General features: G+C 67.1%; 46 protein-coding genes and 1 pseudogene (1 of these 47 running past the window's edge). 19 read left to right on the forward strand and 28 right to left on the reverse strand.

Annotation, left to right across the window (positions count from 1 at the left end):
* Positions 1-263 precede the first annotated feature (263 nt).
* A complete protein-coding gene (locus WU80_RS05385) occupies positions 264-758 on the forward strand; it encodes a lipoprotein LpqH (RefSeq protein ID WP_055399969.1) in 495 nt (164 codons plus the stop codon).
* A 56-nt stretch (positions 759-814) separates the two neighbouring features.
* Positions 815-1,804, forward strand: a complete 990-nt coding sequence (locus WU80_RS05390; RefSeq protein ID WP_055399971.1) for an alpha/beta fold hydrolase — start codon at positions 815-817, stop codon at positions 1,802-1,804.
* An 82-nt stretch (positions 1,805-1,886) separates the two neighbouring features.
* Here WU80_RS05390 and WU80_RS05395 read toward each other — a convergent pair whose 3' ends face one another.
* Both WU80_RS05395 and WU80_RS05400 read right to left on the reverse strand, forming a co-directional pair.
* A complete protein-coding gene (locus WU80_RS05395) occupies positions 1,887-3,089 on the reverse strand; it encodes a cytochrome P450 (RefSeq protein ID WP_055399973.1) in 1,203 nt (400 codons plus the stop codon).
* Between the two features lie 12 nt (positions 3,090-3,101).
* Positions 3,102-3,767 carry a TetR/AcrR family transcriptional regulator gene (locus WU80_RS05400; RefSeq protein ID WP_055399974.1) on the reverse strand — a complete coding sequence of 222 codons (666 nt, stop codon included), beginning with the start codon at positions 3,765-3,767 and terminating at the stop codon, positions 3,102-3,104.
* A 194-nt stretch (positions 3,768-3,961) separates the two neighbouring features.
* On the opposite strand from WU80_RS05400, the gene WU80_RS05405 reads away from it, so the two are divergent.
* Complete coding sequence (locus WU80_RS05405) at positions 3,962-4,747, forward strand: spirocyclase AveC family protein (RefSeq protein ID WP_055399976.1); 786 nt, start codon at positions 3,962-3,964, stop codon at positions 4,745-4,747.
* Positions 4,748-4,831: 84 nt separating this feature from the next.
* Here WU80_RS05405 and WU80_RS05410 read toward each other — a convergent pair whose 3' ends face one another.
* The 3 genes and pseudogenes from WU80_RS05410 to WU80_RS05420 all read right to left on the reverse strand — a co-directional run bounded on the left by WU80_RS05410 (position 4,832) and on the right by WU80_RS05420 (position 7,903).
* The gene (locus WU80_RS05410; RefSeq protein ID WP_055399978.1) at positions 4,832-5,806 is read right to left on the reverse strand and encodes an LLM class flavin-dependent oxidoreductase; all 975 of its coding nucleotides are present in this window, start codon (positions 5,804-5,806) and stop codon (positions 4,832-4,834) included.
* Positions 5,807-5,850: 44 nt separating this feature from the next.
* Positions 5,851-6,929, reverse strand: a pseudogene (locus tag WU80_RS05415) (dihydrodipicolinate reductase).
* Positions 6,926-7,903 (reverse strand): LLM class flavin-dependent oxidoreductase, encoded by a 978-nt coding sequence (locus WU80_RS05420; protein ID WP_055399981.1) that lies wholly within the window; start codon positions 7,901-7,903, stop codon positions 6,926-6,928. Before WU80_RS05420 ends, WU80_RS05415 begins: the two are co-directional and overlap by 4 nt.
* A 235-nt stretch (positions 7,904-8,138) precedes the next feature.
* On the opposite strand from WU80_RS05420, the gene WU80_RS05425 reads away from it, so the two are divergent.
* Together WU80_RS05425 and WU80_RS05430 are read left to right on the forward strand one after the other, a co-directional pair.
* Positions 8,139-9,233 (forward strand): dihydrodipicolinate reductase, encoded by a 1,095-nt coding sequence (locus tag WU80_RS05425; RefSeq protein ID WP_055399983.1) that lies wholly within the window; start codon positions 8,139-8,141, stop codon positions 9,231-9,233.
* 9 nt (positions 9,234-9,242) lie between these two features.
* A complete protein-coding gene (locus tag WU80_RS05430; RefSeq protein ID WP_055399985.1) occupies positions 9,243-10,451 on the forward strand; it encodes a MalY/PatB family protein in 1,209 nt (402 codons plus the stop codon).
* Here the strand turns inward: WU80_RS05430 and WU80_RS05435 are convergent.
* On the reverse strand, positions 10,448-11,176 hold the full coding sequence (locus WU80_RS05435; RefSeq protein ID WP_055399987.1) for a DUF2652 domain-containing protein: 729 nt from the start codon (positions 11,174-11,176) through the stop codon (positions 10,448-10,450). The genes WU80_RS05430 and WU80_RS05435 overlap by 4 nt on opposite strands.
* A 115-nt stretch (positions 11,177-11,291) precedes the next feature.
* Here WU80_RS05435 and WU80_RS05440 point away from each other — a divergent pair, with 115 nt between their 5' ends.
* Positions 11,292-12,197, forward strand: coding sequence for a haloalkane dehalogenase (locus WU80_RS05440; RefSeq protein WP_055399989.1), 906 nt, complete (start codon positions 11,292-11,294; stop codon positions 12,195-12,197).
* Positions 12,198-12,398: 201 nt separating this feature from the next.
* On the opposite strand, the gene WU80_RS05445 is transcribed toward WU80_RS05440, so the two are convergent.
* Entirely contained in the window at positions 12,399-13,142 is a 744-nt protein-coding gene (locus WU80_RS05445; RefSeq protein WP_055399991.1) for a 3'(2'),5'-bisphosphate nucleotidase CysQ, read from the reverse strand.
* 133 nt (positions 13,143-13,275) lie between these two features.
* Between WU80_RS05445 and WU80_RS05450 the strand changes: the two genes are divergently transcribed.
* Positions 13,276-13,860: a hypothetical protein gene (locus WU80_RS05450; RefSeq protein ID WP_231633748.1), complete on the forward strand. Its 585-nt coding sequence runs from the start codon at positions 13,276-13,278 to the stop codon at positions 13,858-13,860.
* A gap of 60 nt (positions 13,861-13,920) precedes the next feature.
* Here the strand turns inward: WU80_RS05450 and WU80_RS05455 are convergent, their stop codons facing one another.
* Complete coding sequence (locus tag WU80_RS05455) at positions 13,921-15,096, reverse strand: thiolase family protein (protein WP_055400073.1); 1,176 nt, start codon at positions 15,094-15,096, stop codon at positions 13,921-13,923.
* Positions 15,097-15,221: 125 nt separating this feature from the next.
* Between WU80_RS05455 and WU80_RS05460 the strand changes: the two genes are divergently transcribed.
* A complete protein-coding gene (locus WU80_RS05460) occupies positions 15,222-15,614 on the forward strand; it encodes a hypothetical protein (RefSeq protein ID WP_055399993.1) in 393 nt (130 codons plus the stop codon).
* Between the two features lie 63 nt (positions 15,615-15,677).
* Here the strand turns inward: WU80_RS05460 and WU80_RS05465 are convergent, their stop codons facing one another.
* Complete coding sequence (locus WU80_RS05465; RefSeq protein ID WP_055400076.1) at positions 15,678-16,265, reverse strand: TIGR03086 family metal-binding protein; 588 nt, start codon at positions 16,263-16,265, stop codon at positions 15,678-15,680.
* Positions 16,266-16,345: 80 nt separating this feature from the next.
* Here WU80_RS05465 and WU80_RS05470 point away from each other — a divergent pair, with 80 nt between their 5' ends.
* The gene (locus WU80_RS05470; protein ID WP_055399995.1) at positions 16,346-17,233 is read left to right on the forward strand and encodes a DMT family transporter; all 888 of its coding nucleotides are present in this window, start codon (positions 16,346-16,348) and stop codon (positions 17,231-17,233) included.
* Here the strand turns inward: WU80_RS05470 and WU80_RS05475 are convergent.
* Complete coding sequence (locus WU80_RS05475; protein ID WP_055399998.1) at positions 17,225-17,599, reverse strand: VOC family protein; 375 nt, start codon at positions 17,597-17,599, stop codon at positions 17,225-17,227. The two genes, WU80_RS05470 and WU80_RS05475, sit on opposite strands and share 9 nt — an antisense overlap.
* A 285-nt stretch (positions 17,600-17,884) precedes the next feature.
* Between WU80_RS05475 and WU80_RS05480 the strand changes: the two genes are divergently transcribed.
* Positions 17,885-19,213, forward strand: coding sequence for a magnesium transporter MgtE N-terminal domain-containing protein (locus WU80_RS05480; RefSeq protein WP_055400000.1), 1,329 nt, complete (start codon positions 17,885-17,887; stop codon positions 19,211-19,213).
* The gene (locus WU80_RS05485; protein WP_055400002.1) at positions 19,210-20,844 is read left to right on the forward strand and encodes an Nramp family divalent metal transporter; all 1,635 of its coding nucleotides are present in this window, start codon (positions 19,210-19,212) and stop codon (positions 20,842-20,844) included. Before WU80_RS05480 ends, WU80_RS05485 begins: the two co-directional genes overlap by 4 nt.
* Here the strand turns inward: WU80_RS05485 and WU80_RS05490 are convergent.
* A complete protein-coding gene (locus WU80_RS05490) occupies positions 20,834-21,859 on the reverse strand; it encodes a TIGR03617 family F420-dependent LLM class oxidoreductase (protein WP_055400004.1) in 1,026 nt (341 codons plus the stop codon). The two genes, WU80_RS05485 and WU80_RS05490, sit on opposite strands and share 11 nt — an antisense overlap.
* Before the next feature lie 200 nt (positions 21,860-22,059).
* Between WU80_RS05490 and WU80_RS05495 the strand changes: the two genes are divergently transcribed.
* A complete protein-coding gene (locus WU80_RS05495; RefSeq protein WP_055400006.1) occupies positions 22,060-22,569 on the forward strand; it encodes a hypothetical protein in 510 nt (169 codons plus the stop codon).
* Between the two features lie 12 nt (positions 22,570-22,581).
* On the opposite strand, the gene WU80_RS05500 is transcribed toward WU80_RS05495, so the two are convergent.
* Together WU80_RS05500 and htpG are read right to left on the reverse strand one after the other, a co-directional pair.
* Positions 22,582-22,797 carry a hypothetical protein gene (locus WU80_RS05500; RefSeq protein WP_055400008.1) on the reverse strand — a complete coding sequence of 72 codons (216 nt, stop codon included), beginning with the start codon at positions 22,795-22,797 and terminating at the stop codon, positions 22,582-22,584.
* Positions 22,798-22,868: 71 nt separating this feature from the next.
* The gene (gene htpG / locus WU80_RS05505; protein WP_055400010.1) at positions 22,869-24,794 is read right to left on the reverse strand and encodes a molecular chaperone HtpG; all 1,926 of its coding nucleotides are present in this window, start codon (positions 24,792-24,794) and stop codon (positions 22,869-22,871) included.
* Between the two features lie 93 nt (positions 24,795-24,887).
* Here htpG and WU80_RS05510 point away from each other — a divergent pair, with 93 nt between their 5' ends.
* Positions 24,888-25,508 (forward strand): TIGR03085 family metal-binding protein, encoded by a 621-nt coding sequence (locus tag WU80_RS05510; protein WP_055400012.1) that lies wholly within the window; start codon positions 24,888-24,890, stop codon positions 25,506-25,508.
* An 8-nt stretch (positions 25,509-25,516) separates the two neighbouring features.
* Here the strand turns inward: WU80_RS05510 and WU80_RS05515 are convergent, their stop codons facing one another.
* From WU80_RS05515 to WU80_RS05525, 3 genes are all read right to left on the reverse strand, one after another.
* The gene (locus WU80_RS05515) at positions 25,517-27,064 is read right to left on the reverse strand and encodes an AMP-binding protein (RefSeq protein WP_055400014.1); all 1,548 of its coding nucleotides are present in this window, start codon (positions 27,062-27,064) and stop codon (positions 25,517-25,519) included.
* The gene (locus tag WU80_RS05520; RefSeq protein ID WP_055400016.1) at positions 27,061-27,906 is read right to left on the reverse strand and encodes a thioesterase family protein; all 846 of its coding nucleotides are present in this window, start codon (positions 27,904-27,906) and stop codon (positions 27,061-27,063) included. Before WU80_RS05520 ends, WU80_RS05515 begins: the two co-directional genes overlap by 4 nt.
* Positions 27,907-28,000: 94 nt before the next feature.
* Positions 28,001-28,714, reverse strand: a complete 714-nt coding sequence (locus tag WU80_RS05525) for a VIT family protein (RefSeq protein WP_055400018.1) — start codon at positions 28,712-28,714, stop codon at positions 28,001-28,003.
* A gap of 272 nt (positions 28,715-28,986) precedes the next feature.
* Between WU80_RS05525 and WU80_RS26305 the strand changes: the two genes are divergently transcribed.
* Complete coding sequence (locus WU80_RS26305; RefSeq protein WP_369808495.1) at positions 28,987-29,514, forward strand: chitin-binding protein; 528 nt, start codon at positions 28,987-28,989, stop codon at positions 29,512-29,514.
* Between the two features lie 103 nt (positions 29,515-29,617).
* Here WU80_RS26305 and WU80_RS05530 read toward each other — a convergent pair whose 3' ends face one another.
* The 3 genes from WU80_RS05530 to WU80_RS05540 all read right to left on the reverse strand — a co-directional run bounded on the left by WU80_RS05530 (position 29,618) and on the right by WU80_RS05540 (position 32,020).
* Positions 29,618-30,256, reverse strand: coding sequence for a class I SAM-dependent methyltransferase (locus WU80_RS05530; RefSeq protein WP_055400020.1), 639 nt, complete (start codon positions 30,254-30,256; stop codon positions 29,618-29,620).
* Entirely contained in the window at positions 30,253-31,179 is a 927-nt protein-coding gene (locus WU80_RS05535; protein WP_055400022.1) for an SAM-dependent methyltransferase, read from the reverse strand. Before WU80_RS05535 ends, WU80_RS05530 begins: the two co-directional genes overlap by 4 nt.
* 409 nt (positions 31,180-31,588) lie before the next feature.
* Positions 31,589-32,020, reverse strand: coding sequence for a nitroreductase family deazaflavin-dependent oxidoreductase (locus WU80_RS05540; protein WP_055400024.1), 432 nt, complete (start codon positions 32,018-32,020; stop codon positions 31,589-31,591).
* Between the two features lie 125 nt (positions 32,021-32,145).
* On the opposite strand from WU80_RS05540, the gene WU80_RS05545 reads away from it, so the two are divergent.
* On the forward strand, positions 32,146-33,144 hold the full coding sequence (locus WU80_RS05545) for a YihY/virulence factor BrkB family protein (protein ID WP_055400026.1): 999 nt from the start codon (positions 32,146-32,148) through the stop codon (positions 33,142-33,144).
* On the opposite strand, the gene WU80_RS05550 is transcribed toward WU80_RS05545, so the two are convergent.
* Entirely contained in the window at positions 33,145-33,357 is a 213-nt protein-coding gene (locus tag WU80_RS05550; RefSeq protein WP_055400078.1) for a DUF3072 domain-containing protein, read from the reverse strand.
* 105 nt (positions 33,358-33,462) lie between these two features.
* Here WU80_RS05550 and WU80_RS05555 point away from each other — a divergent pair, with 105 nt between their 5' ends.
* Positions 33,463-33,966, forward strand: coding sequence for a DUF2505 domain-containing protein (locus WU80_RS05555; protein ID WP_055400028.1), 504 nt, complete (start codon positions 33,463-33,465; stop codon positions 33,964-33,966).
* An 18-nt stretch (positions 33,967-33,984) separates the two neighbouring features.
* Here WU80_RS05555 and WU80_RS05560 read toward each other — a convergent pair whose 3' ends face one another.
* Both WU80_RS05560 and WU80_RS05565 read right to left on the reverse strand, forming a co-directional pair.
* The gene (locus WU80_RS05560; RefSeq protein ID WP_055400080.1) at positions 33,985-34,299 is read right to left on the reverse strand and encodes an STAS domain-containing protein; all 315 of its coding nucleotides are present in this window, start codon (positions 34,297-34,299) and stop codon (positions 33,985-33,987) included.
* The gene (locus WU80_RS05565; RefSeq protein ID WP_369808496.1) at positions 34,299-36,815 is read right to left on the reverse strand and encodes a SpoIIE family protein phosphatase; all 2,517 of its coding nucleotides are present in this window, start codon (positions 36,813-36,815) and stop codon (positions 34,299-34,301) included. Before WU80_RS05565 ends, WU80_RS05560 begins: the two co-directional genes overlap by 1 nt.
* Before the next feature lie 190 nt (positions 36,816-37,005).
* Between WU80_RS05565 and WU80_RS05570 the strand changes: the two genes are divergently transcribed.
* Positions 37,006-48,534: a BTAD domain-containing putative transcriptional regulator gene (locus WU80_RS05570; RefSeq protein ID WP_055400032.1), complete on the forward strand. Its 11,529-nt coding sequence runs from the start codon at positions 37,006-37,008 to the stop codon at positions 48,532-48,534.
* The gene (locus tag WU80_RS05575; RefSeq protein WP_055400034.1) at positions 48,527-49,225 is read left to right on the forward strand and encodes a Type 1 glutamine amidotransferase-like domain-containing protein; all 699 of its coding nucleotides are present in this window, start codon (positions 48,527-48,529) and stop codon (positions 49,223-49,225) included. Before WU80_RS05570 ends, WU80_RS05575 begins: the two co-directional genes overlap by 8 nt.
* Before the next feature lie 11 nt (positions 49,226-49,236).
* On the opposite strand, the gene WU80_RS05580 is transcribed toward WU80_RS05575, so the two are convergent.
* The 4 genes from WU80_RS05580 to WU80_RS05595 are packed head-to-tail and all read right to left on the reverse strand — an operon-like array spanning position 49,237 to position 52,975.
* Positions 49,237-50,124, reverse strand: coding sequence for a TPM domain-containing protein (locus tag WU80_RS05580; RefSeq protein ID WP_055400037.1), 888 nt, complete (start codon positions 50,122-50,124; stop codon positions 49,237-49,239).
* A gap of 20 nt (positions 50,125-50,144) precedes the next feature.
* Entirely contained in the window at positions 50,145-51,284 is a 1,140-nt protein-coding gene (locus WU80_RS05585; RefSeq protein WP_055400038.1) for a zinc-binding dehydrogenase, read from the reverse strand.
* A gap of 54 nt (positions 51,285-51,338) precedes the next feature.
* Positions 51,339-51,743 (reverse strand): YchJ family protein, encoded by a 405-nt coding sequence (locus tag WU80_RS05590; protein ID WP_055400041.1) that lies wholly within the window; start codon positions 51,741-51,743, stop codon positions 51,339-51,341.
* Positions 51,743-52,975: a nucleotide disphospho-sugar-binding domain-containing protein gene (locus tag WU80_RS05595; RefSeq protein WP_055400043.1), complete on the reverse strand. Its 1,233-nt coding sequence runs from the start codon at positions 52,973-52,975 to the stop codon at positions 51,743-51,745. The genes WU80_RS05590 and WU80_RS05595 overlap by 1 nt, the downstream gene beginning before the upstream one ends.
* 174 nt (positions 52,976-53,149) lie before the next feature.
* On the opposite strand from WU80_RS05595, the gene WU80_RS05600 reads away from it, so the two are divergent.
* A complete protein-coding gene (locus tag WU80_RS05600; RefSeq protein ID WP_055400045.1) occupies positions 53,150-56,329 on the forward strand; it encodes an adenylate/guanylate cyclase domain-containing protein in 3,180 nt (1,059 codons plus the stop codon).
* Positions 56,330-56,352: 23 nt separating this feature from the next.
* On the opposite strand, the gene WU80_RS05605 is transcribed toward WU80_RS05600, so the two are convergent.
* Together WU80_RS05605 and WU80_RS05610 are read right to left on the reverse strand one after the other, a co-directional pair.
* On the reverse strand, positions 56,353-57,237 hold the full coding sequence (locus tag WU80_RS05605) for a cytochrome P450 (protein WP_197281094.1): 885 nt from the start codon (positions 57,235-57,237) through the stop codon (positions 56,353-56,355).
* 253 nt (positions 57,238-57,490) lie between these two features.
* On the reverse strand, positions 57,491-57,671 hold the 3' portion of the coding sequence (locus WU80_RS05610; protein ID WP_055400049.1) for a BTAD domain-containing putative transcriptional regulator. The gene runs 950 nt beyond the window's last position; 181 of the gene's 1,131 nt are visible here — the last part of the coding sequence; its start codon lies beyond the right edge, outside the window; the stop codon is at positions 57,491-57,493.

Below are 57,671 nucleotides of genomic sequence, written 5' to 3' on the forward strand. Positions count from 1 at the left end.
CAGATGTGTATAAGAGACAGGACCCCCAGTACATCACCGTCATCTACCTCGACGACGACCCGCTGACCACGACCGACGCCCTGGCGCCGGCCATCGAAGGGCGCTGGCGGTCAGGCGCGGTACGGCCGGTGTTCGCCGGACCGCTGCGCAGCATGGTGAATTGGGAAGCGTGGCGGTAAACCCCGCGGTCGACTGGCCGCCAGAAAAAGGAGACCTTCCCGAAACGAATGGGTCCTATAGTCCTCGCTGGCAAGGGAGGTGAGATGACGAATCCGTACGCGCTGGCGGCCGCCGGCATCGCGCTGGCCGCCGGTATCTCCGGCTGTTCGGGCAAGGGCAGCCAGCCGGCCGCTGCCCCGAGTTCGAGCCCGGTTTCGGTAACCACGACCGTGATGATCGACGGAAACAAACACACGATGACCGCCGGGGTCGAATGCACCAGTGCGGCGGCGCAGCCGAACGCGTCACCGCCCGAGTCGGGCGACCTCACCACCCGGATCAGCGTGCGCGACGATACGGCGTCGGTGTCCTTGGCCCTCTCGGACGAGAAACCGCCCATGGTCGACGGATTCGCGATCTCGCTCACGCTCGCCAACGGCCAGTACCAACTCCCCTACCAGGCCGCCAGGTCGGCGACCCAGGTGCAAGCGACCAAGGAGGGCAAGAGTTACACGGTGACCGGGACCGGCGAGGCGACCACCCCCGGCCAAAGCGCCACGCGCCCGGTCACTTTCGGGGTGCACGTCACGTGCCCGTGACGGGGCGGTGCTGACGCATGGTTGTTAACCGCGACCCGCTCTGCGATGCTGGCAGCTTGGACATCTTCGCGGAGTGGCAAAGCGACGGCACGGAACTGCGTTGGCGGTCGACGACCGCCGCCAACAATGGGCACGAAGTCGCGGTGTTCAGTCGCCGCTGCGGGACACCGGGCGCCCCCGCCTTGGTGCTCGTGCACGGCTTCCCGACCTCGAGCATCGACTATCACGGCCTGGTGGGCGATTTGGGCTTTGAATTCGACATCTACCTGCTCGACTTCCCCGGCTACGGCCTCTCCGACAAACCGCCTGAGCCCTACGTGTATTCGCTCTACGACGACGCGCGCCTGCTCGTCTACGCCATCACCCAGGTGTGGAATCTGTCCGAGTTCCGCATGCTCACCCACGACCGCGGCAGCAGCGTCGGCATGATCGCGCTGGAGCTGCTGGCGGCGCTGGATCCGCCATCCCTACCCCTCGACCTCATCCTGACCAACGCCAACATCTATCTACCGCTGTCCAATCTCACGGTCTTTCAGACCGCTCTGCTCGACTCCGCGACGGGTCGGCCCACCGCCGCCGCGACGACACCGGAGATGCTGGCGGCCGGCCTGGGAGCCAGCACCTTCATGCCGCGCCGAACGCTGGACGACCCGGAGATCGCCGCGTTGGCGAAATGCTTCGCCCACAACGACGGCATCCGCGTCCTGCCGGACACCATCCAATACCTGCACGAGCGGGCGGCGGACGAAACCGGTTGGCTGGAAGCGCTTTCCAAGAGCCCGGTCAACACCACGGTGGTGTGGGGGCTGCACGACAATGTCTCGCCGCTGCGCGTGCCCAACCACGTCTGGCAGACGTACCTGAAGAACAAGCCCGGCCGCAACCGCTACTGGGTTATTCCCGGGGCCGACCATTACCTGCAATGCGACGCGCCCGACCAGCTGGCTCAGATCGTTCGGCTGACGGCCCAGGGCGACGACATCCCGCTGCAGACCCTCGGCAATGCGCCCGACGGCGCGGTGTTGGTGGACGTAAGCGCTTCCTAGCTTTGCGCCGAACGTCACGCTGGCGTGACGCTCGACACCCCGCGTCACGCTGGCGTGACGCTCGACGGGCAGTGCAAGGCCGTCAGCCCGTGACGACCGGTAACCGCGCCCAGCCGCGCACGCTGGCGGTGTGTGCCCGGTGGGCGTTGGCGTAGTCGACCTCCCAGTCGGGCCAGCGCTTGAGCACCTCTTCGAGCGCCACCCGGCCCTCCATCCGGGCCAGCGCCGAGCCGAGACAGAAGTGCAGGCCCTGCCCGAAGCTCAGATGGCCGCCCTGGCGGTGAATGTCGTAACGGTCGGGATCGTCGAAGTGACGATCGTCGCGGTTGGCAGAACCGTTGAGCAGCAACATGTATGAGCCCTCCGGCACCACCCGGCCGTAGAGTTCGGCGTCCTGGGCGACGTAGCGGGCCTGCACCGGCGACGGCGGCTCGTAACGCAGCGTCTCCTCGACCGCGCCGGGAATCAGGGACGGGTCGGCGACAAGCTCTCGCCGCTGATCCGGATGATCCGACAGCAATTGCCCCATGTAACCGATCAGCCGGGCGGTGGTCTCGTTTCCGGCGCCGGCGATCATCGCGGTGTAGGCCAGCACCTCGGTCCGCGACAACGGCCGCCGGGTGCCGTCGGGTTCCTCGATCTCGGCCCGCAGCAGATCCGTCATCAGGTCGTCGGACGGGTGATCGGCCCGCCATTCGATGTACTCCGCGAACACGACGATGCTCTCCTCGAACAGCTTCGCGTTGACCGCGGCGGGGTCGCGCTCGTCGGACAACTCGATGTAAGCGCCGCCGCGATCGCGAATCTTGGCCTGATCTTCCTCGGGTATGCCCAGCAGGTAACCGATGGTCCGCATCGGCATCATCGCCCCGAGGTCGGCGATGAAATCGAAGCCGCCCGCACCGACCAGCGGATCGAGCTCCCGCACGCAGAAGCCGCGCACCAGGTCCTCCACCGCCAACATGCGCCGCGGCGTGAAGACCCGGGACAGCAGCCTGCGGTGCAGGTCGTGCAGCGGTGGGTCCTCAAACAGCAGAATGCCCGGTGGCACTTCGATATTCGCGAACAAGATGTCGGCCGTGGTCCCCCGCCCAGACCGGTAGGTCTGCCAGTTCGGCAGTTCGCGGGCCACGTCCTCGTACCGGCTCAGCGCGTAGAAGTTGTACTTCTCGTTGTAGTACAGCGGCGCCTCGTCGCGCATGCGCTTCCACACCGGGTACGGGTCGTCGTCGATGTCGGAGTCGAACGGGTCGTAGTACAGGTCGACCGCGCTGGTTCCTGGCATGGTTGATCTCCCTTAGTCGTTGCGGTGCAGGAAGCCGTGCAAGATCGCCTGGACCAATTCGGACACGATCACTTCTCTCGACGGCGGCTTGGCGCCGAAGTAGGTGGAACGCAACGCGGCCATGCCGGCGATCATCGCCACCGTCGAGTAGGCCGGCAGGTCCGGATGTTCCGACCGCAGACCGCGCAGGTTGATGCCCTCGGCGCTGATCTGACCGAGCACCGTGAAAGCCCGTCGAACTTCGGGGATGCCGGCGTCGGCCGCCTCCTCGTCGCTCAGGGCTTCCGATGCCATCAGCGTCAACAACAGGCCCCGGTGTTCGACCAACACGTCGTAGAGCCGACCGACGAAAAGCCCGGCCAGTTCCTCCTCGTCCGTCTCTTCGGGGATGACGGATTGCCACGTCCGGCCGAATTCGTCGACGAAGCTGGTGAACGGTAGGACCAGCGCCTCGCGAAAGAGCGCGGCCTTCGAGCCGAAGTGCCGGAACAGCAGGTGTTCCGTAACGCCGGCGGCCTGGGTGATTTCCCGGGTCGTCGTGCTCCGATAGTCCTGGCGCGCAAAGAGTATCCGGGCGGCGTCGAGCAGAAGCTGGCGCGGAGCGCCGCGCGGTCGGCGATTCGCCGGGGCCGGCGCGTCTGCCGCGCCACGTTTCGTGGTGGGTGGCCGCTGGGGCACAGGTTCGCTCCTCGCCGGACGGTTGACTGCCTTTAGGATAGTGTGCACTATCTAATGCGTCGAGGTGGTATCGGAAGGGGTGCGGCCGTGGGCGCTGTCATCATGCTGGGCACGTTGTTCGGGCTGGTCGTTCTGATATTCGGCCTGGTGCTGCGCCTTGACCCGCAGGCGCGCCGGACCGCGGGTACCGACCAGTGAGTTCCCAGATGACCCCCGTGATGCAGGCGGCCAGCGACTTCGCGCTGATCGGGGGCATCGGGTTCACCGCCCTCGGTGTGTACCTCAGTGTCCGCCGGCGCCGGCTACACCCACTTCTGCTGCTGTGCATCTCGGCGATGTCCTTCTCGTGGATCGAGGCCCCCTACGACTGGGCGATGTACGCGCAGTTTCCGCCGGCCATTCCCCGGATGCCCTCGTGGTGGCCGCTGAACGTCACGTGGGGCGGGCTGCCCCTGTTCGTTCCCGTCGGCTACATCTCCTACTTCGTGCTGCCGGCCGTGACCGGCACCGCCCTCGGACGATGGCTGAGCGCGCGGTTCGGCTGGCGCAGGCCCCCAACGTTGTTGGTGGTCGGTCTCATCGTCGGCTTCTGCTGGGCGCTCTTTTTCAACGGGTTCCTGGGCGCCAAGCTCGGGGTGTTCTATTACGGCCGGGTGATTCCGGGGCTGGCGATCCGCGAGGGAACCGTGCATCAATACCCGCTCTACGACTCCCTCGCGATGGCCATCCAGATGATGGTCTTCACCTACCTGTTGGGCCGCACCGACGCGCAGGGACGAAACGTCATCGAGATGTGGGCCGAGAACAGGTCGAAGAGCCGCCTCGGCGCGTCGCTACTGTCCGTCGCCGCGGTGATCGTCGTCGGAAACGTCCTCTATGGCGCGGTTTTCGCGCCCCACCTGGCGACGAAGCTCGGCGGCTGGGTCACCGCGGGGCCGACGGAACAACTGTTCTCGGGCGTGCCGAACCAACCGCCATAACAGCCGCGCCCAACGTGGAGTTGTTGGGCGAAAATGGGCAAAGTCGCCTCAACAACTCGACGTTCGGCGCGTGTGCGTCCAACCTCACCCGAGAGCCTCGGGCAGCACGACCTCGCCCACGCGCTTGAGATACGGCCACGCGACATCGGGCGGCAGGCCGCCGCACAGCGGGGACAGGTTGAGCACCTGGCCGGCGCGGACCCGCGAAATGGCTTCCGGCACAGAGATAATGATGTGGGAAGTCGGCGCGGCGCGCAGCTCGTCGACGGTGTTCACGTGCGAGAAGCCGGCCGTCGTCTCGTCCCCGGGGTTCCACGCGGCGTAGGTCCGCACGTCGTGCAGCAGGTGCTCGCCGATCTCCTTCCACGCCTGATCCACGTCGTCGGCGACGAACACGACCGAGGGCGTGTCGCGGCTGGGAAACATCGTGGGCCCGGGCTGATGGCCGTGCTCGCGGCAGGCTTCCTCGTAGGCCTGCTGCATGCCCGGCGCGTTGGCGTTGCCCAGCATGCCCAGGCCATACCGGCCGGCGCGACGAGCCGCGGCGACCGTTCCGCCACCCCACATCAGCGCCGGCCCGCCCGGCGTCAGCGGGCGGGGCGTCACGGTGATCCGCCGCCCGTCCTGGACGACGGTCTCGCCGGCAAGCAGTCGCCGCAACAGCGCCAATTTCTCGTCGCAGAGGCGGCCACGGGTCTTCATCGGCACGCCGAAGTGCTCGAATTCCTCCGGCCGGTAGCCCAGGGCCAGGATGTACGAAGCCCGCCCGCGGCTCAGGATGTCCAGCACCGCCATGTCCTCGGCGAGACGCACGGTTTCGTAGAACGGCAGGATCAGAATCAGGCTCAGCGCCAGCCGCTGGGTCCGCGCGGCCACTGCTGAAGCCAGCAATAGCGGCGAGGGCAGATAGCCGTCCTCCGACCCGTGGTGCTCACACAGGACGGCGGCCAAACCACCGTGTTCTTCGGCCCATGCGCACATTTCGGGCACGGCTGCGTACAGATCGGTTGGGGGGGCGGCCCATTCGGGATCGCGCATGTCGAAGCGAAGTGTGTACACGGCAGACTCCTAGCCAGGCTATTCGTTCGACGTACGTTACACGTTTAGTCGAAGGCGTAAAGAGGCAGAGTCGTCGGGATGTCCAGAGAACTCAGCAGGCCCGTGGGCGCGTCGACGACGTACGGGATCGCGTTCACCACCCGCATGGCCGTCGACGCCATCGCGGCGCGGCCGGCACCGTGGCCCTCGGCCGCGCCGAGCGTCATGACGCAATGGATGTCGGGGTCGCCCTCGATGTCCACCCGATAGGTCGCGTCGAACTCCGATGTCGGCCAGCCGGGCGCGACATCGCGGGCCATCCGGATCACGTGCTCGATCACGATGGCCTCGCGGCCGTTGACCACACCCGCGGCCCGGGTTCGCACGGCACCGCAGGTGCCCGCCTTGATGGTGCCGAACGCCACCTCGATGTCGCGGTCGGCCAACTCGCGGTCCAGCGAACCGCGCACCAGCTCCACCTCGACACCCAGGCCGTTGGCCATCAGGAATATCGGTGCCTTCCAAGCCATCTCGATGAATCCGGGTGTCTTCAGCATGGGCTCGAAATCCAAGGGGCGACCGAATCCCATCCCGTCCATCATCACGTCGGCCACCGGGTAGTGGTCGTTGAGCGCGACCTCACTGGCCGTGATGGTGCGGATGCTCTTGGACTGCGTCGTCATCAGCAGGGCGAGCTGATCGGAGGCGAAACCCGGGAAGATGCCCGAGACGTAGAACGACGCGCCGCCGGCCTGGCGGCCGCCTCGAGCTGGTCGCGCCAGTCCGGGGCGAAATACGCCGGCGGGTAGACGAGGCTCGTCGACGATGTCGACACCACGTTGACGCCGGCCCGCAGCAGCCGCAGGTAGTCGGGCACTGCGGCCCCGTCGCGTTCGGGCCCGCTCGCCGCGTACACCACGCAGTCGGGCGCCAGGGAGATCAGCGCATCGGCGTCGTTGGTGGCCGTCACGCCCAGGGGCTTGCCGCCGGCCAACTCGCCGGCGTCCTTGCCGACCTTGTCCGCCGAATGCACCCAGACCCCAACGAGTTCCAGGTCGGGACGACGGGCGATGGCGTCGATCGCGATCGCCCCAACACCGCCGGTCGACCACACGACGGTACGGATGGGCACCGGCGTTCTCATATGGCCCGCGCGGCCGCCGCCGCCCGCTCGAGGTAGGGCCACGCGACATCGGGCGCGAGGCCGCCGCACAGCGGGTGCAGCGGCAGCGGCCGGCCGCCGCGGACGTACTCGGTCGCCTCATCGCAGGTCATGATGCGGTAGGGGCCGCCCTCGTTGCGCAAATCCGACACGCTCTCGGCGCGGGTGATGCTGGCAACGGAATCGTCGTGGGGCCGGTATGACGCCGCCGTCACCGCGTCGTGCAGCAGGTGGGGCCCGAGCACGTCCCAGGCCTCCTCGACGCCCCGCTCGTGTTCGGCGACGAATACCGCAGTCGGCACCCCCGGAGCGGGAAACTGGACGAATCCGGGTTCATGCCCGTGTGCGCGGCACTGCTCTTCGTAGAACTCGATCAGGCCGGGCCACTCCGTCTGGGACACAAACCCCAGGCCGTAACGCCCGGCCCGGCGGGCGGCGGCCTTGCTGCCGCCGGCGATCAGCATCACCGGCCCCGAGTCAGAACCGGACGGCGGCGTGACCCGCACTGTGCGCCCGCGATATTCGACGGGTTCGCCGCGAACGAGTGGCCCGAGAACGGCCAGGATTTCATCGGCCGCGCGACCGCGGGTGGCCATGTCGATGCCGAAGTGGTCGTACTCCTCGTGTCGATGTCCGACACCGAACGCGTACGACACTCTTCCCCGGCTGATCAGGTCGAGTACGCACATCTCCTCGGCGAGCCGAACCGGATCGCGTAGCGGAATCGTCACCGCGGCAAGCAGGATCGCCAACGTGTGCGTCCTGGCGGCGATCGCCGAGGCCAGCATCAGCGGCGACGGCAAATGGCCGTCGTCGGCCCCGTGATGCTCGGACAACACCGCCAACACTGCGCCGCGGGTTTCGCCCCACGCGCACATGTCGATTGCCGCGGCGTACAGCTCCGCGGCGGCCCCGGACCACCGCGGAACCCGCATGTCGAATCTCAACGTAAACATCGGCGCCCCCCCGGTTCGCCTCTGAACACGCAGTCTAACGCCCGCATGGCTGCAAGTTAACCTAAAATTTGTTCGATAAGATAGTGCGCGCTTTCTTAAATCCTTGACCGAGGGGTATCGCGGCGGTAGCTTCAAATCGGAATCGGATACCAGCCGCCCCTGTCCGTGTCGTACGGGCAACGGCCGCAACAGTTTTCATCACGCTGGCGACGCGCGCACACCTGAGGAGGACGAGATGACGGCTCACCGGGTGGTGGTGTGGGCGACGGGTGGCATCGGGTCGATCGCCATCCGTACCATCGCGCGTCGCCCGGATCTGGACCTGGTCGGCGTGTGGGTGCACTCGCCGGAGAAGGACGGCAAGGACGCCGGCGAGCTCGCGAACGGCGAGCCGATCGGCATCACGGCCACCACCGACGCCGACGCGCTGATCGCGCTGAAACCCGATTGCGTCATCTACGCCGCCAGCGGCCCGGAGCGCGACGCGCTGGCCATCCCGGATTACGTCAGGCTGCTCGAGTCCGGCATCAACGTCGTCACGACCAGCACCACCCGCCTGGTCAACCCGCACGCCTACGAACCCGCCGAGTGGCGCGACCAGCTGGTCGCCGCGGCCAAGCAGGGCCAGGTGTCGTTGTACGCGTCGGGGATCGAGCCGGGGTTCGCCGCCGATTACCTGCCGCTGGTGTTGTCCACCCAGTCATCGTCCATCGAGAAGATTCACGCGTTCGAGATCGGCCTGTACGACGACTACGGCGTCCCCGACATCATGAGCGACGCGCTGGGTTTCGGTCGACCGCTCGACTACCAGCCCTGGATCGGCTTCCCGGGTGCGATCGCGGGCGAATGGCAGGGCCAGATCCGGTTGGTCGCCGACGCCCTCGGCGTCGAGGTGCAGGAGGTCCGCGAGTATTTCGACCGCGCGGTGACGAACCGGACGCTGGAGGTCGCTATGGGCACCGTCGAGGCGGGCACCTGCGGTGCGCTGCGCATGCGGGCGATCGGTGTGGTCGACGGCCGGGAAGCCATCGTCATCGAGCACGTCACCCGGCTCGCCCACGACGTCGCGCCGGATTGGCCGACCGGGATCGGCGACCTGTCCTACCGCGTCATGATCAGCGGTGACCCCGACATCGACTGCACGCTGGCGGCGACGCTCAAGGATCCGCACAAAGCCGGGGTGGGGGGCATGACCTCCGGTGCCGGCGCGATGGTGGCCACCGCGATGCGCGTCGTCAACGCCGTGCCGTATGTCGTTGCGGCAGAACCGGGATTGCTCAGTTCGGTGGACCTGCCGTTGACCATCCCGAAGCACGCGTTCGCCACTTAGTCTGCAGGGGTGACGTCTAACCCCCTCGAGGAGCTCACGCTGCAGCAACTGCGGCAACGCACCAGCATGAAATGGCGCGCGCATCCGCCCGACGTCCTGCCGATGTGGGTCGCGGAGATGGACGTGTTGCTGGCCCCGACGGTGGCCGAGGCGCTGCGGACCGCCATCGACAACGGCGACACCGGGTATCCGTGTGGCACCGCGTTGGCCGAGGCGGTCGGTCAATTCGCGTCCGAGCGCTGGCAATGGCATGACCTACCGGTGGGCCACACCGCGATCGTGCCGGACGTCATGCTCGGCGCCGTCGAGTTGCTGCGTCTGGTCACCGATCGGGGTGACGCCGTCGTCGTCAACCCGCCGGTGTACGCCCCGTTCTACGCGTTCGTCGCGCACGACGGCCGTCAGATCGTCGAAGCACCGCTGGGCGCCGAAGGCCGAATTGATTTGGACGCCTTGGCAGAAGCCTTCGCTGGCGCCGGCGCACGGGGAGGGAACGTCGCGTACCTGTTGTGCAACCCCCACAACCCCACCGGAGCCGTGCACACGGCCGACGAGCTCGGCGCCGTCGCCGAGCTCGCCCGCCGGTTCGGCGTCCGGGTGGTGTCGGACGAAATTCACGGGCCCGTCGTCTTGGACGGGGCGCGTTTCACGCCATACCTGACCGTGCCCGGCGCGGAGAACGCGTTCGCCCTGACGTCCGCCTCCAAGGCCTGGAGCCTGTCGGGGCTGAAGGCGGCGCTGGCCATCGCCGGCCCCGAGGCGGTCGCGGACCTGAACCGGATGCCCGAAGAGGTCAGCCATGGGCCGAGCCACTTCGGCATCATCGCCCACGCCGAGGCGTTCCGAACCGGTGGCGATTGGCTCGACGCATTGCTGCGCGGCCTGGATCAGAACCGGACGCTCCTCGGTGAGCTGATCGCCGAGCACCTACCTGGCGTGAAATACCAATGGCCGCAAGGGACTTACCTGGCTTGGCTGGATTGCCGCGAGCTCGGATTCGCCGAGGAGGCCGCCGCGGGCCTGGCGGTGGTCGCCGACCTGTCCGGACCCGCCCGGTGGTTTCTCGACCACGCCCGGGTGGCGCTCAGCTCCGGCCACGTCTTCGGCACCGGGGGCGCGGGTCACGTCCGGCTGAACTTCGCGACCTCGCGGGCCATCCTCACCGAGGCCGTGTCCCGGATGGGCCGCGCGCTGGCCACTACCCGCGACGCGGGCTAGGCCGGGATCTCCTCCGCGCCGCGGCCCAGGTTGCGGAAACCCGCCGCGGGCTCCTTGAAGCCGAGGACGAACGGCAGCGAGCTCAATTCCAGCTTGAACGTCGACCCGAGGCGGCGAAGGAAGCCGGACTCGGGTTGAACTACCGAGACCTCCGAGGTCGCGAGATCGAGATAGTGCGTCGGCGTCTCGCCGATGTCGTCGAAGATGTGGATCAGCGGCTTGCACTGCGAGCGCACCGACTCGTCGAGGCACGCCGCGACCGGCTCGGTCATCAGCACGTATTCGACCACTGGCACCGTGTTTTTCAGCATTCGGTGCACCAGGATGACGTCGAAGCCCGCGAGCTCCACGTGTCGCTTAACCCGCTGCTCGGCCACCTCACCCTGATGGACGACGAACTTCACCGAAAGGCTGTCCAATTGCGCGCAACTCGCGCACTCGCAGGCCAGGTCCTTCTTGAAGCGTTCACGGCGCGCGATGAAAGCCTCCCGCATCCGGGACAGCCGGTCGCACACCAGCACTTTGGGGTCGCCGTCGGGCGCCCAGAAGAACGCGGCGTCACCCTCCAGCTTCGCGAGCTTGAGACCCCTACCGGCGTCGATCACCGACTCCAGTAGGCCCGCCACCGTCAATTGCGCGTGGGCCAAGTGGGTACGGTTCCACTGCATGTAGTGGGTGTAGCCGCTGATGTCGGCAATGATCAGGACGGCACGCCGAATCGCCATGAACAAGCGAGTTTAATGTCCACCAGACGTCTAGCTCAATGAAATTCCCCACTAGACGAACTCGCGTTGTCGAGAGAGGCTAACTCAAGGCGCCCGCCCACCGGAGGAGCTGAATATGCATGTGCTACGAACCCCGGACTCCCGATTCGAAAATTTGGAGGGCTATCCGTTCGTAGCGAACTACGTTGACGTGGCGGCAAGTGACACCCAACCGCTACGCATGCACTTCCTCGACGAGGGCCCTTCCGACGGACCACCGATCGTGCTGCTGCACGGCGAGCCCACCTGGAGCTACCTCTACCGGACGATGATCCCGCCCTTGACGGACGGCGGGAACCGCGTGCTCGCGCCCGACCTGATCGGCTTCGGCCGCTCGGACAAGCCCAGCCGGGTCGAGGATTACACCTACCAGCGCCACGTCGAATGGGTGACCTCCTGGTTCGAGCGGCTCAACCTCAAGGACGTGACCCTGTTCGTGCAGGACTGGGGATCGCTGATCGGGCTGCGCATCGCCGCCGAGCAGGGTGACCGCGTCGCGCGACTCGTGGTGGCGAATGGATTCCTGCCCACCGCGGAGCGGGCCACCCCGCCCGCCTTCTACGCGTGGCGGGCGTTCGCGCGCTACTCCCCCGTGCTGCCCGCCGGCCGCATCGTCTCCGTGGGAACCGTCCGCCGGGTTTCCGCCCGGGTGCGGGCCGGCTATGACGCGCCGTTTCCCGACAAGACGTACCAGGCCGGCGCCCGCGCCTTCCCGCAACTGGTGCCGACCTCACCGGACGATCCGGCGGTGCCGGCCAACCGGGCGGCCTGGAAGGCCCTGGGGCAATGGGAAAAGCCCATGCTTGCCATCTTCGGGGCGCGCGACCCCATCCTCGGGCAAGCGGACCGCCCGCTGATCAAGCACATCCCCGGCGCCGCGGGCCAGCCGCACGCGCGCATCCACGCCAGTCACTTCATCCAGGAAGACGCCGGACCCGAACTGGCCGAACGCATTCTGTCCTGGCAGCAGGCGCTGCGCTGACCGTATGGCGCGCCCCCCGGCCTCGTCAATACCGGCTTCTCGCAACATGTCTCGGTGTAATGCCGGACGTCGTGGCCCCTCGCGGCATGGCCCAAACCCGCTGCGCCGGTGACGAATCCACCGCCCGCCGCCAGGCGCCGCGGCGGCCCGGCGCTCACTGAGATCCTCTTGCGCCCGAAATCGATTGTGGTATAAGCGCTCTCAGCGCGTGACCGCCAGTACAGCCTCGGCCAACTCGGGACGGCAGACCACCAAGTCCGGCAGCTTTGGATCGGGCTGGTTGTAAGCCAGCCCCGAGCCGTCGATGCGCGAGGTGTGCAGGCCCGCGGCCCGGGCCACGGCCACCGGGGCGGCCGAGTCCCATTCGAATTGGCCGCCGGCGTGCACGTACACATCGGACAATCCCTGGACGAGCGAAGCCACCTTGGCCCCCGCCGAACCCATTTCCACCAGCACGCCGTCCAGGGCGTCGCGGACGCTCAGCGCGATGGCGGGCGGGCGGGTGCGCGACACCACGATGCGCGGCTTGCCGGGGGCGGCGGGCGGCGTGGCGACGTCGGGGGTGGCGAGGGTGATGCCCTGCGCAGGCAGCGCCACCGCCCCGGCCACCAGCTCACCGGCGTCCCACAGCGCGACGTGCACCGCCCAGTCGTCGCGCCCGAGCTCGGAGAATTCCCGCGTCCCGTCCAGCGGGTCCACGATCCACACCCGGTCCGCACGCAGCCGGACCGGATTGTCGACACCCTCCTCGGACAGCACCGCGTCGTCGGGGCGCTCGTCGGCCAGCGCTCCCATCAAGAAGTCATGGGATCGCTTGTCCCCCGCGGCTTTCCGCTCACTCGCTTCGGCGTCGGCGAACTCATCGCGGACCGTGAGCAGCAGCCGCCCGGCCTCGGTGGCCAGCCGCGCGGCCAGGTCGTGGTCATCCGTCAGCTGCAACGCCATCACATTCCTTAAGTTGGCAGTGTTGACCAACTTTACCCTGCCAACTCGATGCCTGCGGGCACCGCCCCGAACGGAGGGGTTCGGCCGTAATCTGGTGAACGTGAGCGGGGGAAACGTTCCTTCATTGAGCCGGTTGCGAAGCATTCCACGGGGGCGACTGATCGTCATCGGCGTTGTCTCGGCGGTAGCGCTGGCCGGTGTGCTGGCCTTCGTGGTGCTGAAGCTGACGCAGGGCAACCAAACCGCCGGGCGGCCGACCACCCAGCCCGCGCCCCCGCAGAGCTTCGCCATCCCGGGCTGTTACAACCTGTCGGTTCCGCCGGTCGAGCGTCCCAAACGCCTCAACGTCCTGGGGTGCGCGAGCGTCGCCGTTGCGCTGCAAGACATGTCGTGGAGCTCGTGGGGCCCGCAGGGCGCGGATGGGACCGGCACGGCGGTATTCAAGGTCTGCGACCCGAACTGCGCGGCCGGGTATCAGCTCACCGAGCCGGTCGTCGTGCATGCCTGGAATCCACAGCCGCCGCGGCGCGAGGCCATCTGCCAGGTCGGCCTGAACATCTTCGCCGACATGATCCTGGCGTTCCCCAAGGGCGTCCCGCCACCGACCGTGCAGAAGATGAACACCCAATACAACGGGCAGCCGGCGGTGCACTTCGCCAATTACTCGAGCGGGGACACCCGCGGCACCCAGTTCATCGGCTACACGTACTGCAACTAGCGGCTACAGCTTGGTGGCGGCGACCCGCTTCGCGCGGCTTCACCGCCCTCGCGATCGCCGCTAAACCTCGATCACTACGGCGCCGCCCTGGCCACCACCGGCGCACATGGCCGCGACGCCGATGCCGCCGCCCCTGCGGGCCAGTTCGTAGGCCAGCGTGGTCACCATGCGCGCACCCGAGGCCGCGATGGGGTGCCCGAGGCTGCAACCGCTACCGGAGAAGTTCACCTTCTCCTCGTCGATGCCGTACTCCCGGCACGCCGCGATCGGCACGGACGCGAACGCCTCGTTGATCTCCCACAGCGCCACGTCGTCGACCGACAGGCCGGCGCGCTGCAGCACCTTGCCGATGACCTTGACGGCGCCCAGGCCGGTGTCCCGCGGGGCGACGCCCGCGGCGGCCCACGCCCGGACGGTGCCCATCACGTTCAGGTTCTCGGCGGCGGCGTACTCGCGGTCGACGAGGGCAACCGCCGCCGCGGCGTCGTTGGTGCCGCTGCTGTTGCCGGCGGTGATCGAGAACCCCTCGATCTCCGGGTGCAGCACCTTGAGCGCGGCGAGCTTCTCCACGGTGGTGTCCCGGCGGGGGTGTTCGTCGACGGAGAACTCGGTGACCGAACCGTCGAACTGGGTGACCTTCAGCGGGACGATCTCGTCGACGAACTTGCCCGCGTCCATGGCCGCGATGGCGCGCTGATGTGACCGGGCGGCCCAGGCGTCCATTTCTTCGCGACTGATGCCCACCGCCTGGGCGGTGTTCCAGCCCACGGTGATCGACATGTCCTTGGCGGGCGCGTCCGGCGTCTCGACGTGAGTCGGCGGCATCCAGCGTTCCTCGAACTTGAGCTCCGGGCCGGGGATGCGCCAGTTGGTCAGCGGCGTCATCGACAGCGACTGCACGCCGCCGGCGATGAGCACGCGCTCCATCCCGGAGCCGATCTGGGCCGCGGCGTTGCCGATGGCGGTCAGGCTGCCCGCGCAGTGCCGGTTCACCGACTGCCCGGGAATGTCCTCCATGCCGGTCGCGGTGGCCGCATACCGCGCCAAATCGCCGCCGCCGTAGTGGGATTCGGCGAAGATGATGTCGTCGATCTCGGACGGGTCGACGCCGGACCTGCGAACGACCTCCGGAAGCACGGTGGTGATCAGCGTCTCGGGCGGCGTGTTGACGAGCGTGCCCTTGAAGGAGCGGCCGATCGCCGTCCGAACCGCTCCGACAATGACGGGTGTGGCCATGCTTTTCATCCTCGAACTGTCGTGGGCGTGAAAGATATGTCGCGCCGAGTTTACACTAATCGCCTCGAGCGTAACGCCGCGGCTCCCGATCGGCGGGCCCGCGACTGCGGCGTTACGCTCGCGCGATGAGCACCACACCCCTCGCAAAACCCGACACCACCCAGACCGCCGCGTACCGGGTCGCGGCGATGCTCCTCGGCGTGGGCACGCTGCACTTCGTGGCGCCCAAGCCGTTCGACACGATCGTCCCCGCCGAGCTACCGGGCAGCGCCCGGTTCTACACCTACGCCTCCGGGGTGGCCGAGATCGGCGTCGGCGCGGCGCTGGTCCCCCGACGCACCCGCCGATTGGCCGCGCTGGCGGCGGCTGCGTTGTTCATTGGGGTGTTTCCCGCGAACGTCAACATGTGCCGGTTGTGGTGGAACAAACCCTGGCCCATGCGGATCGCTGCCTTCGCCCGGCTGCCGCTGCAAATACCGATGATCACCACCGCGCTGAAGATCAGCCGCAACAGCTGAGCGTCACACTAGTGACGGGGGTCAGTGCGGTTCAGCCGCAAAACCCTTGTGCGGCACTCGAACTCACGCCTCGACGTCGACCGAACGGCCGAGGAACGCCATGAGTCGGGCGGTCGGCGTCGCATCGCCCGGCGCGGGTTGGGCCGGCCCGAAGCCCGCTGGTCGCCGCAACAGGTGCTCCGGGACCGACTCCACCAGCCCGCGGCACAGTTCCAGCAGGTCCCCGGGCAGCTCGATCAGTCGGCCCTGGGAACGATGAATGTCCCAAGCGTGCATGGCCAGGTCCGACACCGGATAGGTCAGCGCTCGGCGCAGCGGGACTTCACCTTCTGGGGATCTCCGCGGTCCGTCGAATTCGGCGGCCGGCAACGCCGCGGCCAGCCGCCCTGCCAGCTCGCGCAGCCGCTCCGCCGGGTTGTCGCACATCCAGTCGGAAGGCTGCGACGGCCGGTCCCAGAGCTCGCCGTCTTCAACCAGGGTCACGACTTTCGCGGCGCTGCCGGTGACATGCCCGACCAGCTCGCGCACGCTCCAACCTTCGAGGTTGGACGGCTGGTCCCAGTGCTCCGGTGAGACCTGGTCGACGGCCTCGATGAGCAGATCGATCGCCTCGGTGGCCAGCACGCCGATCCGGGCGTTCGTGTCGTTCATGGCGTGCATCCCCTCGAAACGCCGTGTCGCGTACCGTCCAGAAGTCTAGGGTCGCAACGCCGGATACACAGGAGGTCCGCTTGGGCAAAACGGATATCGCGGCGGTCTTGGCGGTTGCATCCGCCCTGATGGTGGGTATCGGAGACGTCATCCAGCAGCGATCCGCCCAAGAGGTCACCGACAAGCCTGTTGGCACCGTCGCCCTGTTTCGCCGGCTACTGCGCGATCGGCAGTGGTGGACGGGCAGCCTGGTGGCCGGCGCCGGTTTCGGGTTCCAGGCCGCCGCGCTGGGGATGGGTTCCGTCGTGCTCGTTCAGGCGCTGCTGGTGACGTCGTTGCTGTTCGCGCTGCTCATCAGCGCGCGGATCAACCATCGGAGAATCACTGCGCGACAAGCGGTCTGGGCCGTCCTGCTGGCCGCGGCGGTCGCGGTGGTGGTGACGGTCGGCGACCCGCAGGAGGGCACTCCGCGAGGGTCTCCGCATACCTGGACCATCGTGGCGCTGGTCATGGGCCCGGCGCTGATCCTGTGCGTGGTCGGCGCGCGCCTGTTCCCCGGTGCGGTCGGCGCGATGCTGCTGGGTTTGATGTCCGGCTCGCTGTGGGGGTTGTTCTCCGTGTTGACCAAGGGTGTGGTCGACCAGCTCGACCGCGGCATCCCGGCCCTGCTGCGCACACCCGAGGTGTACGTGTGGGCGGTCGTCGCGATCGCGGCCACCGCCTGGGAACAATCGGCGTTTCGGGCGGGCCCGCTCACCGCGTCGCTGCCGGCGACGACCGTCGCCGAGCCCGTCGTCGGATCGGTGCTCGGTGTCACCGTGCTCGGTGAGACGCTGCGCACCAACGACATCGGCATGGTGGCACTGGTCCTCTCGGTCGTGGTGATGGCGGCGGCGACGGTGGCGCTCACCCGCAGCCAGGCCGCGTCCACCCCGCCGGCGGACGAAAAACCCGCGGTATCAGCTTGATCGGCTGCGCGAGCCGACGCGGTGCGCCGTGCCGTCCGGATCGACATAGGCGAATTCGCGGAGCCCATAGGGAGTGTCCTGCGGGGGGACCAGGCGGCCCTCAAGGTCTTCCAGCGCCGCCCACTCCGCATAGAGGCCGTCGGCATCACTGACATAGAGGTACACGCTTGCGGCGGTTCGCAATGGGTCGTGCTCATCCCACTCGGTGAGGTGAATGGATACGGATCCGCGGTCGACGAAGCCGTAACGATCTGGTCCGTCGTATGCACGTGCGGCGAAGCCGAGTCGTCGATAGCGGGCCAGTGCGACGTCGAGATTCCGGACCGGGACGATCGGGGCTACGGAGGAGAAGTCGACTGCGGTCACGTCGCGAACATATCGCCTGGCCCGACATCGGTGGCGCCAGCATCGCCAATCGGATCGCCGGGAAGATCGGCAACCAATGGCACCGCAATAGCCGCCCGCCGTTCACCCGTCGGCGGTAGTTGCTCGCTGCGGCCCCGGCGTACGATCTTGCGGCCGAACCCGGTGAACCGACCACACTTGCACCACCACCGATCCTGGCGGTAAGCCGTACCTGCACACGACGTCGCGACGTGGCTTCGTGCAGGCTGATCGGAGAGTCGGTCGCGGGGTGTCGAGGAGGAACGAATGAGCGCATCGGAGACGGTGGCCGAAGGCGGCGGCCGACCAGTGATCCACCTTTCGCAACTACTGCGCGCGCCGGTGCTGGCCCGCGCCGGGGAGACCGTGGGCCGCGTCGAGGACGTGATCGTGCGGCTGCGGGGCGCGGACGAGTACCCGCTCGTGACCGGGATCGTCGCGGGGGTCGGCGGCCGGCGGGTGTTCATCGGCGACAAATCCATCGATGAGTACGCCGCCGACCGAGTCCTGTTGACCAAGAACAAGGTTGACCTTCGCGGCTTCGAGCGCCGGGACGGTGAGGTGCTGTTGCGCACCGACGTGTTGGGACATCGGCTGATCGACGTGGCCAACGTCGAGCTGATCCGCGCCTACGACGTTGAGCTCGAGGACACCGGCGCCGGATGGATACTTACGCGGGTTGACACCCGACGGCCACCCCGGCTGTTCGGGCTGATCAAGCAGTCCGGTGGACACGCGGCTCGCGACTGGAAGGCGTTCGAGCCGCTGATCGGTGACGCTCGATCCGACGCCGTCCGGCGCCTGTCGGACCGATTCGGCGAGTTCAAAGCCGCCGAAATCGCCGACCTTCTCGAAGAGGCGGACAAGGCCGAGGGCGGCGAGATCCTCGACCGCGTGCGCAGCGACCCCGAGCTGGAAGCCGACGTCTTCGAGGAGTTGGAGCCGGAGAAGGCCAGCCGGCTGCTCGACGGCATGCCTGACAACGAGGTCGCCGCCCTGCTGGGCCGGATGCGGGCCGACGACGCTGCCGACGCCATCGCCGACCTGCGCCAGTCGCGCCGCCGGCGCGTGCTGGATCTGATGCCGGGCCCGCAGCGCACCAAGGTCATCACCCTGATGGGCTTCAATCCCGAAAGCGCCGGCGGGCTGATGAACGTCGACTTTGTTTCCTGCGCCGCCTCGATCACCGCGGCGGAAGCGCTGAACCTGATCGCGAACGCCCGCACCATACAGCCGGAGGCGCTGATCAAGGTGCATGTGATCGACGAGGAGAGACGGCTCGACGGCGTCGTCTCGGTGATCGCCCTGCTGCAGGCACCGGCCGGGGAAGTCCTTGAGCGACTGATGGATTCGGACCCGGTGCGGGTCACGGCGGACGCCGATCTCACGGACATCGCACTGTTGATGGCCGACTTCAACCTCTATTCCATCCCGGTCGTCGACGACCAGGACCGCGTGCTGGGGGTGGTCACCGTCGACGATGTGCTCGAGGCGACCATTCCCGAGGATTGGCGACGGCGCGAACCGGCGCCGCGTCCCGTTCGCGAGGTCCCCGGTGACCAAGGCACCCGCGTGCCGGGAGGCAACCCGCTGTGAGCACAGGTCGCGAGGACACCAACCGGCGCAGCGCGGTGCTCGACACGGCGCATCTCGGTGACATCGAGGGCGCGTTCGGTCGGATCAGCGTCGGCGAAACCGAGCACGCCCGCACCTGGAAAACGCGGTTGCTGACGCTGCTGGCGATCGTCGGTCCCGGAATCATCGTGATGGTCGGCGACAACGACGCCGGCGGCGTCGCCACGTATGCCCAAGCGGGACAGAACTACGGCTACTCCCTGCTGTGGGTGCTCTTGTTGTTGATCCCCGTGCTGATCGTCAACCAGGAGATGGTGGTGCGGCTCGGGGCGGTCACCGGGGTCGGGCACGCGCGGCTCATCAACGAACGCTTCGGCCGTGGCTGGGGCTGGTTCTCGGTCGGCGACCTGTTCCTGCTCAACTTCCTGACGATCGTCACCGAATTCATCGGGATCACCCTGGCCGCGGAATTCATCGGCATCTCCAAGTACGTTGTGGTGCCGGTCTCGGCGGTGGCCCTCGTCGCGATCATGGCGAGCGGAAGCTTCCGCCGCTGGGAGCGCGCGATGTTCGTCTTTATCGCCGTCACGTTGCTGCAGATCCCAATGCTGCTGATGTCCCACCCGCAGTGGGCACAGGCGGCGAAATCCTTCGTGGTGCCCACCATTTCGGGAGGCGTCAGCTCGGATGCGGTGCTGCTCATCATCGCCATCGTGGGGACCACCGTGGCGCCCTGGCAGTTGTTCTTCCAGCAGTCCAACGTCGTCGACAAACGCATTACCCCGCGGTTCATCGGATACGAGCGCGCCGACACCGTGCTGGGCGCCTTCGTCGTGGTCATCGGCGCCGCGGCGCTCGTGATGACCGGCGAATGGGCGGCACGCTCCACCAGCAGCGTCGGCGGTTTCACCGACGCCGGGGCGACCGCGCACCTGCTGGGCGAACACCGGGCGACGCTCGGCTGGATTTTCGCCATCGTGCTGATGGACGCCTCCATCATCGGCGCCGCCGCGGTGACCCTGGCCACCAGCTACGCATTCGGCGACGTGTTCGGCCTGAAGCACTCGCTGCACCGTGGGTTCGCCGACGCCAAACAGTTCTATTTTTCCTACACCGCGATGGTGGTGGTGGCCGCGGCCATCGTCCTGATCCCCGGCGCCCCGCTCGGGCTGATCACCACCGCCGTGCAGGCCCTTGCCGGCCTATTGCTGCCCAGCGCCAGCGTATTTCTACTGCTGCTGTGCAACGACCGAGAGGTGTTGGGGCCGTGGGTCAATCGGCCGTGGCTCAACTGGGTTGCCGGGTTGATCGTCGGCACGCTGCTGCTGTTGTCAGGAATCCTGATGACCACCACGCTGTTCCGCGACCTCAACGTCGTGGCGGTGGCCGGCTACCTGGCCCTGGCACTGGCCATACTCGCGGCGGCGGCGGTACCGGTGCTGCGCTGGATGTCGCGCCGTCAGCCTGCAGCGCCCGCGGCGCGGCTTCCGGCGCGCGGGGTAGACCGCAATACGTGGCGAATGCCGCCCTTGACGCTGCTCGAACCGGTCACCTGGTCACCGGGCACCCGGCTCGGGATGATCGCGTTGCGCGCCTACCTGATCGTCGGCGCACTGCTGTTGGTGGTCAAGGCGATTCAGCTCAGTCACTGACGGCGTGTTGAATGCGGCGGGCCACCTCGCCGTACCGCTCGAACCGTTCCGGATCGCCGACGGCGTTGTAAAGCACCAGGCGCGTGGCCTTTCCGGCGTACTTCTCGGTGAGCGCGTCGGCCAACCCATCCCACGTCGACTCGGTCGCGAAGGCGGCGACGTGGTCGTCGCTGACCTGGGCCGCCATGCCGGCGAAGTCACCGGCCTTCTGCTTCTCGCGGATCCGGGCCGTGGTGCCCTCGAACCCGGCCTGGTCCCAGATGAACGCGTAGTTGGGGGTGCTGCCGTAGAAGGCCATGCTGGCGCGCACCCCTTCTCGTTGCTTGTCGCGCTCCTCGTCGGTGTCACCGACGATGGTCATCACGGGCACGATCACCGCAAGGTCCGACGGTGAGCGCCCGGCCTTCGCCGCCCCGTCGGCGATGTTGGGCAACACGTGCCGGGCGATGTAGCCCGGCTCCCCGATGGGATGCACGTGCACCCCGTCGGCCACCTCGCCCGCCATCCGCAGCATCCACGGATTGACCGCTGCGATATCGACTTTCGGATCGGGGGCGTCAATGGGACCCGGGCTCCATTGCGGGGTGATGAAGTCGAGGTCGTAGAAGTCGCCGTGGTGGTCGAGCGTCCCGGATCGAAAGGCGGCGAAGCACGCCTTGACCGCGAAGAGGTAGTCGCGCAGCCGCGGGCCGGGCCGCTCGAACGCCACACCGTAACGCCGGACGACATGGGTGCGCACCTGGGTGCCGAGCCCCAGCCGGAAGTTGCCGCCGGTCGCTTCCTGAAGCTCCCAGGCCGTGGCCGCCGTGATGAAGGGACTTCGCGGGAAGGCCACCGCCACGCCCGTGGACAGCTCGAGGCCGGGAGCGGCCTGCGACGCGACGGCGGCGTTGAGATAGGCCGTGCGCCCCGTCTCGGTGAACAACAAACCGGAGAAGCCGGCCGATTGCGTTCGCCGGGCCAGCTCGCCGATCCGGTGCAGCGGTTGCGGGACCGTCATCGCGTCGACGTGCATCCTCGGAGCCTACGTGTGGCTTGCCCCTTGCTGGGCGGCCGCGTCACGGTGTTAGCTCTTTAGTCGGCAGCAACCACCGCCGCTTGCGCTAACGGAAGGCTCGCGAACATGCTTCGTGGATTACTGGTCACTGCAGCAATCGCCGTCGGAATTGCCGGCACTCCCCCGGCCCAGGCCGCTCCGTGCGAAGTGTGCCACTGATGTTCGCTCCCATCACACGAACCGTCGCCGCCGTCGCCATGGTGGGTACCGGTCTCACGGCGTGCGGGTCGCAGCACGCCGCGCCGCCGGCCGCGTCCAGTTCGAGCGCGACGAAGGCGTCGGCTGCTCCCAGCCCGATCGCCTCGTCCAGCACACCCAGTAGCACCAGCGCGCCGGACTGCGTCGGACTGTCGATATGCCGGCCACCGCCGCCCGACGCCGAGGGGAATCCCGCGTGCTACTACTCCGACGGCTGGCGCGGCGACTCGTCGGGCAACGGTATCGAGGTGTGGTACTTCCGTGACCCGAAGAACCCGCCCAACCCGGACAAGGTGACGGCGTTAGTGCGCAAGAAGGACGGCACCAACGAGTCGCAGGACGCCGACATCGGGGCCGACCAGCAGGTGCATCGCTTCGGCTTCCCCGCGATCGCGGAGTCCTCGGTTCAAGAGGTGTTGCTCACCAGCGGCAGCGGCGCCCGCTGCTTCGTGATCGGACCCGGTGGCTGACGCGCAACGTGATCAGCGCCGACGGGGGCGATGGCTCACGGGCGCGGTGAAACCCTGGGTGTCGTCGAAGTGGGCCCACTGCCCGTCATCGTTGACCTCCATGCGCCAGCCCAGCTCGGTGTTGCCGCCGACGGACTCGACGAACCAGGCGTAGGCGGACTCCGCGCCGGCAAAATTCTTCGTCGCGACGACCCGCCCACGTGGGTCGATGACGCGAAACTCAGCCATGGGAGGTGATTATCCCAGCAAACCCGCTTTCAATCGCCGTCGTTCCGGCGATTGTCGAGAATGCCGGCGGCCTACACCGTGCGGGTCAATCGGTCGGCCAGCAGCTCGGCGAACCTCGCCGGATCGTCGAGCGCTCCGCCTTCGGCGAGAAGAGCTGTGCCGTATAGCAATTCGGCGGTCTCGGCGATTGACGGGTCGTCGCTGCGGTCGTGGTGCGCTTGGCGCAGGCCGGTGACCAGCGGATGGTTCGGGTTGAGTTCGAGGATCCGCTTGCCGACCGGGATGTCCTGGCCGGACGCCCGGTAGAGCCGCGCGAGCGCGGGGGTGATGCCGAAGGCGTCGGTGATCAGGCAGGCCGGCGAGTCGGTCAGGCGGCTGGAGAGCCGCACTTCCTTGACGTGGTCGCTCAGCGTCTCCTTCATCCAGGCCAGCAGGTCGGCGAAGTCCTTCTGCTGTTCCTCCCGCTCCGCCTCGCTCTCCTCGCCCTCGGAGCTGAGGTCCACCTCGCCCTTGGCGACCGACTGCAGCGGTTTGCCGTCGAACTCGGTCACGGTTCCCACCCAGACCTCGTCGACCGGATCGGTGAGCAGCAGCACCTCGTAGCCCTTGGCCTTGAAGGCCTCGAGGTGCGGGGACTTCAGGATTTGTTGCCGCGTCTCCCCCGTGGCGAAGAAGATCTGCTCCTGGCCCTCCTTCATGCGCTCGACGTATTCGGCGAGGGTGGTGGCCTCCTCCTCGCTGTGCGTCGAGGCGAATGAGGAGATCTGCAGCAGGGTTTCGCGGTTGTCGAAGTCCGACAGCAGGCCCTCCTTGACGACTCTGCCGAACTGGGTCCAGAAGCTGCGGTAGTCGTCGGGCCGTTCGGACTGCAGCTCCTTGATGGTGGAGAGGACCTTCTTGGTCAGGCGGCGGCGGATGGCCTTGATCTGCCGATCCTGCTGCAGGATTTCGCGCGACACGTTCAGCGACATGTCCTGTGCGTCAACGACACCCTTGACGAAGCGCAGGTACTCGGGCATGAGCTGGTCGCAGTCGCCCATGATGAACACCCGCTTGACGTAGAGCTGGATCCCGGTCTGGGCGTCGCGGTTGAACAGGTCGAACGGGGCGTGGGACGGGATGAACAGCAAGGCCTGGTATTCGAAGGTGCCCTCGGCCTTCATCGCAATGATTTCGAGCGGGTCGTCCCAGGCGTGCGCGATGTGCTTGTAGAACTCCTTGTACTCCTCCTCGGAGACCTCTTCCTTGGGGCGGGCCCAGAGCGCCTTCATGGAGTTGAGGGTCTCGGTTTCGAGCGTGACGGTCTCTTCGCCGCCCTCCTCCCCAGCCGGGGTCCGTCGTTCGACCTCCATCCGGATGGGCCACGCGATGAAGTCGGAGTACTTCTTGACCAGGCCGCGGATCTTCCATTCGGACGTGTAGTCGTGCAGCTCGTCCTCGGCGTCTTCGGGCTTGAGGTGCAGGGTGACCGACGTCCCCTGGGGAGCGCTGTCGACATCTTCGATGGTGTAGGTGCCCTCGCCGCTGGATTCCCACCGGGTGGCTTCGCTCTCGCCGGCCTTGCGGGTGAGCAGCTCGACCTTGTCGGCGACCATGAAGCTCGAGTAGAAGCCGATGCCGAACTGGCCGATCAGTTCCTCCGAGGCCGCGGCGTTCTTGGCGTCCTTCAGCTGCTGACGCAGCTCGGCGGTCCCGGACTTGGCCAGGGTGCCGATCAGCGCCACCACCTCGGCGCGGGTCATGCCGATGCCGTTGTCGCGGATGGTGAGCGTCCGCGCGTTCTTGTCGACCTCGATCTCGATGTGCAGGTCGGAGGTGTCCACGTCGAGTTCTTTGTTGCGGAAGGCTTCCAGCCGCAGCTTGTCCAGTGCGTCGGAAGCGTTCGAGATCAGCTCCCGCAGAAACGAATCCTTGTTGGAGTAGACGGAGTGGACCATCAGGTCCAGCAGTTGCCGGGCCTCGGCCTGAAACTCCAGCTGCTCGACACGCGCGTTCATGAGATTGCCTGCACTTTCCTCCAGGAGACGACGATGCAAATTTACGCAAGACGCGGATGGTCCGTGCCCGGGGGCTGGTCCTACCCTGAACACATGTCTGTCGCGCAACGCGAACGTGCCGCCCTCGTCGAAACCATGCGCGCCGCCGGGCCGGATGCGCCTACCTTGTGTGAGGGGTGGAAGACGCGGGACCTCGCCGCCCACCTCGTCATCCGGGAGTACCGGCCCGACGCCGCACCGGGCATCCTGATCCCGTTCTTCGCCCCGCACACCGAGAAGGTGCAGAACCAGGTGGCCGAACGGGCCGAGTGGGACGAGCTGGTCGACAAGGTCGCATCGGGACCGCCGGTCTACTCGCCGTTCAAGTTGCTCGACCCGGTGGCCAATGTCGCCGAGATGTTCATCCACCACGAGGATGTGCGTCGCGCGCAGCCCGGCTGGCAGCCGCGCACGCTCGACCCCGACCTGAGCGCCCGGCTGCGCCGCACCCTGCCGTTGATGGCCCGGCTCACCCTGGCCAAGGTGCCGGGCCGGGTCGCGTTGCGCACCCCGGAGGGCAAGACGCTGTTGACCGCGGGACGCGGCCCGGCGGTCACGGTGACCGGTGCGCCCCAGGAGCTGTTGCTGTTTTCGGTGGGACGCGCCGCCAAGGTCGACTTCGACGGCGATCCCTCGGCGGTGCAGGCCGTCCGCGATGCGCCCAAGGGGCTGTAGAAGCGGCCTCACCCGAAGGCTTCGCGGAGGTCTTTCTTGATGACCTTGCCGAACTGATTGCGCGGCAGCGCATCGACGATGACCAGGCGCTCGGGATGCTTGTAGCGGCTCAGCTTGTTTGAATGGCAGTGCCGCACCAGCGATTCCAACGACACCTCTTCGGACGATGCGGGCACCACGACCGCGCAGACGCGCTCACCGGTGCGCGGGTCCGGAACGCCGATGACCGCCACATCGGCGACCGCGGGATGGGTGGCGAGCACGTTCTCGACTTCGAGGGCCGAGACGTTTTCGGCGTTGCGAATGATCGCGTCCTTGATGCGGCCGGTCACCCGCACGTTGCCGTCCGCATCGACCAGGCCGAGGTCGCCCGTGCGCAGCCAGCCATCCCGGTCGAACGCGTCGGCGTCGAGCGCGGCGTTCGCGTACCCGAGAAAGCATTGCGGCCCCTTGAGCCGCAACTCGCCCTCCTGCCCGACAGGCAGTTCCGCCTCGTCGCCGCCGACCACCCGGACGCTGACGCCCGGTGTCGGCGCGCCGACGGTGTGGTCGAGCGACTCGGGCGTGGCGTCGAGCGACGGTGAGGCCGCCACGGGGAACTCGGTGAGCCCCCACGCGTTCGCGATGCCCGGCAGGCCGAAGGCCTCCCGGATTTGGCGGCCCAGCTCGGCGGTGATGGGGGCGCCGCCCGCCAGGCACCCCCGAAGGTGGGGAAAGAGCGGCCGATCCCCGTGCGCCCGTTGGGCTTCGAGGTAACCGACGAAAAAGGGGGTCGCGGTGCCGAGGAAGGTCGGGTTGTGCTCCGCGATGGAAAACGGTGTGGTCACCGGATCGAACACCTCGAAGAGCGCCAACCGCATGCCGGTCTGCAGCGCGGCCGCCAGCATCACCGCCCCGCCGATGTGCGCGATCGGAAAGGCGATGGGGTCGACGTCGTTGCCGTTGATGCCGACCGCACCGACCAGCCCGGTTGCACCGGCTATCACCGATGCGTCGGAATGGCGAATCCCTTTGGGCGCCGCGGTCGTTCCCGACGAGTAGTAGACCCACCGCGCGTCGCCGGCGGAATCGGGCGGTGGCGGGAGATCGTCGGCGCCGGCGCGGGGCAGCCGGAGCTCGCCGTCGGCCGGCGGCGTCGCCAAGTCGACGGTGATGACTTCGAAGCCGCGGGTCGCGGCCAGCGTCCGCGCCAGCTCGGCGTGATCGAATCCGCGCCAAAGTTCCGGCACCACCAGATATTCCGAGGAGAGCTGGTCGGTGATGAAGCCGACCTCGTGTTCCCGCAAGATGGGAATGATCGGGTTTTGCACGGCGCCAAGCCGGGCCAGCGCCGCCATGACGACCGCGGTCTCCAGCGTGGTCGGCAACTGCCAGGACACCACGGTTCCCGCCCGTATCCCGCGTTCGGCGAGCGCGGCGGCCGTCGCGCAGGCGGCGTCGCGAAACTGACGCGCGGTCAGGCTGCGCCCCTTGTCGTCGGCGAGCAGCGGCCGGGGCGAATCCGTTCGCGCCGCGTCGGCGATCAACGTCCAGTAGGTGACACCTGGGCCGCTCATTCGCTCGTGGGCTTGACGTGTGCCGGGCGGAACCCGGAGTGCGCTATCGCGACCGACACCGCACTGCCGATGGGGCCCTCGCGGTCGACCAGCACGGCCGATCCAGTGGCCACCCCGTCGTGGCTGTAGTGCGTCAGGGATGCCATGCCGATATGCGGCCCGTCGGGCAGCCGGCTCAGCGTCAGCGTGTAGTCGGCGTTGATGAATTGCAGGCCGTTGGTGCCCCAATTGGCAAGGGACGCCGTGATATCTGCCGCCATCGCCGCGCGGGTGAAAGCGCTGAGCGGTTCGCCCTCGATGAGCGCGCGCGACTCATACAGCCACGTGTATTTCGGCCCTGAGGTGTCGGCCCAATCGGGGTCGCGATTCTGCAGTTCGGTGCCCCAACCGTAGGTGCGCATGAAGAGCGTGGGTTGGGCGCCGTCCTCGATGGGCAGCGGTGGCATGTGCGGGGCGGGCGACCACACGTCCCCTTCGGGCTGGAGGCCCCGCCGCAGGAACAGCGCACTGCCCCGCGCGATTGGCACGCCCCGCTGACTGAGGACGGCCTCGACGAGCCGCAGCCGTCGACGGTCGTGATGCACGGTGGTGCTTACCTCGATGGGTTCCAGGGCGGCAGGCGCGGGTAGGTCGACGGTCAGCCGGGCGGGTTGCAGTTGCGGGTCGTCGACCGCGGTTTCGACCGCCCAGCCCAGCAGGCCGCCGACCACGTGCCCGCTGAGCGACGGGCCCCACCCGCCGCGCCCGATCGGGTTTGGCACGAAACGGCTTTCGTCGCGGGAGAAGTACGGCGTGGACGGCGCCCAGTCGACGTCTTCCGGCACGAAATTCGTTTCGGTCAATGCGCGACGCTCCGCCCGGCGTTGGAACCCTCAGGTGAGGATGGCAACAGTTGATATTACAGTTCGAGTTCCAGTGCCGCGGGGCCGGACGGCGTCAGGTGATCGCCGCGCCCACCAAATGGCCGATCACGTAGGTGATCGCCAACGCGAGGCCGCCTCCGATGACGTTGCGAAGCACCGCGGGCCCTTTGGGCGCGCCGCCCAACCCTGCCGACACCGCCCCGGTGATCACCAGCGCCAGGAGTACCGCCGCGACGGTGACCGGGATTCTCCAGGATGCGGGTGGGGCCAGGATGGCGATCAACGGCAATAAGGCGCCGATCGCGAAGGACAGAGCCGAGGACGACGCCGCCTGCCAGGGGTTGGTCAGCTCCTCGGGATTGATACCGAGTTCGACCTCGGCATGGGCGAGGAGCGGGTTGTGGTCGGTGAGTTCCTCGGCGACCGTGCGGGCGGTCGCGGCGGTGAGGCCTTTCGCCTCATACAGGGCGGCGAGCTCGTCCAATTCGGCGGCCGGGTCGTCGCGCAGCTCTTTGCGCTCCTTGTGCAGCAGCGCCTTCTCCGTGTCGCGCTGGGTACTGACCGACACGTACTCGCCCAACGCCATCGACACCGCCCCGGCGACCAGTCCGGCGGTGCCGGCGGTCAACACCGGAGCGCGTTCCACCGTCGCCGCCGCGACGCCCACCACGATGCCCGCCGTGGACACGATTCCATCGTTGGCGCCAAGGACCCCGGCACGCAGCCAATTCAGCTTGGACGACACCGAACCCACGTGTGGTTCGGCGGGATGTGACGGAGTCGACACGGCGGCAACGATATACGTCGAAAACCGGCCCGACTAGCAAACATAGCCTTGCCAAACCGGCAGGCGCCCCTCATTTTCCGCGCCGCGGCGTGCGCCAACGCTCCGCATGGGCCTCGCACAGCCGATCCATAGGGAAGCTATCTACGGTCGGTTTGTGTAAGGGGGGATTCCGAGGAATTCACTAATCGCTAGACAGGTGAAGGACTATGAGATTCAGGCAAATACTTGGGGGAATAACCGTCGCCGGTGCCCTTAGCGCTGCCGCGCTGGGCATGGGCGCGGCCGCGGCCAACGCCGCTCCGGGGGCGCCGCCCCCCGGGCCGGCCGGCAATCATGGCGGGCCGACCCCGGGCGGTATCCATCCGCCGAACGCGCCCGGTGATCCGGGTGGCCCTGGCGGTCCCGGCGGGCCGGGTGGGCCCGGCGGGCCAGGCGGGCCCGGCGGCCCCGGCCACCCGGGCGGACCCGGTGGCCCAGGCGGACCCGATCATCCCGGCGGTCCGGGCGGCCCAGGCGGTCCCGGTGGGCCCGACCATCCCGGCGGTCCCGGTGGGCCGGGCGGTCCCTGGCACGGAGATCCCCAGCGCGGTTACTTCCGCGGGGCGCCGTGGGGCGACGGACCGGCCCCGTGGGGACCCGGTGAGCCGCCGCGGCCCGCGTGGGACCGGCCGCTCCCCCCGCCCGGTGGGCATTGGGGATACGGCCCGATCAACTACTGGGGCTACCAGGAGACCCCGGTGTGGGATCCCGGATTCAATCAGTGGGGATTCTGGTTCTTTGGAGTCTGGATTCCGCTGTAAAGAGCATTAAGCGCGGCGCCCGCTTCGCCACCAGGCGAGGCGGGCGCCGTCGCTTTCCCGCGGATCGCCGGGGTAACCCGTTGCGGCACAGGCGTACAGCGCGTTAGCCGGTCTTGGTGCCGACGGTGATGAGGTCGGAAATGATTCGCGTCCAGGCCGGCCGCGGGATGCGGTGCTGATCGCTGATCACGAAACCGGCGGCTTCGAACATGGCCCGCATCTCCGCCGGCGACGCATTGTGCTGCGGCTTCCATCTGCTGGCCGACGGCGCCTGCAACAGCTGTTGGCGCGCGCTCAGGGCCGAAACGGCCACCATCCCGCCGGGCGCCAGCACGCGGTGGAATTCGCGCAGGGCCGCGGGCTGGTCGAAGAAGTGGAACGCCGAGGTGGTCACCACCGCATCGAGCGCCCCGTCATCGAAGGGCAGCTGCTCGGCCGGCCCGCGAATCCATTGCACCCGATCGGTTCTGGCACGCGCCTGGTCGAGCATGCCCTCGGACATGTCGATGCCATAAATCTCGTCGGGCTGCAATTCGCGGGCGATCCGATCGCTGAGAACTCCCGTACCGCAGGCGATATCGGCGATCTTGCGGGCGCGGTGGGCGCGCAGCTGCGCGATCACCTCGTCGTGCGGCGGACGGTAAACCCAGCGCTGCAGGACCGGTAGGTCGTACGCCGGGGCCAGAAAGCTCCACAGCCGCGTGACGGCGTCGTTGAGTCCCCGACGGCTCGGTGCCGTCATTTGCTCGAGCTGTAGTAGACGGTGTCGGCGACCGAGACCGAGTCATTGGTCTGCGGAATCGCCGCAAGCCCGCTGCCGGCCAGCAACTCGCTCATCTGGGTGCCGACCGTCTGCCAGCCGAGGTTGTTCAAGTAGTCGGCGACGTCGTTGCGCTCACCCTCGAAACCCAGCTCCTCCCAATCGAGTTCGAAGCCGTGGTCGCGCCACTTGGCGGTGGCCCGGCGCATCATTTCCCGGGCCTTGTCCACGTCTTGCTGCGGGCGGTTCGGGATCGCCTCGACGGCGAGCCTGCTGCCCTCGGCGCTGAGCGCGGAGATGTTGTCCAGCAAGCGGTCCTGAGCGTCGGGCGGTAGGTACCCGAAGAGGCCCTCCGCGATCCAGGCGGTCGGGCGCGTCGTGTCAAAACCGGCGTCCACCAACGCCTTCGTCCAGTCACTTCGCAGATCGATGGCAACCGTACGAAGGTCGGCCCGCGGGGCGGCGCCCAGCTTCGCCAGGGTGGAGGTCTTGAACTCGATCACCTCGGGCTGGTCGATCTCGAAGACCGTCATGTCGGCGGGCCACGCCAATCGGTAGGCGCGGGCGTCGAGGCCGGAGGCCAAAATTACGGCCTGGCGAATCCCGGCCCGCGCGGCGTCCTGGAAGAAGGCATCGAAGAACCGGGTGCGGGCGGCCATCGCCACCGGCATGTGCTCGAGCTTCCAGCCGGATTCGTGGTCGTCGACGTCGGCGGCATCAAGGTCGCCGTCGACCCACCGGGTGAAGAAGTCCACGCCGACCGCGCGAACCAGTGGTTCGGCGAACCGATCGTCGATCAGCGGGTTGTCGGCCGTGGTCGCAATCGCTCGGGCCGCGGCCACCATCGTGGCGGTCGCGCCCACACTGGTGGCCAGATCCCAGGTGTCGTTGTCTGTGCGTGGCATGCGCCTGTATTCCCCTCGAGTCGCAGCGTTACTTAGCAACCATAACGACCGCGAGGGGTCCCGAGTTCCCCGAAATTTTGCGGCAGCTCGACACGGTGACCGCGGGATTGGGTCGTTGCGCCCGAACGGGGACAGGGATCGGTAGGTAGCCCCGGGCTGCCGGGCCCGCGGGGCCCCACGGGCGCCGCCGGCCCGTTCGCGGAGGGGACCCATACCACGCATTGATTCAAAAACCCGCTCCACACGAACCCGGGCGGGCAGATGGGGTCGGCGCGGCCAATCGCCGGCGCGGAAATCGTGATTGCCGGCAGCATCGCCAAAGTGAACGCGAAGGCGCCAGATGCCCAACACCGGACCAGATGCTTTCTCGCGGCGGTTGTCATGTGGGTCGCCTCCCCTGGGGGTGCGGCTATTCGGTAACCAGTTCGAAGACCGGGATGACCCGGTCGGTGCGCTGCTCGTACTCGCCGAACCCCGGCGCGCGTTCGACGACGGTCCGGTAGACGGAATCCCTTTCGTCGCGCGGTAATTCGCGCGCGGTGGCGGGCCGTGGGGGTTGCGAACCGATCTCCACGCTCACCCGCGGGTTGGCGCGGATGTTGTGCACCCACGCGGGATTCTTGTCCCGGCCCGCGGCGGAACCGATGACATAAATCTTGCCGTCGATATCGAAGTAGCCGATGAGATTGACCCGCTGCTCACCGGAGCGCGCACCGGTCGAGGTCAACAACAGCAACGGGAAGCCCTCGAACTGCCCGCCCACCTTGCCGCCGTTGCGGCGGAACTCCTCGATGTTGCGCTCGTTGAATTCGCGTTCGGACTGCATCACATCGTCGGCCATCACCCCATCCTGGCATGGGAACCCCGCCCGCGAGCGACCCGCGATTGATCGTCGCCGAATGCGGGTATCACCTGGCAATCCCATCGGGGGGTATCCGCTTTTCGTAGCAACGAAGTGAGCACGAGATGGTCGGCTGGCTGGACAGGCTGCAGCGACGAAACCGCGCCGCGGGCGTCGTGATCGCGGTCTTCTACAAATACATGGACGACCAGGGCGGCTACCTGTCCGCCTTGATCACCTACTACGCCTTCGTCTCGCTGTTCCCGATGCTGCTGCTGCTGACCACCGGCCTTGGGGTGCTGCTCGCCGGCCGCCCCGACCTGCAGGACCAGGTATTGCACAGCACGCTGAGCCAATTCCCGGTCATCGGCGACCAGCTGCATCAACCCGCAGGGCTCAGCGGAGGGACCGTCGCCGTGGTCGTCGGCATTGCGGGCGCGCTCTACGGCGGCCTGGGCGTCGGTCAGGCCGTACAGAACGCGATGGACTCGGTATGGGCCGTCCCGAGGAACAAGCGTCCCGACCCCTTCCGTTCGCGGCTGCGCAGCCTGATGCTGTTGCTGGTCCTCGGCTCGGCGGCCGTCGCCGCCACCGTCCTGTCCGCGGCCGGCCAGGCCACCAGCACGCTGGGGGTGTTCGGCAAGATCGGCGTCGCGCTGGTGGCCATCGCGATCAATGCGTCGATCTGCCTGGTGGCGTTTCGCGTGACCACCGCGCGCAACCTCACCTACCGCCAGGTGTTGCCTGGAGCGCTTGCGGCGGCCGTGATCTGGCAGATCTTGCAGTGGGGCGGTGCCGGCTACATTCGGCACACGGTGAAATCGGCGAGCGCAACCAACAGCGTCTTCGCCTTGGTGCTGGGGCTTTTGGCCTTCCTTTTCCTGGTGTCGTCCACGCTGGTGCTGTGCGCCGAGATCAATGTCGTTCTGGTGGAACGGCTTTACCCGCGGGCGTTGCTCACGCCGTTCACCGATGACGTGGAACTCACACCGGCCGATCGCAAGACCTACACCAAGAAGGCAAAGGCCGAGCGGGTCAAGGGTTTTCAGCGCGTCAGCGTCAGATTCGGCGACCTGGGCCGCAAGGCGGACCGACCCACGATCGGCGGCCGGCCCGCCCCCTGATCAGTTGCCGCGCCCGGTCTGTTGCTGCAATTCGTCGATGAGCTCCGACGCCTGCGCCTTCGTCAGATCGTCGGGAACATCGCGCCCGGCCTCCTGGGCCAGCGTGTGCACGTAGCTGCGCTGCGGCCCGGTCATCGGCTCGTCGCCGGTGACCCACTGCGACGTGTCCTTCTCGGGGTTTTCGCTCGGCGCCTGCCGCATGTCATCAGTCATCCCATTCACCTCCGCGACGAGGGATAACCATCGCACGTACGTTCGAAACATCGGATGCGACGGGCGGGCGCCGCGGGCGGGCTCCCCTTTGTAAGAATCGGTGCCATGTCGCGTCGCTTCGATATCCACATCGAGTCGCCCGCCAGCGTGGAGCAGATTCACGCGACGTTCGGGCGCGAAGATTATTGGGCAGCCCGGCTCAAAGTGAGCAACGCGCCGATCACGCTGGACGCGCTGAGCGTGGACACCGACGGCACGGTGTCCGTCCGCGCCACCCAGCATGTGGCCCGTCAGGTGCTGCCGGCGCTGTTGGCCAAAGCCGTCCCCGGCGATCTGAAGATCGTTTCCAGCGAGACGTGGCGATCGGTCGGTGACGGCGAGGTTCGCGGGCAGATCAACGTCGTGACTTCCGGCGGGATCGGGTCGGGCCGCGCCGAGGCGTGGATGGCGCCCGCGGGTGACGGCGCGAAATTGCGCTTCGCCGTGGAGGTGGCGGTGAAGATCCCGTTGTTGGGCCGCAAACTCGAGAAGTCGATGGAATCCGACTTGGCTCAGAGCATCCCGGCCTTGCAGCGCTTCACCAGCACCTGGATCGCCGAAAACGCCTGAGGGCCAACGGGTTTGTGATCAGCCCGCCGCGGCGGGCTCGACGGCGACCAGTTCGGTCAGGCCGCTGATGGTCAGGATGGGCATCAGCATCGGGTGCGCGATGAGGTTGATGTGGTTCGCGTGGGTGAACAGCAAGTTGATGGCCGCGCTGTCGAGGTACTCGACTTCGCTGAGGTCAACCGTGAGCGGCCCGCCGCTGGCGGCCTCGGTGCTCGCGGTTGTGAGGGCTTGATTGAACGCGTCGACGTTGCTCAGGTCGATCTCCCCCGCGGCGACCAGCATCAGTTCCCCGTCGGTGCGGCGCGCGGTGTCGAGCGTGAGCGACGTGGGCATCATGTGATCCTCGCGGATAGGTGAACCGTGGTTCCGGCGGCGTCGGGGCTGATGGTGACGTCATGCATGAGCCCTCGCATGAGGGCTATACCCCGCCCGCGGTGCGGGTAACTAGCGGGTTGCGGGGGCTTCCACGAGCCGGTGTCGGTGATGGTCAGCTGCACCCGGTCGCCGAGCGCGGTCGCACCCAGGCTGACCGTGCCCTCGGGCTTGTCGCGATGGCCGTGCTCGATCGCGTTGGCGACGGCCTCCCCCGCTGCCACCAGCACGTTCATCGCCTGTTCCGGGTCCAACCGGGTCCGCGTCAACCAACTGCGCAACGCGGTTCTCGCCGGAGCGAGGTGGCTGACGTCGGCGGGAAAGGTCAGCTCCAGCGGTGCGGGATGGCGATAGAGCAACAGGACGACGTCGTCCTGATAGCCCTCGCTGGGGGCCAGGCCGGACATGATCTGGTTCGCCAACTCGTCGAGGGTGGCCGCGCGTCCCTCCTGCACGAGCGCGGCGGCGCGGGAGATGCCCTGCCCCAGCGCGGTGCGGCGACGCTCGACCAACCCGTCGGTGTAAAGCAGCAGGGTCGCGCGGGCCGGCATGGTGACCCTCGCTTCGGGGCGGGTCCAGTCGGCTCGTACCCCCAACGCGATGGTGTGGCCCTCGTCAAGCATCTGGGTGGTGCCGTCCGCGTGGACCAGGATCGGCGGCGGATGCCCGGCGCTCGAATACACGAGTTCACCGGTTTCGGGGTTGAGCACCGCGCACACGGCGGTGGTGCACTGGGCGCCGGGCAGCCGCGCGGCGAAGCGGTCCAACCCGGCGAGAGCGGCTCCGGGACTTGGGTTTTCGAACAGGAGTGCGCGGCAAGCGCTGCGCACCTGACCCATCACGGTGGCGGCGGCGAGGCCGTGCCCCACGCAGTCACCGACGACCATTGCGATGCGCCCGTCCTCGAGGTCGACGATGTCGTACCAGTCACCGCCGACCTGGAGCGGCCGGCTGGCCGCCTGATAGCGCACCGCGAACCCGTGCGGCAGATCAGCCGGCCCCAGAATGGCATGCTGTAGCGCCAGCGCCGTTTCGCGCTGCTGGTCGACCTGATGAACCCGCTGCAGGCCCTGGCCCAGGCGGCCGGCCAGCACCGTGAGCAACGTCTGGTCCTCGAGGGTGAACGGCCGCCGCTCGGCCAGATCGATCCAGACGACGAGCACCCCCTCGGGGTGTTGCAGCGCGATGCCCGCCGTGCCGGACTCGCCGGCGCTAGGGGTCAGCAGGTCACCCTCGCGCAACGAGCTGAGCATCTGTTGGGTGTGCGGCGGCAGGTCGTCCCACTGGGTGGGCTCGCCGACGGAGACGACGTGCGGTGCGCCAAAGGCGGGTCCGGAGGCGGAGCTGTTGGTCGGGAAGGTGACGGCCAGGACGCGGCGGGCCCGCCACAGTCGGCGCAGTTCCTCGGCCGCTGCGTTGATCGCGTTCTCCACGGTGTCCGCCTGGGCGAGTTCCTGGTTGAGCGCGTGCTCGCGGCCCGCCGCCAGCGCCAGGGCGATCGCCGCGTGCCGGGCGAAGTCGCTGACGAGCTCGAGGTAATCGTTGCCGAAGGGCGACTGCTGGTCGCGGGCGACGGCGATCACGCCGAGCACCGCGCCGTCGGCGATCAGCGGCATGACGATCGCCGAGCGCTCACCCACGTCGGTGAAACCTTCGATCGGGTATTGGAAGGAGTCAGTGATCAATGGCAGGCCACGCCGCGCCACACCGCCCGTGGTGGAGCCGTCCATCGGCACCTGGCGCCCGATGACCTCTGAGGAGTACCGGCCCGCCGTGGCGGCCACGACCAGGGTGTCGACCTCGTCGGCGGGCACGTCGGGCTCCTTGGGAACCAGCAAGATCGCCTGTTCGGCGTCGGCCAACTCCAGCGCCCGGTTCACGATGAGCTGTAGCGGACCGGTCTGAGGGTCGCCGGACAGCAGCGCGGTGGTGATCTCGCGGCTGGCCTTCGTCCATTTCGCCGATTCGCGTTCTCGCTCGAACAGCCGCGCGTTGTCGACGGCCGCCGCCGCGGCGGTCGCCAAGGCCCGCACGGCGGCGGCCTGGGAATCCGAGAAGACGCGTCCGGCGCGGTCGTCGGCCAGGTAGAGGCTGCCGAAGTCGGCGCCGCGCACCGTGATGGGTATTCCCAGGAGCGCCCGCACCGGCGGATCGTGGGCCTGCAGCGCGCCGGCCTGCGGATGCGCGCTCACATCCGCCAGGCGCAGGCCGTCCCCAATGGGCAGGTCGCCGAGCTGGCGCGCCGTGAGGTCGTCGATGCCCGCGCAAACGAACGAGGTCAGGAGACCGTCCGGTGCGCGGATGCCCAGGGCGGCGAAACGGCAGCCGGTCAGCTCCATCGCCCCTTTGACGATTCGGTGCAGCGTCACGTCCAGGTCGAGGTCAGAGCCGATCTCGCTGATGACCCGCACCAGTTGTTCCATCTGGTCGCGGGCTTCCACCAGCTCATCGAGCTGCTCATGGATCTGGCTCACCATGTCGCGCCGGCCCTGCCAGGTGAACGCCGATCCACCTCCCCCTTCATTGCCCATGGATACAAACCTAACTGTTGATATTCGCTACGCATACGGGCGCGGGGTGTTCGAGCAGCGGCGGCGGCTTTACTCGATCTTGACCATGCATTGAATTGCCCCACCGACGATGGTCGATGTGAGTAACCTTCCATCGGTGGAACTGGGGGTTTTGGGGCCTCTCCAGGTCCGGCAAGGCGGGGCGCCCGTCGCCATCCCGGGCGCCAAGCCTCGCGCGATTCTCGCGATGCTCGGGCTGCACGGTGGTTCGGTCGTCGCGGCCGAGACGCTAGTCGAACTGCTCTGGGGCGAGGATCCGCCACGCACTGCGGCCAAGGCCCTGCAAACCCACATCTCCTCGCTGCGGCGCACCCTGGGCGACGGCTTCGTGCTGACGGCGGGCGCGGGTTGGACCCTGGCCGAGACGCAGGTGGACGCCGCGCGTTACAAGTCGGCGGCCCGGCTGGGACGCGACGCCGCCGCGGCCGGTGATCACAGCCACGCGGTGGCCCGCTTCGAGGAGGCGCTCGCCCTGTGGCGGGGAACGCCCGAGCTGCCCGACGGCCGGCGAGGAACCTCGGAGAAGACGCGGTGGATCGAGGGCCACGCCGCCCTGGTGGAGGATCGGGCCGATGCGCTGCTGGCGACGGGCCGGGCCGCGGAGATCATCGGCGAGCTCGAAGCGGCGGTGGCCGACGCGCCGCTACGCGAGCGGCGCTGGGGCCAGCTGATGCTCGCGCTCTACCGCGCCGGCCGGCAAGGCGAAGCGCTGGGCGCCTACCAGCGTGCGCGAGCGCTGCTCGCCGACGAACTGGGGGTGGACCCCGGCCCGGAGCTTCGCCGGCTGGAGGCCGCGATCGTCGCACAGGACTCTGCGCTGGAAACGCCTGCGGCACAACAGTTCTCGTCGGTAACGCGGGCTGTGACGTTCCTGCTGACCGACATCGAAGGGTCTACGGTCGCGTGGGAGGCCGACGCCCAGGCCATGGCGGTGGCGCTGGCCCGACACGACGAGCTCGTCGAGCAGGTCGTCACCTCCCGAGGAGGGCGGCTGATCAAGACCCGCGGCGAGGGCGACGCCACGTTCTCGGTTTTCGAGCGGCCGTCGGCGGCCGCGGCCGCGGCGATCGAGCTCCAGGATGCGATCGTCCACGAGCCGTGGGCGCTACGGGAGCCCATGCGAATTCGGGTGGCCCTGCACACCGGGGAGGTCGAGCTTCGCGACGGCGACTACTTCGGCCGCGCGGTCAATCGCGCCGCCCGCCTGAGGTCGCTGGCCGCCGGCGGCCAGATCCTGTGCTCCGGTGCGACCGCGGAGCTCGTCATCGACTCCCTGCCCGATGACGTGGTGCTCGCCGACCTGGGAACCCGCCAGCTGCGCAACCTCGCGCGTCCGGAACACGTTTTCGAGCTCCGGCTGCACGCCGCCGAGGAGCCTGGCGAGGACGCCCCGACCGAAGCGCCTCTGGAACGACCCAGCCTGCCCGCGGTGCTCGGCGGCCGCGGGCCGTTCGTCGGGCGCGGCGACGAGCTCGAGCGATTGTCGACCGCATGGCACACCGCACTCGCCGGCGGCACCAACGCCATGCTGATCGCCGGCGAACCGGGGGTCGGCAAGACGCGGCTGGCCGGCGAATGGTCCCGACAGGCTTACGACCAAGGCGCCCTGGTCATTTACGGCCGGTGCGACGAGGACCTCGGTGCGCCGTACCAGCCGTTCGCGGAGGCCCTGCGGTCGTTGGTGCCATGCTTAGGCGCGGGCGCGCTTCGCGGGCTGCGGGGTGTGGAAGCCTTGCTGACACTGGTTCCCGGGCTGATCGACGTCCTTCCCGACGTGTCCGCGCCGACTCGCGCCGACCCGGACACCGAACGCTATGCGCTCTTCGACGCCGTGGTCGGGCTGTTGGCGATGGCCTCGGCGAGCGCGCCGGTCGTGCTGATCCTCGACGACCTGCATTGGGCGGCCAAACCGACGCTGTTGTTACTGCGGCATCTGCTGCGTTTCGGCGAACACGCGCGCGTGCAGATCATCGGCACCTACCGCAGCACGGACCTCGACCGCTCCCATCCCCTGGCGGCGATGCTCGCCGACCTCCATCGCGACGGCACGGCGAACCGCTTAGCGCTCAGCGGGCTCGACGAGGAGGACGTGACGGCTTATGTCGCGGAGGCGGGTTACAACGACGAAGAATTGGCTCGGGCGTTGGCTTCCGTCACGGGCGGCAATCCGTTCTTCCTCATCGAGGCGTTGCGCCACGTCGATGAGAGCGGCGGCCGATGGGACCAGAGCACGCTGCCGCAGGGGGTGCGCGAGGCGGTGAGTCGGCGCCTGTCGCGGCTGCCGGCCGAGGCGAACAAGGCCCTGGCCGCCGCCGCCGTGGTCGGGAGCCGGTTCGCACTGGAACTGGTGGAACGCGTGGTGGGAGACGACCTGGTCGACGCTTTCGACGAGGCGTGCAAGGCGGGCATCGTCATCGAAGAGGCCGGGGGTCGGTACCGGTTCAACCACGCGATCGTCCGCCAGTCACTGCTCGCCGAATTGCCGTCGGTGCGGCGCATGCGGTTGCACCAGCGCATCGCCACCACATTGGAGGACGAGCCCGGCGCCGACGACGAGCTGCTCGCCGAATTGGCCTACCACTACTTCGAATGCGCGTGGGCGGGCAACGCGGCAAAGGCGGTCGAATACTGCCGGCGCGCAGCGGACCAGGCGATGGCGCGCCTCGCCTACGAAGGCGCCGCCGACCTTTACGACCGGGCGCTGCACGCACTGGAAGAGATCGACGAGGAGCTGCCCGACCGTGACGATCAAGTCGCCGCGCTGCTGATCACGCGCTGCGAGGCCCTGCTGGCCGCCGGCGACGTGACTTCGGCGGCCAACGCCGTCACCCAATTGCAAACGGACACAGTCGGTTCCCCCCACCTTGCGGCCTGGGCGACATGTTTCGACGGTCAACTCTCGATGCTGATCCATCCGGAACGACTCGACGAGGTCGAGGCGGCGGTTGGCGCCGCCGCCGACAAACTGGCGGAACTGGGCGACGCGGCCGGAGAAGCCAAGGCGCACACCGTTCGTGCCGGATGCCTCGCCCGGCTTGGCCGAATCGGCGACTGCGAGATCGCCCTCGACGAGGCCCTCACGGCCGCGCGGCGCGCGCGTGAACACCGGCGGGTGAACGCGGTGCTGGCGAACGCACCCCTGGCCGCGTTGTGGGGCCCGAACCCCGTACCGCGGGCGGGCGGTAGGTGTCTGGACGTGGTGCGGCTGCTCCGGATCACCACCGACTCGCCGGCGGTCGAGGCGACGTCGACGCGCTGCCAGGCGGTGCTGGAGGCTTTCCGGGGACGGGCCGCGGCCGCGCGACGCATGATCGACTCGGCCCGTCGCACCGTAAGCGAGTTGGGGCTGCGCCATGCCCTGATGGAGGTCGAGCAGTTCGCCGGCATTGTGGAGTTGGTCGTAGACGAGCCGCCGGCGGCCGAGCCGCATCTGCGCAAGGCCTACAACGGCTTTCGCCGCATGGGGCTCGACGCCGACACCGCCGAAACCGCGGCGCTGCTGGGCCGCACGTGCCTCGCGCTCGGCAAAGATGCCGAAGCGGAGGAATTGTGCGCCGAGAGCGAACGTCTTGCCGGCCACGCGCTGAAGGCGTCGATCGCCTGGCGCACGCTTCGGGCGCGGCTGCTGTCACGCGGCGGTGATCACGACCAGGCGCGCCGGGTCGCCGAGGATGCCGTCGCACTGGCCGAGCGCACCGACGCGTTGGTGGATCACGGTGACGCGTGCCTTTCGCTGGCAACGGTTTTGGGCGCAGTCGGCGACGTTGCGGGTGCGCGAGCCGCCGCCGAGCGGGCCGTCGAGTTGTACGAACGGAAAGGAGCCGGCGCGCTGGCGGAGAGGGCGCGGCTCGTTCTGGGATCCGAGCCGCCCCCCGCCCCGGTGCCCCCCGAACCGCCCGTCGTCAAACTCGAAAACGCTTGCGTGCGAGTGGGTGAGCGCGTCCTGTCTGCCATCGATCGCCAGGCGCGGGACGAACTCGAGGAGCTGTTTTCCGCCCGCCCATTTATCGAGAGCCGCCGAAAGGTAGTCGGATTCACGCAATCCGATCTGTCATCGGACTGGCTAGAAGCGAACCGGCCCATTCTCGAGGCGGGCGACATGCGGATCAGCCAAGTGGTGATCGCCCTGCGGGGTGAGCGCCTGGCCCTCTCCCGGGTAAGGGTGGACAGCGGCGATGTCAGCGTCGGGGCGCCCTATGACGAATTTCTCAGCCTCTACGGCATCGACGACGAAAGCCGCCTATCCCTACAGGTGTGGTTCGATATCGAGGACATCGACGCCGCAATGGCCGAGCTCGAAGGCCAATTCCAGGCGGACCACCCGATTCCGCGGCGATTGGAAAACACGGCCACGCGCGTATTCGAGGAGGAGTGGAAGCACTTCGCGGCGCGCGACTGGCGCGCCATGGCTGAACTCGTGGCCGATGACTATGTCGGCATAGATCACCGGCGGGTCGTCAGTGCCGAGACACAATACAGTCGCGACGAGGTGGTCAGAGACTTACAGGCGGCCGCCGACGTCGGCTTCGCGATCTCGATGGTGGGAGCCGTCGCGATCCGCGGGAAGCGTCTGGTGCTTGCCCGCACTCGCGCCTCCGGTCGCGACCCCGGGGCTGTTGAAAACGACGCCCTCAACGTGGTCGAGATCGACGCCGACAACCGGATCGCAAACGTCGTCACGTTCGACCTCGAAGACATCGAGTCCGCGGTCAACGAGCTCGACGCGCGCTTTGTTGCCGGTGAAGGCGCCGCGTACGCCCGCACGTGGTCGGTAGTAACCGGGGCTCTCACGGCCCACAATCGACGCGAACTGCCGGCCGCAACACCGGATGCGGTGACTATCGACCACCGTCGGGTGGCGACGTTTGCGCCCGGTGAGGGTCTGGAATACATCCGTGCAGGCTGGGATCTCGACCAACAGCTCGACATCTATGTCGAAACAGAGCATCGCCTCAACGACCGCGGCGCCGTTTTCACGTGGGCGGGACATGGAACGTCACGCGACGGCTTCACGGCGGAATGGCGCGGGGTCGACCTGATGCTGGTCGACGACGAAATGATCAGTCGAGTAGAGGTTTTCGAAGAGACGGACCTCGACGCCGCGATCGAAAAGTTCGACAAGCTCAGTCGGTCTGCACCACGGCTGGAAAACGCCGCCAGCCAAACCTACGAGCGCCTGATGCGTTTGTTGGCGGCCCACGACTGGGACGCTATCACCGCAATAGTGGCCGACGATTTGTTCTACAACGACCGCAGGCGCGTGGTGAACGCCGGTTTGCGACATGGGCGCCGTGCGGGGATCGAAGACGTGCGGGCGTTGGTCGACGTCGGCTTCTCGCTGACGATCGTCCAGGTTCCAGCGACCCGGGGCGCGTTCCTCGCGCTCTTGCGTATGCGCGCGTCGGGCAGCGACCCCGAGACGATCCAAAACGACGCCTTCAATATCATCGAGGTCGACGCTGAAGGGCGGATCGCGGCGGTCATTGTGTTGGACCTCGAGGACTTCGACGCCGCCATCGCAGAGCTCGACGCGCGCTACCTCGCAGGCGAAGCCGCCACCCACGCGCACACGTGGTCGGTGATAACGCGGGCATACGCCACGCTCAACAGGTACGAGATGCCAGCCACCACAGCGGACTTCGGGAGCATCGACCATCGCAGAGGAACGGCGTTCGCGGCGGGTGAGCTGATCGCATATGTTCGCGCCGCTTGGAATCTCGCACAAGATGGCACGACACACATTGAGACTGTTCATCGGCTGACCGACGGCGGAGCGCTTGTCACCCATGTAACGCGGGGAACGTCCCAAGAGGGCTTCGAAGCCGAGTGGCGGGAACTCGCCCTGCTGACTGTCGAAGGTGAGCTGCTCAACCGCTGCGAGTTATTCGACGAGGAAGACCTTGGCCTCGCGACCGCGCGCTTCGACCAGCTGAGCCAACCGGCATTGGAGCTCGAGAATGCGGCAAGCCAAATGCACAAGCGCCTGGAATCCGTCTTTGCGGCCCGTGATTGGGACACGATGTCCGCCGTTATGGCCGACGAAATCCGCCTTGACGACCGTCGCCGAACGGTGAATTCCGGTATACGAGAGGGCCGTGCGGCCATTCTTGAAGAGATGTCGGCAACGGTCCGGATCGGTGTCAAGACCATGACGTCTGATGTCATCGCCGTCCGAGGTGACCGTCTGGCACTGTGCCGTAGCCAAACCTGGGGTCGCGACACGGGTCCGGAGGCATTCCACACCGATGTCTTCGACGTCTTCGAGCTCGACGCCGCCGGAAAGGTGTCGGCGCGAATCGTGTTTGACCTTGACGACTTTGACGCCGCGATTGCGGAGCTCGACGCGCGCTATCTCGCCGGCGACGCGGCCGCCCACGCACACACCTGGTCCCTGCTCACCGAGGCCTTCGCGGTGCTGAACCGGCGGGAAATCCCGCCCGTGACGCCAGACTGGACGAGCATCGACCACCGACGACTCGCCTCAATCGGTTCGGGTGATCTGGGCGCATATTTGGTTGCTAGCTGGGAACTCTCGCCACAGTCCCAAATCTACATGGCGGCCGTGCACCGGTTGAGCAACCTTGGTGCGGTGGTTACACACGTGGCCATTGGGACCTCGCCGGAGGGTTTCGACGCGGAGTGGCAGGTCGTTGACGTTGTAATGTTTGACGGCGACCGGATCAGCCGCACAGAGCTTTTCGACGAAACCGACGTCGATGCCGCGATCGCGCGGTTCGAACAATTGCACTCTAAGGCGGCACGGCTCGCAAATGCGGCCAGCCAAGCGGACCAGCAATTCTGGGTCTGCTTCGCAGCCCGCAACTGGACTGCCATGGCAGAGTTGCTCACCAGCGACGTGCGCACGGAAGATCGCCGGCGAATCGTGAACGCGGGGGTCTTGCACGGCCGAGAAGTCCATATCGAAAACATGCGCGCCCTCGCCCAAATCGGTGCATACATCACGTCAGTCGACATCGCGACCCGCGGGAAGCGGCTCACCCTTCGTCATATTCGTTCCGCGAACCAGGACCTGCGTCACGGAGAGTTTGGCAGCGAACTGCTGTACCTCATCGAGGTCAATGCGGACGATCAGATAGCGGCGGGGGTCTTCTTCGACCCCGACGACTTTGACGCCGCAATCGCCGAACTCGACGCGCGGTATCTCGCCGGCGAAGCGGCGGCACACGCGCAGACCTGGTCGGCCATCACGCGCAGCTTTGCGTCGATCAATCGGCGCGAAATGCCTGCGACGACATCGGATTGGGTGAACATCGACCACCGGCGCGGTACGTCGATTGCACCCGGTGAAATGGCTGCGCTGATGGGCGCCGCATGGAGTTCGGAGTCTGATCTGAGGTGCTTCATCGAATGGGTGCACCGTCTGAACGATCGCGGTGTCGTCATCACGCACGTCGCACATGAGACCTCGCGAGAAGGATTCCACGCCGAATGGCGGGTGATCAGCGTGATCACGGTCGAGGGCGACCTGATCAACCGCACCGAAGTATTCGACGAGGCAAGCCTGGCTGCCGCGATCGCGAGGTTCGATCAGCTGAACCAGCCCACGCCCCGGTTGGAGAACGCGGCTAGCCGAGTCGGTATGCGGTACCTGGCCCGCTTCGCGGCGGCCGATTGGGACGCCATGGCCGAGATGCTGGCCGAAGACTTCACCAACGACGATCGCCGTCGGGTGGTGGGCTCGGGAATCCAACAGGGTCGCGATGCCCAAATCGCAGACATGCAGACGGTCGCCGACCTGTGGACTCGAAACGTGACGCCGACTGTCATGGCGATCCGGGGAGAGCGCCTTGCGCTCATGCATCTGCGCTTTGCGGACCAGAAGCAAGGGCCGGATGCGTTCCTCACGGAGGCGCTCGGGGTCCTTGAGATCAATGCCGATGACCGGATCGTCGCGGCCGTCTTCTTCGACGACGTCAAGGCCGCCTTCGAGGAGCTCGACACTCGCTATCTCGCCGGTGAGGCGGCCGCCGATGCCAGCGCGTGGTCGGTGATCACAGACGTTTACAGCATGTTCAACCGCCGCGAACTAGCCGTGGACTGGGTCAACATCGACCACCGGCGAGCCACACCATTCGCCTCCAGCGACGTATCCCAAGTCCTCCGCGACTTCTTCGACCTCACCCCGGAGGCGACCGCCTACATCGAATCGGTGCATCGGCTCAACGACTTTGGGGCTGTCATCACGAATGATTCGCGCGGGCTCTCGCGTGACGGCCTTGACGTCCAGTGGCGCATAGTGCTCCTTCTCGTCGTCGAGGGCGGCCGACTCACCCGCTGCGAACTCTTCGACGAGACAGACTTGGACGCCGCGATCGAGAGATTCGAACAACTTCACCGTCCGACGGTGCGGCGGGAGAATAAGGCGACACGAGTTGCTGACCGCTTCTTCGCAAATGTCCAGGCCCGCGATTGGACAGCGATAGCCCAGACCATGGCCGACGACGGCTGCATCGACGATCGCCGTCGCGTGGTTAATGGCGGGCGTTGGGATGGTCGCGATGTCGTGATCGCAAATATCCGTGCGATCGGCGTAGGTGGGGCCAACATCGCATGGTCCGTGATCGCGATCCGCGGTGAGCGCCTGGCCCTGACCCGTATCAGTTCCTCCAACCTCGGCCTGACGCATGGAGAGTTCGAGAACGCAATGCTCGGCATCGCAGAGATCGATGCTGACGACCGAATGAAGGCTCAGGTCCTGTTCGACGCCCACGACGTCGAGGCGGCCTTTGCCGAGCTCGAGGCGCGGTACATCGTCGGAGAGGCAGCGGGGTCTTCCCGCGCTTGGTCGGTCATCGCAGAGGCCTATGCCGCGGTCAATCGTGGCGAGCTACCGTCGACGACGCCGGACTGGACCAACATCGACCACCGGCGGGGAATAGCGTTCCCACCGGGCAATTTGGAGGCGTACCTCGAAGCCTCATGGGACCTGCTCGCTCCGGGGCTCAACGCCTACATCGAAATCGTGCATCGGTTGACTGACATCGGTGCGGTAGTCACTCGGATGATAGAAGGGACGTCGAGCGACGGCTTCCAGGCCGAGTGGCGAGAGATCGGCATCTCAATTGTCGAGGGTGATTTGATCAGCCGCTCCGAGATCTTCGATGAAACCGACCTCGACGCCGCACTCGCCCGGTTCGAAGAACTGCAACCGCGGGCGCGGCGCCTGGTCAATGCGGCAACCCAAGTGAGTGAACGGTTTTGGAGCTCCCTTAAGACGCGAGATTGGGCAGCGATGGCCGAGATACTCGCCGAGAACGTCGTGTCGCATGACAACCGCCGGGTTGTCAACTCCGGTGAACTGCGCGGGCGAGATCTGAACCTCGCAAACGTGCGGGCCGTCGCCGAGGTCGGTTTCGAGGGTGTTGACTCGACCCTCCTCGCGATTCGTGGGCAACGGCTTGCCCTCTTCCGCATTCGGTCCTCCGCCCACGGGCTCGAGCCGGGTGAGATCAGTGCGGACATGATCGGCGTCGTGGAGATCGACGGGGACAACCGGATGATCGTTCACTCCATATTCGACGCCGACGACTTCGACGCCGCTTTCGCGGAACTCGAAGCCCGGTACATCGCCGGCGAAGCGGCTACCCATGCGCGCGTGTGGTCGCTGGTCACGCAAGGCCACGCTCAATTCAATCGGCACGAGCCTCCCGCAATGACGCCGGACGTGGTCTACGTCGACCACCGTCGCGGCGTGACAATCGCAGGAGCCGACCTTGCCGCATCCGTTCGCGCCGGGTGGGACCTTCTCCCGCAGGTGCACGCCTACGTAGAGACTGTGCATCGAGTGACCGAATTGGGGGCCGTCGCAACCCAAGTGGTCACAGCGACCTCACAAGACGGCTTCGATGCCGAGTGGCAGACGATCACCATTTTCACCTTCGAAGGTGACCGGCTCAGCCGATACGAAGTCTTTGACGAGACGGAGCTCGAAGCCGCGCTCGCCCGCTTCGACGAGCTCAGCCGGCGGATGCCGACCCTGGAAAATGCGGCAAGTCGAGCAGAAGACCGGCTCTTCGCACACTCGGCGGCTCGCGACTGGGTGGCCGCGGCGCAAGTCCTGGCTGACGACAGTTACGTCGATGATCGCCGTCGCGTCGTGAATGTCGGTTTCTGGAATGGTCGTGACGCCGTTTTGGCGAACATGCAAGCCCTGGCTGAAGGTCTTGCCCAAGTGGAACTGAGAGTCATCGCGACTCGCGGGGAGCGTCTCGCCCTCGTTCTCATCCGATCCTTCAGCCCCGACTCACAGCGCGGAGAATTCTTCATCGACATGCTGGGAGTCGTCGAGATCAACACGGAACGTCGAATTTCAGCACACGTCTTCTTTGATCCCGACGAAATCGACGCCGCCTTTGTCGAACTCGAAAGTCGTTACCTCGCCGGCGAAGCGGCCGACCACGCGCACACTTGGTCGCTGATGGTCGAGGCCTATGCCACCCTCAACCGGCACGAGATACCCACTATCTCACCGGACTTCGTCAACATCGACCACCGACGCGGGATCACGTTCGAACCAGGCAACATCGTCAAGTACGTCCAGGCCACCTGGGAGATCGCGCCAGACCTCAAAATGTATATCGAGACGGTGCATCGGTTGACGAACGCTGGATCGGTCATTACGCACAGCGGATACGGCACCTCTCACGAGGGTTTCGACGCGGAATGGCGCGAAACCATTTTGTACACGTTCAACGACGGCCTGATGAACCGCTGCGAGATGTTCGACGAAGAAGACCTCGACGCCGCGCTCGCGCGCTTCGAGGAGCTGCAACCCGATGCTCGGCGGCTGGAAAACGCGGCAACCCTTGCCGATCAACAGTTCTGGGGGTACATCGCGGCAGGTGACTGGACCGCCCTGGGGACCATCCTGGCTGATGACGTGGCCAATGACGACCGCCGGCGGACCGTGAACGCCGGCATTCGGCGAGGTCGAGATTCCGATGTCGCCAACATGCGAAGCCTTTCCGAGATCGGGGTCACCCACGTCACATCGACCATCATTGCGACCCGCGGCGAACGACTTCTCCTCAGACGTACGCGATTCTCTCTGGACGAAGGGCCCGAAGACTTCAACGTCGAGCTGCTCTGTGTCGTCGAACTCGACGCCGCAAATCGGATTGCGACACGCGTCCTGTTCGACCCCGACGACATGGACACCGCCTTCGAAGAACTCGATGCGCGGTACCTCGCCGGTGAGGCGGCCGCCCACGGGCGGACGTGGGAGATCATCGCGGGTTCCTATGCTTCGATGAACCGGCGCGAGCTGTTTCCGACGACACCGGATTGGGTGAACGTCGATCACCGACGACCCGGAATGTTCGAGGAAGGTGGCCTAAACGCATCCCTGCGTTCGCTGTGGCAGTTGACCTCAGACCTGACCTTCCGGATAGTGGCCGTGCATCGCTTGACTGATGCGGGCATGGTTTGCTCCCATGTGGCCCAGGGTGTTTCACACGACGGCTTCGACGCCGAGTGGCGAGGGATTGAGGTCCAGACCATCGAGGGTGATCGGATTAATCGCTGCGAAATCTTCGACCAAGACGACCTCGACACTGCGCTGGCGCGGTTCGACGAGATCACCGCGGCCAGGCCCGTCGGTGACTGACACAGTCCCGCAACAACAACCGCTCTACCTCTTGGCGGACAGTCAGCTGCTCTTCTGGAAACGGCGGGACCGGCTGATCCTCGATACCGCCCTTAATGGACTATCCTGCGGCACAACGGTTACCGCGGCCTACATCGGTGCCTCCAACGGGGATCGTCCAGAGTACTACGAAATTTTCGAGGCGGCGATGGATGCCGTCGGCATCACCGACCGGCGCATGATCGCCTCGTCATTCAGCCCACAAGACCGCGCCTACCTCGAGAACGCCGCCTTGATCGTCCTCGCGGGCGGCGACGTCCGTCTTGGCTGGAACACCTTCGAGAGGACGGGGATGAAGGAGGTGATTCTGGACCGACACGCGAACGAAGCAGTCCTGGTGGGCATTTCGGCCGGGGCGGTCCAGCTCGGACGCTACGCAATTGCCGATCCGCCGGAATCCGCCGTGCCCGAGCGGCTCGATGGGTTCGACCTCGTCCCCATGGCCATCGACGTGCACGACGAGCGGGCCGGGTGGGGGCGGCTGTCGCGGACCATTGAAGACCTGAACGGGGCGGCCGCCGGGCTCGGCATCCCGTCCGGCGGCGGCGTCATCGCCCACGCGGACGGCACCATCGAGCCACTGCGCCGTCCCGCGCGCAAATTCGTCTTCGACGGCGCTAGCGTCGTGGCCTCAACCGTGCCCGCCGCCTAGGCGGTCACCGATCATCGCCGTCTCGGGCGGTGCGCCGCCAGCACGTCGGCGTTGGCCAACGACTGGGCCTCAGCGGCCAGCGTCGAAGCCCTGTTGGCGTACGCAATCGCGTCGGCGGCGTTGCTTGCCTCATGGGCATGCGCCGCCGCCAAATGCCCTTTGGCTTCCTCTAATCGGGCCTGCGCCTTGGCGCCGATGCTCTGGCGATGGCTGGTGACGTAGTCGGAGATCTGGCGCATTCTGTTATCCGCGGTGGCCAAGGCCTGCGCCAACGACTGCCCCTCAATACTCCCCTGCCCAGCGCTGACGGCGGCGCGTCGGCGCTGCCGGCGCGCCACATACAACAGGAAAAGTGCCGCGACGACGACCACGGCGACACCGACGATGACGATCGGCAGCCACGGCCGCTTCGATGAGCTTGCCGGCTCAGGCAAGTTCGCCGATTTGTCCAGCCCGTCGGCCGCGGCGACGGCGGCGCCCGCCCAATTTTTCGTGGCCACCGCGGGGTCAATTTTGCTGCGCTGCAGGTCGCTTAATTCGGTTGCGGTGAGACTGCGCGGCGGCACGGTGAACTTGTACAGCTTGGTGTTGGTGGCCACGGCGAGCAGCGCATCGTGGTCGCCCAGCCGGCTTTCGCTACGGGTGCGTTCGGCCCAGTTATCGGGCTTATATCGGTTGAAGTTATCGACGTAGACGACCCACAGCCAAATGCGCTGATCGTGGTAGAGCCGGTCGAGCGCCGAGCTGACCGCGGCCCGGTCTGAGTCGGTCAGCGCCCCGGTCTTGTCGGTGATGTGATCCGCGAGCTTGGACGGGGGTTGCGCGGCGGCGGGGTTCGCCACCGGCAGCCCCACCGCGAGGATCGTCAGAATCACACCGACCAGGCGAACGACGCGCATACCGGTAATTTAGCCGTGATTCACGCATGCGGAGTGACGAGGAACTTTTCTCCGGTGGCTCGCTTGAGGTATGCGTTGAACGCCTCGGGTTTGAGCATGCCCGCGAGCGATACCTCGCGGGTATAGCTACTCGCGAACGTCGTGGTGAGCTCCGCGGCGACCCGGGCACGCAGCCGGCGGATCGTCTCGGCGCCCGCGCTCTGCAGAAACGGGGTGAGCAGCCACCCGCCCACACCCCAAGCCATTCCGAAGTTTCTGTTGAGCACGGTGGGGCCGGTGTCGAGGGCGCCGTAGATGTACACCTGCTTGTGAACGCTCGACCCGTAGCGCGAGTACTGGGCCGCGGTCGAATTGGCCGCCTCCTCCATGCCATTGAGGATCTGGCTCGCCAGCGTTCCGCCACCCGTGGCGTCGAACGCGAGCGTGGCCGATGTCGCCTTGAGCGCCTCGACGAGATCGGTCGCGAACGACGGCGACGTCGAGTTGAGCACATGGGTCGCGCCGAGAGACTTCAGCAGCTCTTCTTGTTCGGGCTTGCGGACGATGTGAACCAGCGGTATCCCGTCCTGCTGGCACAGCTTGACCAGCATCTGGCCGAGGTTCGAGGCTGCGGCGGTGTGCACGAGAGCGGAATGCCCTTCGCGACGCATGGTTTCGGTCATGCCCAGCGCCGTCATCGGGTTGACGAAGGACGACGCCCCGTCCCGGGCCGTAGCACCATCGGGCAGCACTAGACAGGCGGATGCGTCGACCGCTCGGTATTGCGAGTACATTGCGCCGCCCGCGATTGCCACCGTCTTTCCAACCAACGCCTGGGCGGCTTCGGACGACCCCGCGGCCACCACCGTGCCCGCGCCCTCGTTGCCGACGGGAAGCGATTGGTCGAGTCGAGCCGACAGGCCCTTGAGGCTGGTCTCCCCGACAGGCGCGGTGACGACGGGGCGCTCCGGTGTGCCCGCGACCGTCGCCTTGGTCATGTCCGCGCCGGCAATCAGCAGACCCAGGTCCGACGGGTTGATGGGCGAGGCTTCCACACGCACCACCACCTCGTTGGCACCGGGGGTCGGTACCGGCACCTCGTGCAGCGAGAGTTCGAGCGTGCCCTCCGACGTCACCAACGAACGCAGTTCCAGGGCGGTGTCGGGCAGATCTGCGGACATGGGCTCTTCCTCGTTCCTGTCAGGGGCTTCTGTCGTCCTCAACGTCACACCCGGCTACACATCTTCCGCCGCGGCGTCGAGGTAAAACCAGCGGCCGGCGCGGCGCTCGAAGCGGCTGCGCTCGTGCAGAGCGCCCATGCGGCCGCCCGACTCGAACCGGGCCGCGAACTCCACCTCGCCAGAATCGTCGTTCGGGCCGCCGGCGACGACGTCAAGCACGTCGAGGCCGGTCCAGGTGATGTTGGGGTCGACGGCCACGTCGGCCGGCCGGGTGCGCGGGTGCCAGGTGCGAAACAGGTAGTCGGCGTTGCGGTGCGCGAACGCCGAATACCTCGAACGCATCAATTCCTCGGCCGTTCGGGCCTGGACCTCGCCGTCGTGCAGCGGTCCGCAACACGCGGGATAGTCGTCGCCACTGCCGCAGGGACACGGTTCTGGACTGACGTGGCGGCCAAACATCAGGATCGACTGCCCAGCAGCCGTCGCTCGATCACGTCCGCACCGCGGGTGACCCCACCCGTTGCCTTGAAGCCCTCGGCGACTCGCTGGGCCCCAGTTGTCATCGAAATAGCTTCCAGCACTTTTCTTTTCAGCCTTGCTGGCGTGAGTCTTTTTGCCGGCAAACGGGTTCCGCTGCGCGATACCTCGACCCGTCTGGCCACCTCGAACTGGTCGCGGCCATAGGGCACGGCGCACACGGGGACGCCGCGCGCAAGCGCCTTCTGTGTGCTGCCCATGCCGCCGTGCGTGACGGCAACCACGGCCCGGCTGAGCACCAGCCCATGCGGCACAAACTCCCGCACCGTGGCGTTGGCGGCCACGGCAATGCCATCGGGTACTCCAGACGGGTACGTGGCGACGACGTGTACCGGTTCTGCGGCCAACGCTTCCATTGCGGCAACGGGCAATCCGCTGTCAGACTGGCGATCCGATGAGGTTGTCACCAACACGATCGGACGGTCTATGTCTTCTAGCCACCCGGGAGGAGCGGCCGGTGGGTCGAACTCGCACGGCCCGATGAGCTCGACGGAATGCCCCCAATCGGGGTGCGCGTACTCGAACGGCTCGCCGGTTGCGACGAGCAACAGCGGCGCGCGCCTCATTAATTCGTCGACGGTGCGGACGGTCGCGGCGCCAGCGGTTGCGCGGACCGCGCTCAGCGGCCCAAGCAACGCACGCTCGAATGGTGCGGCCACGAATGGGCGGACCGCCTCGTCACGCAGCCGGCCGACCAGCCCGGGCAAGGGACGCAAACCCGGCCCGAACGGCGGTGCGCCACGCGATCGCAGGAACGGCGTGTACGGCCAGAACGACACCCAGGGCAGGGCACCGGCGTCCGCCACCGCCGCCGCACCCCAACAGTTCGCGTCCACCACCAGCAGATCGGGCCTTCCCGTGGCGATGGCCGCACGCAGATCTTCGACCTCGTGGGCGGCGCGCTCGACGAGAACCTCGAACGCCATCCTCAAGGCGGTACGGCCATTCGGCGCCATCCAGTCGGTCATAGCCAATGCTTCGATCCGCCGATCGATCGCCGTCGTCTCGAAGCCCTGCTCGCGGCCGGTCGGGACGCCCTCGGTGAGCGTTTTCAGGATGATGCGGTGACCGCGCCGCTGAAGTTCGATGAGCAACGCGACGATTGGATACAGGTTTCCGCGCGCAGGCGACGTGTACGCCAGGATGATGGCCATCGGAATCAGGGATTCCGACGTTCGGCCCTGTCAGGCATGAGCGGATAGTTTATCGACAACGGTTGATCCGCGACCGCGCTTCGGCGGTTCGCCCGCGTTCCTGATCGGGTGTCTGCCGCCCCGGTGGACGTTACGCTTGACCGGCAGCCACCTCGAGGACGCGGAAATGGTCACATGACGGGGTCAGCATGTCGGAGGTGCGGCACCGAGCCTCGCGCCGGCGCCCGCTTTTGTGATGCTTGCGGAGCCCCCATCGATGCGGTCGCCGCACAGGCGGAACACAAACAGGTGACCGTCCTCTTCGCCGACGTGGTGCGGTCAATGGCTCTCGCCGCGATTGTCGATACCGAACGACTGCGCGAAGTGATGGGCGACCTTTTCAACAGCTGCGGGGCGGTCATCCAACGCTACGGCGGCACGGTCGACAAGTTCACCGGTGACGGCATCATGGCGCTGTTCGGTGCCCCGATCGCCCTGGAAGACCACGCGATCCGCGCGTGTATCGCGGCTCTGGAGATCCAGACCGAAGTGGCAACGCTAGCCCGTGATGTGCAGGATCGCGATGGCATTGCGCTTTCGCTGCGGATCGGACTGAACTCCGGCGACGTAGTGGTCGGTCAAATCGGTGCCAGCCCTTCCAGTTACACGGCAATCGGCGCACAAGTGGGGATGGCTCAGCGGATGGAAGCCGCCGCTCCCCCGGGTGGTGTCATGCTCAGTGAAGCCACCTCCCGCCTCGTCGAGCATGTCGCAGTGCTCGGGGATCCACAGATGGTGTCCATCAAGGGCGCAGCGGAACCCGTCCCCGCTCGGCGTCTGGAGGCGATGGCCCGCGGCAAGACGCTGACCGCGCGGATTGAATCGACCATGGTCGGTCGAGATGACGAAATCGCCGCCTTGCGGGTGGCCCTCAACGACGCGGTCGAGGGCCGAGGCTGCGTCGTCGGCGTCTCCGGGCCTGCCGGTATCGGCAAGAGCCGGATCTCTCGCGAGCTGCTGAAGATGGCCCAGGCCCATGGGGTGAAGGTGTTCTCGACGTTCTGCGAATCTCACGCCAGCGCAATCGCCTTCACCGTCGTTGCCCGGCTCGCCCGCGACCGATTCGGGCTGAACGAACTCGACCCCGCAACCGCCCGAGCGGCGCTGAGAACTCAACTCACCCAGGCCGACCCCGAGGACCTGATACTGCTCGATGAGCTCGCCGGCATTCGCGATCCCAACGTACCCTCGCCCAACGTCTCAGCGGACGCCAGGCGGCGACGCTTGGCCGCGCTCCTCAAAACCGCTGCTCTTCAACGCAATACTCCGTCGCTTTACATCATCGAGGACGCCCACTGGATCGACGAGACCAGTGAGGCGATGCTCGCCGACTTGATGACCGTGATCCCCAGGACACGGTCGATGGTCGTTGTCACCTACCGTCCGGAGTACAAGGGCGCCCTGGCGCAGACGCCCGGTTTCCACAGGTTCGACCTGAAGCCGTTGGATGGCTCGGCGGCATCGACGATGACCGTCGAATTGATGGGCCGCGACCCCTCGCTCGTCGAGCTCGCAGAACGCATCGTCGAGCAATCGGCCGGAAATCCGTTCTATGTCCAAGAGATCGTGCGCGAATACGCCGAACGCGGGGTTATCGTCGGCGAGCGAGGCGCATACCAGCGGCAACAGGACGTCGGCGATGTCAGTGTGCCTCCCACCCTGCAGGCGACTATCGGCGCCCGCATCGATCGCCTGACGGCTCCGGCCAAGCACGTTCTCAACGCCGCAACCGTCATCGGATCCCGTTTCAGCACCGAACTTCTCGCCGTGGTGCTCAACGAAACCGACGGTCAATCACAAGTAGCCCTTGCCGAGTTGGTGCACTCCGAGCTCATCGATCAAGTCATGTTCACACCGCGCGCCGAGTATGCGTTCCGCCACCCGCTCGTCCAAGCCGTCGCCTACCAATCTCAGCTCAAACAGCCACGCGCCGAGCTTCACCGGCGCCTGGCCGCGGCTATCGAGCAACGCAACGCCGTGGCGCTCGATGCAAACGCGGCGTTGATCGCGGCTCACCTCGAGGCCGCGGGAGATCTGCGTGACGCGTTCGGCTGGCACATGCGGGCCGGAACGTGGTTCACCAACCGCGACATCAACGCCGCACGCGCGAGTTGGCAACTGGCGCAACGGCTGGCGGATCAGATGCCCGGCGGCGAACCCGACCGGGATGTGATGCGTGTGGCACCTCGCGCCCTGCTGTGCGGAAGCGCATGGCGGGCCGGCGGCAGCGTCGCCGATGCCGACTTGGAGGAGCTGCGCGACCTGTGCGCCAGCGCCGATACCCAGGTGCCCCTGGCGTTGGGGATGGCCGGTTTGTTGATGCAGCAGGCGACGCACGCGCGCAATCGTGAGTCGCTGCGCTTGATACCCGAATACGTGGAACTGCTGGAAGCCATTGGAAGCCCTGAGCTGACGGTGGCGCTGCTCTATCCCGCGATATACGCGAAATATGAGGCGTGCGAGATGTCGGCAGTCGTGCAGCTAGCACAGCGCGTGATCGATCTGGCCGACGGTGATCCTGTCAAGGGGAATCTTCTTACCGGCTCACCTCTGGCGTTCGCGACGGCCATGCGCGCATCGGCACGATGCGCTCTGGGGCAACCGAACTGGAGGGGCGACTTCGACCAGGCGATCGCGTTCTCCCGCGTGGACCCGACGACCTTCGTCTCGATTGTCATGTTCAAATACATGTTGGGCATCTCGATCGGGGCGGTGGCGGCAGACGCCGAGGCGCTGAACGACACCGCGGAGGCGTTGCAGACCGCTCAGCGATGCAGTGAAGACTTCGCCGTGCATGCGGCGCAGCTAGCGCGGGGAATCGCCCTCGTCTCCGAGGACGGCGCTGATCGTTCTGCCGGTTTCGAGCTGCTTGCCGAAGCGCGGTCCGCCGCGCTGAGTGAGCGATTCATCCTGGGGACCGTGCCGATCATCGACCTCCACATCGCGAAAGAAAAAGTTCGGGCGAAGGAGATCGACGGCGCGATTGAATTGTCGCGCCGCGTGATCGCCGAGCTGCTGGCGACGGGGCCGCCGGTGTACCTGGGTGCGGCCACCAGCGTTCTGGTCGAAGCATTGCTGCGGCGGGGCAGCGACGCCGATCTGATGGCCGCGCGTGACGCCATCCGCGACCTGGCGGCGGTTCGGACGGAGCCGAACTTCGTGGCCTACGAGCTACCACTGCGGCATTCGCAGGCGCTGCTGGCGCGCGCTCGTGGCGACACACTGGAGTACCGGACCCATGCGGGTCGCTACGAGGCCCTGGCGCAGGCGGTCGAGTTCCAAGGTCACACCTCGGCGGGGCTTGGCGCGCGGTAGGCGTCAGTTCACCTGTGCCCCATTCACCGCTCGGCGCGCCACCGCAGCGGCACATGAACCGGGTGCCAGCCGTCGAAGATTTGGCTCGGAGCAGGACTGTAGGGTCTGGGATGCCACGCCTTGGGGACGTCCCCGGCGTCCCAGTCGAACCAGAAGAACGGGACCTCGGCAAGCCACACTTCGAAAAACAGGCTCAGCAGGTCGCGGACGAGGTGCGACGCCGGGCACCGGTGCGGTCCTCCCCCGAAGCTCCAATTCCGTTGCGGTCCATCCAATTTGAAGGCGTGGCCCGACATTTCATCGGCCTCGTCGCGGTGAACGAGTCCGACGCACAGATGGACGGGGGTGCCGGCCGGAATGGTCGTTTCGCCGATCGTCACGCTGCGACTCGTGATTCGTGAAACGGTCTTGGCGCCGCCATCCAACCGCAGCAGCTCCTCGATGAAGCTGCGTAGCTTATCGGGGTTTTCGCGTAGCTCCCGCTGAAGCGTGGGCCTCCGCGCCAGCACCGCCAGTCCGGCCTTCATCGCGAACGACGCGAAGATCAAACCGCGCAGCACCGACCCGATCATTCCGAGCACTTCTTCGTCGGTGAGCGCTTCGCCGGCGAGGCGGCTGATCACATCGGCGCCACCGCGCGGCTTACGGCGGGCGGCGCCCACCAGCTGCGGGCTGAGCGCTTCGAGACTGACGTCCGCCGGCAGCCCAGAAATCGCGAAGAACGCCGCGCGCCAGGCAAAGTCAGCGGCATTGGCGCCGTCGCAGTGGTCCAGTTGCGTCACGACGTCGCGGATGCCGTTTTCGATGATTGCGCGCACGGGCTTGAGCATTTCCCGCGAATTGCCCGGATTGAACAGCAGGTCGACCATGATTTTGCGGTACGGCCCGAACGGCGGATTGCCGGGCATCAGTTCGCTTTGGCGGCTGGCGAATAACTCGCCATCACGGACCGCGGCCAGGACGTCGTCCCGCCGCCACAACACGTAGGTGCCGTCCGGCTCCCGCAGTACCCTTTGACCCGTCCGCTGCGCGGCGGCCAGCCACTCCCGGAAACCCGCGGCGGCAACCTCGTCGGACCGCATGACTTCCGCCGCGGCGGAGGCGGCCTCGCCCGCAGACTCGGTCACGGCGCACCACCCATACAGGTTAATTTAGCCGGAATCAGCTCTCACCGATCTGGAAGGTGAACTCGTGGCCGCAGATGCGAATGCGGTCACCGTCGGCCAGCGTCGCGCTGGTACGGATCCGCTGCTCCGCGACCTCGACTCCGTTGGCCGACTGGAGATCGGTGATCACGAAGCTGTTGCCGGTGTCGACGAGCACCGCGTGGAAGCGGCTCACG

This window comes from Mycobacterium sp. UM_11 (assembly GCF_001414075.1).
Taxonomy (GTDB): Bacteria; Actinomycetota; Actinomycetes; order Mycobacteriales; family Mycobacteriaceae; genus Mycobacterium.

Coding starts and splice junctions, on each gene's coding strand:
- WU80_RS05580 (WP_055400037.1), bottom strand. CDS start 50,124: ATGCGCGTCGTTCGCCTGGTCGGTGTGATTCTGACGATCCTCGCGGTG.
- WU80_RS05545 (WP_055400026.1), top strand. CDS start 32,146: ATGGTCGGCTGGCTGGACAGGCTGCAGCGACGAAACCGCGCCGCGGGC.
- WU80_RS05425 (WP_055399983.1), top strand. CDS start 8,139: ATGACGGCTCACCGGGTGGTGGTGTGGGCGACGGGTGGCATCGGGTCG.
- WU80_RS05435 (WP_055399987.1), bottom strand. CDS start 11,176: ATGGCGATTCGGCGTGCCGTCCTGATCATTGCCGACATCAGCGGCTAC.
- WU80_RS05535 (WP_055400022.1), bottom strand. CDS start 31,179: ATGCCACGCACAGACAACGACACCTGGGATCTGGCCACCAGTGTGGGC.
- htpG (WP_055400010.1), bottom strand. CDS start 24,794: ATGAACGCGCGTGTCGAGCAGCTGGAGTTTCAGGCCGAGGCCCGGCAA.
- WU80_RS05395 (WP_055399973.1), bottom strand. CDS start 3,089: ATGCCAGGAACCAGCGCGGTCGACCTGTACTACGACCCGTTCGACTCC.
- WU80_RS05445 (WP_055399991.1), bottom strand. CDS start 13,142: ATGGCGTTGCAGCTGACGGATGACCACGACCTGGCCGCGCGGCTGGCC.
- WU80_RS05465 (WP_055400076.1), bottom strand. CDS start 16,265: ATGAACGACACGAACGCCCGGATCGGCGTGCTGGCCACCGAGGCGATC.
- WU80_RS05555 (WP_055400028.1), top strand. CDS start 33,463: ATGTCGCGTCGCTTCGATATCCACATCGAGTCGCCCGCCAGCGTGGAG.
- WU80_RS05565 (WP_369808496.1), bottom strand. CDS start 36,815: ATGGTGAGCCAGATCCATGAGCAGCTCGATGAGCTGGTGGAAGCCCGC.
- WU80_RS05440 (WP_055399989.1), top strand. CDS start 11,292: ATGCATGTGCTACGAACCCCGGACTCCCGATTCGAAAATTTGGAGGGC.
- WU80_RS05455 (WP_055400073.1), bottom strand. CDS start 15,096: ATGGCCACACCCGTCATTGTCGGAGCGGTTCGGACGGCGATCGGCCGC.
- WU80_RS05590 (WP_055400041.1), bottom strand. CDS start 51,743: ATGTTTGGCCGCCACGTCAGTCCAGAACCGTGTCCCTGCGGCAGTGGC.
- WU80_RS05420 (WP_055399981.1), bottom strand. CDS start 7,903: ATGTTTACGTTGAGATTCGACATGCGGGTTCCGCGGTGGTCCGGGGCC.
- WU80_RS05385 (WP_055399969.1), top strand. CDS start 264: ATGACGAATCCGTACGCGCTGGCGGCCGCCGGCATCGCGCTGGCCGCC.
- WU80_RS05490 (WP_055400004.1), bottom strand. CDS start 21,859: ATGCACGTCGACGCGATGACGGTCCCGCAACCGCTGCACCGGATCGGC.
- WU80_RS05540 (WP_055400024.1), bottom strand. CDS start 32,020: ATGGCCGACGATGTGATGCAGTCCGAACGCGAATTCAACGAGCGCAAC.
- WU80_RS05495 (WP_055400006.1), top strand. CDS start 22,060: ATGTTCGCTCCCATCACACGAACCGTCGCCGCCGTCGCCATGGTGGGT.
- WU80_RS05550 (WP_055400078.1), bottom strand. CDS start 33,357: ATGACTGATGACATGCGGCAGGCGCCGAGCGAAAACCCCGAGAAGGAC.
- WU80_RS05530 (WP_055400020.1), bottom strand. CDS start 30,256: ATGACGGCACCGAGCCGTCGGGGACTCAACGACGCCGTCACGCGGCTG.
- WU80_RS05480 (WP_055400000.1), top strand. CDS start 17,885: ATGAGCGCATCGGAGACGGTGGCCGAAGGCGGCGGCCGACCAGTGATC.
- WU80_RS05460 (WP_055399993.1), top strand. CDS start 15,222: ATGAGCACCACACCCCTCGCAAAACCCGACACCACCCAGACCGCCGCG.
- WU80_RS05585 (WP_055400038.1), bottom strand. CDS start 51,284: ATGTCCGCAGATCTGCCCGACACCGCCCTGGAACTGCGTTCGTTGGTG.
- WU80_RS05510 (WP_055400012.1), top strand. CDS start 24,888: ATGTCTGTCGCGCAACGCGAACGTGCCGCCCTCGTCGAAACCATGCGC.
- WU80_RS05500 (WP_055400008.1), bottom strand. CDS start 22,797: ATGGCTGAGTTTCGCGTCATCGACCCACGTGGGCGGGTCGTCGCGACG.
- WU80_RS05560 (WP_055400080.1), bottom strand. CDS start 34,299: ATGCCCACGTCGCTCACGCTCGACACCGCGCGCCGCACCGACGGGGAA.
- WU80_RS26305 (WP_369808495.1), top strand. CDS start 28,987: ATGGGCGCGGCCGCGGCCAACGCCGCTCCGGGGGCGCCGCCCCCCGGG.
- WU80_RS05600 (WP_055400045.1), top strand. CDS start 53,150: ATGACGGGGTCAGCATGTCGGAGGTGCGGCACCGAGCCTCGCGCCGGC.
- WU80_RS05605 (WP_197281094.1), bottom strand. CDS start 57,237: ATGCCCGGCAATCCGCCGTTCGGGCCGTACCGCAAAATCATGGTCGAC.
- WU80_RS05595 (WP_055400043.1), bottom strand. CDS start 52,975: ATGGCCATCATCCTGGCGTACACGTCGCCTGCGCGCGGAAACCTGTAT.
- WU80_RS05515 (WP_055400014.1), bottom strand. CDS start 27,064: ATGAGCGGCCCAGGTGTCACCTACTGGACGTTGATCGCCGACGCGGCG.